The organism is Pseudobutyrivibrio sp. UC1225 (genome assembly GCF_900115215.1).
Taxonomy (GTDB): Bacteria; Bacillota; Clostridia; order Lachnospirales; family Lachnospiraceae; genus Pseudobutyrivibrio.
Genome location: NZ_FOVQ01000003.1, coordinates 1 through 57671, shown reverse-complemented (window position 1 = coordinate 57671; position 57671 = coordinate 1). Strand labels below are relative to the sequence as shown.

Below are 57671 nucleotides of genomic sequence, written 5' to 3'. Positions count from 1 at the left end.
TATCTACCTTTAGATTATTTAGTAATGCACTAAGAGATGTTGCAGAAGATCCCATACTAATATTCGCAATTTCACCTAGTGTATCTTGTTGCTCTTTTGTTAAAGTAACATCAGCCATAGACAACCGTCCTCCTAAATAATTATTTTCCCCCTTTGTATGAAATCATAGTTATATATTCTACTTTTGATTATACAATATTTATAATTATTAGACTACTTCTCAATATTAACTATTTTATGACAATATTGCGAAATTATTGTGGATAAACAGTGTTAAACAAGCAATAAAAAAGGAGCCATTCGGCTCCAATTTCTGTTTATTAAATTAATGTTCGAGATGGGATTCGAACCCACGACCTTCCGCTTAGGAGGCGGACGCTCTATCCAGCTGAGCTACTCAAACAGAAGCGATTTTTCACAACTATTTGATTTTAATCTACTAGTTATGAAAAATCAAGGCTATTAAAATTCTACTGTTCCCTGTAGCCAAATTATTCCCTTAAAGCGTCTACCAACCAATGGCTCTCCGAATAAATCGTTTTTATTGATACATACTTCTAGAATTACATCATTACTCTCAATGATCATCATGCAAAGCTCTTCCATGGTAAGATGATTTACAACATACTTCACATCCAAAATATCACCAAGAATTTCGTACTTATCATTCTCTATTCCGTATGGCATAAAGAAAGATGTAACGACACTAAAAATGTCTTCTCTGGTTACTCTTCTGGAAATCTTTTGATATAAATCAATTTCATCCATAGTTAGACTTTCAAGGGCTTCTTCATTTCCTTCCCTTGCCTGCTCCACAAGATTGATTCTCTTTTGATTATTCATTTTTTCCTTAATACGACTCTTTTCATTGTCGTATACAGGTAAAATAATCTTTCCCTCTGTAGAAAGAGCTGCTAATCTAATATCTCTGTTTTCAATCTTTGTAGCGCTTCCATTTTTTCTAAGGAACTCTCCCATGTTCTGAAGCTGAAAGATCAGATTAACTCCTAATCTAATCTCATCACACATTACATAGTAATTATCCTTATCGGTTTGCTTTATCACTTCCACATCGTTATTGATGGAAACTGACCCACCAAAATAAGTAGGATAGTAATAATCTAAAATGAACTCATCATTTTCATTGTAGATTCCTCTAAGTACTAATCCTACATTATCAGCAACCATGTATCTAAGCTCTACAAACTGATTTCCTTCTAAATCAATTGCAGACTCCTGATAATCTGGTCTAAGAGTAATTTCTCTAATTAATTCATCAAGCTCTGCTTTATTTAATTTGCTAAAACCAACTGCTGGCATGTATTTATGCATTAATTATCACCTAAAGCCTGTTGTAATGCCTTTTCCTCTTCCTCTGCAAGCTGAATTATAGAATTACCATCTATAATCTCCTTAACATAAGTATAACATCCCTCACGAGAATGCATAGCATTAATTATAAATCCTGAATTGTTCTCATCTAATAAGCAAAGTGAAAAGCTAAGTTTTCCTCCCATTTCTTTGAACGCATCGTACTTAACAAGACCAATCTTCTGGAAACATCCCTGCATGTTTTTAATGATTGTATCGATATTTCTTTCATTACTTGCATTAGCTTCGATAAGCTCATCTACCTGTTCTAATCTGTAGATAAGTGTATCCTCTAATGATCTTGCTGTGCTACCCTGCATAAAAATCTTATATCTCTTCTTTAGCTTTGCCATCTGCACAATGAAAACTATTAAGAGAATAATCAAAACTAGGACAAGTGCTGCAAGTCCTAATAAAATGTAATCTGAACTAAAACCTAAATACTGTTCTATCATTTGTACTCCTATAAATGTTCATTTCGAACATATGTTTTATTTTATACTTTCAAGTAAATCTACAATTCTGTTTAACTCATCCTGAGAATAATACTCGATTTCAAGTCTTCCAGATTTGTTATCCTTGGCATTGATAAATACCTTTGTACCAAGTACTCCCTTGAGTTTTTCCTGAGTCTGCTCATATACTGCAACTAACTGTGGATCAAGCTCTGCTACCTTTGATTTCTTATCTGCTTTTTTATCGTTTATAAGCTTCTTTACTTCTCGCTCAACATCACGAACAGACATCTTCTCATCAAAGGCTCTTTCAGCAAACTCATACTGCTTATCTGGATCTGTGATTGCAAGCATAGCTCTAGCATGACCAGTTGTAAGTTTATCATCTACAATCATATCCTGGACACGTTTATCAAGCTTAAGTAATCTAAGAGCATTTGTGATTGTTGTTCTACTCTTTGATACTCTCTCTGCTACCTCATCCTGCTTGAGCTTAAACTCATCGATAAGTCTTGCAAAAGCCATTGCTTCTTCAATTGGATTTAACTGCTCACGCTGGATGTTATCAATAAGAGAAATCTCAACGAACTCTTGCTCGCTGAGCTTCATAATGATTACTGGTACTTTCTTAAAACCTGCAATTCTAGCAGCTCTCCATCTACGCTCACCACCGATGATTTCATAATATTTTCCTCGGTCCTGAACGATAAGTGGATTGATAATTCCATGTATCTTAATATTCTCTGCTAAATCCTGTAATTTATCCTCATCAAAGTTTTTTCTAGGCTGAAGCTTGTTTGGCTCAACCTTATTAATATCAACTTCGACTGGGGCACCATGCTGTTCTGGATTAACAGCTACTACACCCTCATTCTTATTTACAATAAGAGAATCTAATCCCTTACCAAGACCTCCCTTTTTAACAGCCATTTTTATAAATCCTTTCTCCCAATAATTTCTTTTGCAAGATTACGATAGCTCTCTGCTCCTGTAGACTTTGAATCATAAAGATTAATTGGAAGTCCATGTGATGGAGCTTCGGCTAATCTTACATTTCTAGGGATAATAGTCTGATATACTGTTGCATTAAGATTATTTTTAACAGTATCAACTACATCGGAAGAAAGATTTGTTCTGGCATCATACATAGTAAATACAACACCATCTATTTTAAGCTTAGAATTAAGTCTTTCCTGAACAAGGTCGATAGTATGAATCAACTGACTAATTCCTTCCAACGCATAGTACTCACACTGAATTGGTACAAGTACAGAATCAGCAGTTGTCATAGCATTGATTGTAAGCATATTAAGTGAAGGAGGACAATCAATAATTACATAATCGAAATCATCCTTAACATAATCTACTGCATTTCTAAGGATATATTCTTTCTCATTGATTCCAAGAAGTTCAATTTCTGCACCAGCTAAATCAACATTTGATGGAATAATTGTAAGGTTAGGGATATTCTCTACCTCATACATACATTCCTTAATGCTGCACTGATCTAACACTAAATCATAAACAGTATTCTCACATTCATCCTTATCTAATCCGAGACCACTTGTAGCATTTCCCTGTGGATCAGTATCGATAACAAGGACTTTCTTTCCTGCTTCAGCTAAGCATGCTGAAAGATTAATACTAGTAGTAGTTTTACCAACGCCACCCTTTTGGTTGGCAATTGCAATCACTCTCTTCATTTATTGTCTCCCTCTTTTCTTTTTCTAGTACCACATATTTGTTAACTCTTAGAATTATATCATTCCCTGAATTTCAATTCTACTAAGAATATCTGTACGGTTTATATAAAAATCTCTTTTATTAACTATATATAGGTGTTTAATTAATAAAATGATAATGTTTCACGTGAAACATTATCATTTAAAATTGCAATATCTAGGAGTTGATTCAAATTTCCTAGTACTATATTTTGTGTTTTTAATCAAATATATAAATAATATGTTTCACGTGAAACATATCTATATTTAGGTTAGTGAAGATTATATAGTAGAAATAATTTTTTCTAATTCCATTTGTGCCCTGTATGGATCTAATAAAATCAAATCTTTTATATTAGAAAGTCTTCCAATTAAATCGGAATTAGAGATTCCTAAAGGGTTAACTACTTCTATTTTGTCATCATATACTTTAGGTTCTTCTTCAATAACAGTTTCAATAACTGGTTCTTGTTTAGTGGCCGTGTTAGATATTAAAGTATTAAGCTCTACTAATCTTCCATCATAGAATTTCATTTGAGTTTGTTTTTCATCTAACTCACTATTAAGTTCAATAAGAAAAGCACGTATTTCTTCTGCCTTTTTATTGTTTTTTGAATTTAAATCTCTTGGAGTAAATTCTTTGAAATATGATTCATTGGACTCTTCAAGAAGACTAAGGAATTTATTTTCTTCCTTAATCTTTGTTTCTAATAAGTCCATGTCTTCTTTTAATTGGATTTTTTCAGAAATGAGCTCTTCCTGATATTTTTTTAGGAAGTCATTAATCATAGATATTCCCCCATATATTGTGTTGTAACAAAAAACAATTACTAAATATGTTCCACGTGAAACATATATTACTTAAGCGGTTCCTTACTAGGAGTACCAGCTTTTCTTGGATAAGCCTTTGGTGTATTCTTCTCTTTCTTAATAATAAGAAAAGATCTACTGATATCTGTATCAGGTAATGAGAAATATACAGGCTTAGTTAAATTACCACCAAGCTTTTTAACTGCAGAACCCGATGCTTCAATTTCCTCTTTTACATCTCCTGACTTAAAGCTAATAAAGTATCCACCTAAATCTACTAAAGGTAAACAATATTCCGATAAAGTAGAGATGTTAGCTACTGCACGAGATACAACTAAATCAAACATCTCTCTATAAACTTTATTACGTCCTGCTTCTTCTGCTCTGGCATGTACCAAAGTAACATTAGTAAGTCCTAAAGCATCAACTACTTCCTGTAAAAACTTAATACGTTTATTCAAAGAATCGATAAGTGTAAACTGTAAATCAGGATAGGCAATTGCCATAGGAATACCAGGAAAACCAGCACCTGTCCCAAGATCACAAACTGTTTTAACTGAATCAGGTAATACAGTACATATAGATAAACTATCAGCAAAATGTTTAACTATAACTTCATCAAACTCTGTAATAGCAGTAAGGTTCATCACCTTATTTTTCTCTACTAATAATTCATAAAATAAATCAAGCTGCTCTATCTGTCTGTCAGTTAAAGTAAAATTCCAACCTGATAATGTATCAACTAAGTATGAATAATCTCTACTCATATAACTCCTTAAAAAAATTTTGATTGTATTGAGGGTATATATAAGTACCCTTAAAAATATTAATTAAAAAATTAGTTACCCTTATATGTTTCAAGATATACTAAAAGAACAGAAATATCTGCTGGGCTAACTCCAGAAATACGAGAAGCTTGTCCTATGTTAGCAGGACGTAATTTTGTAAGCTTCTGTCTTGCCTCTAAACGCAAACTAGATACATCCTCATAATTTAGATTTTGTGGTATAACTTTAGACTCTAACTTTTTGAACTGTTCAACCTGCTTTGCCTGTCTTGTGAGGTAACCTTCGTATTTAATATAAATATTTACCTCTTCTCTTACCTCATCAGAAAGCTCTGGTCTTTCAGGATCTATAGGAGCAAGCTTATCATAATCAAGCTCTGGTCTTCTAATTAAATCAACTAACTTTATACCATTTGAAAGAGGAATACTTCCGTAAGATTCAAGCAACGCCTGAACTTCTTTTCTGGCACCAACATTAATCTCCTTAATTCTGGCTACCTCTTCCTCTATCTGTCTTTCCTTTTCTACAACATGGTCATAACGCTCTTTTGATAAAAGACCTACCTGATAACCAATCTTTGAAAGTCTTAAATCAGCATTATCCTGTCTAAGCAAAAGTCTGTACTCAGCACGTGAGGTCATCATACGATAAGGTTCTTTTGTCTCCTTAGTAACAAGGTCATCAATAAGAACTCCAATATAAGAATTACTTCTATCAAGAATCATTGGTTCTTTTCCAAGAAGCTTAAGTGCAGCATTAATGCCAGCAACTAATCCCTGTGCTGCAGCTTCTTCATATCCACTACTTCCATTAAACTGACCAGCGGCAAAAAGACCATCAATATCTTTAAACTCTAAGCTGGCTTTAAGCTGAGTAGCATTAATGCAATCATACTCTATCGCATATGCGTTACGAACAATTTTACAATTTTCAAGTCCAGGTACAGTTCTGTACATAGCATACTGAACATCCTCTGGCATTGAAGAACTCATACCACCAATATACATCTCATTTGTATTAAGTCCTTCAGGCTCAACGAAAAGCTGATGACGATTCTTATCAGCGAAACGAACAACTTTATCTTCAATACTTGGACAATATCTTGGACCAGTACCTTCAATTACACCTGAATACATTGGTGAACGATCAAGGTTTGCTCTAATAATTTCATGAGTCTTTTCATTAGTATAAGTAAGATAACAAGGTACCTGTTCAATCTGAACAGATTCTCTAGGTGTACTGAATGAAAATGGAATAACAGGGTCATCACCATACTGTGGTTCCATCTTGGAATAGTCAATAGAATTACTATCAATTCTTGCCGGAGTACCAGTTTTAAAGCGGTTCATATCTACATTATTAGCTAATAATGAATCAGTAAGATGATTAGCAGCCTTTAAACCATTAGGACCATTGTATTCAATAACATCACCATATAAACATCTTGCTCTAAGATATGTTCCAGTACAAATAACAACTGCTTTACAATGATAAGTAGCACCAGAAAGAGTTTTAACACCAGCTACTTTTTTACCTTCAATAATTAATTCTGTAACTTCAGCCTGTCTTAAAGTAAGGTTTTCAGTATCTTGCATAGTCTTTCTCATTCTCTGAGAATATGCAGCTTTGTCAGCCTGTGCCCTAAGTGAATGAACAGCAGGACCCTTTGAACTATTAAGCATCTTAGACTGGATAAAAGTATGATCAATATTAATACCCATCTGTCCGCCAAGTGCATCAAGCTCTCTAACAAGGTGTCCCTTAGAACTTCCTCCTATATTAGGATTACAAGGCATCATTGCAACAGAATCCATACTAACTGTAAAACAAATTGTATTTAATCCCATGCGGGCTGAAGCAAGTGCAGCTTCGCAACCAGCATGACCAGCTCCTATAACAACTACATCATAGGACTCTTCAACGTGACTCATTTATTACTCCTTACCACTTTTATTTTCCCATACAGAATTCTGAGAAAATCTTATTAGCTAAATCATCATCAATAGTTTCACCAGTAATTTCACCAAGATAATTATATGCATCCATCAAATCTATAGAGAAGAAATCTTCTGGCATCATATTATCAATACTATTTAAAACATTAGACAAACTATTCTTTGCATTAGTCAAACAACCAGCCTGTCTTGAGTTTGTAATATACAAAGTATCATCAGATTTAACCTGACCACTAAAGAACATATCTGTAATTTTAGATTCTAATGTTTTGAGGCCATCTAAGCTTACAGATGAGAAAGAAATAACAGGTTTATTGTATTTATTGTATATTTCTTCCTCGCTAATCATTGTATCGAGGTCAGATTTATTAAGTAAAATGATTACCTTTTTATCTATAATTTTATCAATAATAAATTCATCATTCTCATCCAGTGGCCTTGACGAATCAATTACAAATAAAATTAAATCAGCATCATCAATGGAATCTAGTGCTTTATCTACACCTATTTTTTCAACTATATCATCTGTCTCCCTTATACCTGCTGTATCAATAATATTAAGAGAAACACCATTAATTGTAATCTGCTCTTCCAATGTATCTCGAGTAGTTCCTGGAATATCAGTAACGATTGCTCTTTCTCTTCTACTTAATGTATTGAGAAGTGAAGATTTTCCAGCATTAGGTTTTCCTAAAATAAGAGTATTAATACCTTCTTTTAAAATATGACCAGAATTAAATGAATCAATCAAATCATCAACTCGTCCAATCATATCATTAACTATACCTCTTAACTCTTCAGGATAATCAGTTAAATCATAGTGTTCTGGATCATCTAAAGCTGATTCTATATATGCTGTTTCATAAAGAATCTTATCTCTTAAATCAACAATGATTTTATTTAATGAACCCGATAATTGTTTAATGGAATTCTTCATAGCTAATTCTGAATTTGAAGAAATCAAATCCATAACTGATTCAGCTTCCGACAAGTCTATTCTTCCATTCAAAAATGCTCGCTTTGTAAATTCTCCAGGCTCAGCTATTCTTGCTCCTGCTTCTATTAAAAGTGAAAGAACCTTTTTAAGAATAAGTACGCCACCATGACAATCTATTTCAATAGTGTCCTCAGTAGTATAACTTCTAGGAGCTTTCATAAGCATTATTAATACTTCATCAATGATTTCATTCTTTGAAACAATGTGGCCATAGTGAATAGTATGAGTATCACATTCAACCAGTTTATTTTTTCCACGAAAAATAGAATCAACTATAGAAATTGATTCTTCTCCACTGACACGGATAATACCAATGCCAGAACTATTCATAGATGTTGCGATTGCGCAAATGGTATCTGAACGATACATAATAGCCTCCAATTATTCATCTTATAGAGCATATAAGACTTATAAATTCTATAAAACAAACAACAAGGGTTAGTCTAATTATAAGACTAACCCTAAAAAATCAAAAGATTATTTCTTAAGTGTAATTACTACGTAGCGATATGGCTCTTCACCCTCTGAATGAGTTGTAACGTTATTATCATTCTGAAGTGCTGAATGAATAATACGTCTCTCATAAGGATTCATAGCTTCAAGAGTAACAGCCTTCTTTGTTCTCTTAACCTTGCTAGCCATATTCTTTGCAAGATTTTCTAAAGTCTCTTTTCTACGACGTCTGTAATCCTCTGTATCAATCTTAACTCTTGTATACTTTTCAGAAGAACGATTAACAGCTAAGTTTGTAAGATACTGTAAAGAATCAAGTGTCTGTCCACGCTTACCAATTAATACACCCATCTCTGGACCTGCAAGGTCGATTAAAAGAGTATCATCTTCCTCGTTGAACTCCATTGAAATATTAACTTCAAGCTGCATAGCCTCAAATACACCATCAAGGAATTCCTTAGCAACCTGCTTTGGATCTTCATCAGCAGAAATTACTACCTTAATGATAGCTTCTTTAGAACCAATTCCAAGGAAACCTGAGCTTCCTTCTTCAATTACTTCATATTTGATTTCGCTAGAAGTTACACCTAATGAAACTGTTGCATTAGTAAGGGCATCATCAACAGTCTTACCAGTAAACTCTTTAAATTCCATTATTAAGTTCCCCCTTATTTATTATTCATCTCGTTAAATTCTTTAACAAGGTTTGCTTTTGAAGCAAGTGAACCGCTACTAGCCTTAGATCTAAACTCTTCAGCCTTCTTAAGAGTATCAGAATCATCTGAAAGCATATTAGCTTTTTCAGTCATAGTAGCTGCTTTTGTGCTCATACGAGCAGCCTCATAAATCTGAGCCTGACGAATGCCACGCTTTTCAGCCTTAGCTGCAGCCTTTTCTTTATTCTTCTCAATAATACTCTCAAGATCAATCTTCTCGAAGTGCTTATTTAAGAAGTACTGCTGAATAATACGAACAACAGCACCAGCTATCCAGTAAAGACCAAGACCTACAGGAACTGAGAAACAGATGAAAAGAGACATAAGTGGCATCATAAGATTCATTGTCTTCATCTGCTGAGCCATCTGCTCTGACTGTCCCTCTGTAGACTGAGGTGTAAGCTTAATATTTGCCATCTGTGAAAAATATGAGCAAACAGGAATAAGCAATGCACAAATAATAAGACCAAAATTCTTAGTATTAGATGACCAACCATCCTTAATAAGGTTAAGTGGAGTATCTGAAATATTAAGAACAAATAAGTAATTAATCTTCTCAAGCTTAGCAACAACTGTATCAACAGAAGAAGCTAAATCAGGAAAATTAGAAGTAACAGCTTCCCAACCTGCTGTTGGAAGCTTATAAAGTACATCAATAATAGAATCTGATACAACAGAGGTATCTGCTGCTGTAAAATCAGGCTTAAGATTCTTAACACCAGACTCTTCATAGATAGTTTGCATAGTCTTTGCAAAACCATCAGTAGCCATAATACCATTTACAAGCTCTGTAAATACATTCTTTACAGAAGAAATGTAAGCTGGAACATTATAGAAAACTCTATAAAGCGCAAAAAGAATAGGCATCTGGATTAACATGTAAACACAGCTACCTGTAGGAGAAATGCCGTATTTATCATAAAGTGCCTGAGTTTCACTCTGCTGAGCCTGCATAGAGGCTTGATCCTTTTTACCTTTATACTTATCCTGAATAGCCTTCATCTCAGGCTGCATCTTACGTGTAAGAACAGCAAACTTCTGCTGCTTATATGTAAGAGGGAACATACAAAGATAAATAAAGATTGTAAAAATAATGATAGTAAGAGCTATATTCTCAATACCAATAGAAGCAAGAAGAATATAAATCTTGTCCATGAACCAACCAAGAACCTTAGCGATAGGTCCTAAGATTGAACCGTTATAAGCGGTTAATAAAAGCTCGCTCAATGTAAAACCTCCAGTTTTTTATGGAACTGGATCATATCCACCATGAGAAAAAGGATTACAACGAACTATACGCCACAAAGCCAAACCACCACCCTTAATAGCGCCATACTTTTCAACCGCCTGAAGGCCATAATTTGAACAGCTAGGGCAATAAGGACATTTAGTAGTTTTTATTGGAGATATATATTTTTGGTAAAACTTAATTAAAAATATAAATAGTCTCTTCAACATACTTATTCAACACAATGGAAATGATAATTCCAATTATTTTCGAGTTACTTTGTGAAGATTTGCAAGATGAAGCAAAGATTTTTGTATCTCATCGAAATTAGCAGAAGCTGCGGCCTCTCTCACAACGACTACAATGTCCAAACCACTATTGAACATCTCTTCATTTAGTCTATAACTTTCTCTTATCAGTCTCGTCAAATGATGCCTAACTACCGAATTTCCAACCTTTTTACTAACAGAAATTCCAATGCGATTTAGATCTGTATTATTATGGTAAATATACATAACGAGCTGGCGGTTAGCTTTAGACACACCTCTTCTGTATACTTGAGTGAAGTCTTTATTCTTTTTTAATGATTCACTAAATTCCATAACAAATATTTTCCTTTAAATAGAAAGAAAGACCACATGGTCTGTGGCCTAAGCTGATAACTTCTTTCTTCCTTTTGCACGTCTAGCAGCAAGTACCTTACGTCCGCCTGCTGTGCTCATTCTAGATCTAAATCCATGAACTTTGGATCTCTGTCTCTTTTTTGGTTGATATGTCATCTTCATAATATATCCACCTCCTCTTTATGAGAAAACATCAGTTGAAATTATAAAGGCAAAAGCCTATAAAGTCAATAAAAAAACGGATATTTAAATATAGAATTCATTGTGGATAACTAAAAAACACAATATCTTAATATTTTTACAAATTTTGAATACTAAATGTTGTGTTCCAAGCTATAAAAAAAATAAAATGTTATCTACAATGTGTGGAAAACTATGTGGATAAAATGGGATTAATTTTAATTTATCCACATTTAATATAACAATTATTGTAAAATAAATACATAATTCTGTGGATAAGAAAAATAGACAGTTGTGGATAAATATCAACAGGCTAAATACAGGCTCAAATTTCAAAAATAAGCCTTTTTTTTTCTTAAACAATCCCCTACACCATTCTTATAGTAAATATTGCTAAAATGCCTTATTTAGTTTAGAATAGTAAATAGTTTAAAATTGTGGATAAAAGGGACTATATATGGAAGAAATTGTTAAGAAATGGGAAGAGATACTTTCCTATTTAAAAAATGAATACGCTATCACAGATGTATCTTATGATTCTTGGATCAAACCTCTGGAATTATTTCAAATAGAAGATAATAAATTATATCTTACTTACAGTGGTGATCAAAATACAATGACTCTTAGTTACGTAACAAGAAAATATGCTACACCACTTAAAGTTACAATCGCAGAAATCACAGGTATTCAATTCGATGAAATCTTAGTTATCTCTCAGGATAATGCAAATCAAATCAAAAAAGAAAAAAATGTAAATATTAATATAGAAGAAGCTCCAACATATAATGAAAAGAAAATTGGCAATACTACTATTAATCCAAAGTTTACTTTTGATAATTTCGTCGTAGGTAGAAATAATAGATTTGCCCAGACTGCAGCACTTGCGGTAGCAGAATCACCTGGCGAATTTTACAATCCCCTCTATATATATGGAGGACCTGGACTTGGTAAAACTCATTTGATGCAGGCAATTGGAAATTATATCGAAAATCAAAATCCTAACACTCATATCTTATATGTAACTTCAGAAGAATTCACAAACGAAGTTATTGAAAACATGAGAGCTAATTCTAATGCTACTGCTATGCAGCGTTTTAGAGATAAATACAGAACTGTTGATGTTCTTATGGTAGATGATATTCAGTTTATTATAGGAAAGGAAGCAACTCAGGAAGAATTCTTCCATACCTTTAATGCTCTCCATGCTATGGGAAAGCAGATTGTTATTTCGTCAGATAAGCCACCAAAGGATATGGAGACTTTGGATGATCGTTTCAAATCAAGATTCGATATGGGTCTTATGGCTGATATTGGATATCCAGATTATGAAACACGTATGGCTATTCTTAATAAGAAGGTTGAAGATAAAAACTTCAATCTAGATGAATCAATAAGAAAGTACATTGCTGAAAATATTCAGTCAAACATTAGAGAAATCGAGGGTGCATTAAATAAGCTAATTGCCTTCTCTAGACTTGAAAAAATAGATATCACAATGGAGATTGCTGAAAGAGAATTACAGAACTTTATATCTCCAAATGTTTCAAGAGAAATAACACCACAGCTTATTATAGAAGTTGTATCAGAGCACTTTAATCTTACAGTTGATCAGATGGCTTCTAAAAATAGATCTAGTAATGTTGCAAGACCTAGACAGATTGCTATGTATTTATGCAATACAATGACTGATTGCTCTCTTCAGGCAATTGGTTCCTTACTAGGTGGACGAGATCATTCAACAATTATTCACGGTGCAAATAAAATCGGTGAAGAAATTGAAAAAGATGAGAATACAAAGAATCTCGTAGAAACTATTAAGAAAAAGATTAATCCAAATTAATGTGGAAAACTTGTTAATAACATAATGGATAATCTGTGAACAATATGTTAATCACTTTCCAAAACGGTAGATATTTAAAAATTTAGACAATTTTTATTCACAAACTATCCATACATTATCAATAATTAATTCACAGATTTTTAAAAGTTATTAGACCATGTTTTACGTGTAGATACTGGTGTTTCACAGTTATATACAAATCCACAACCTATAATAAGAGTACTAAGAATATATATTTTATTTATTTATTTTTTTTGAAAGGGAGAACACCAATGAAAATCACTTGTCAAAAATCCGACCTTGTTAAAGGTGTAAATATTGTTTCAAAAGCGGTTCCAACAAGAACTACAATGGCAATACTTGAATGCATTCTTATTGATGCTTCAGCTGGAGAGATTAAACTTACTGCTAATGATATGGAAATAGGAATAGAAACTATTGTAAATGGAACTATTTCTGAAAGAGGCATCATAGCTCTTGATGCAAAGAAGTTTTCTGAGATTGTAAGAAAGCTTCCTGATAATGAAGTTACTATTGAAACAGATTCTTCATATAAGACATCAATCACATGTGAAAAAGCTAAGTTTGACATTATAGGAAAATCTGGTGAAGATTTCTCTTATCTTCCAAATATTCAGAGAAACCAGCCAATCATTATTTCTCAGCTTACTCTTAGAGATATCATTAGACAGACTATCTTCTCAGTAGCTGATAATGAAAATAATAAGATGATGACAGGTGAGCTTATTGAAATTAAGGATAATAAGCTTAAGGTTGTTGCCCTTGATGGACATAGAGTTTCAATTAGAAATGTTGAACTTAAAAATCCAGCTGATGATGTTAAAGTTGTTGTTCCAAAGAAGACACTTAACGAAATCATTAAGATTGTAGATGGTGGTATTGATGATGAAGTAAATATCTTCGTTACTGATAATCACATTATTTTTGAGTTTGATCAGACTACTGTTGTTTCAAGAATCATTGAAGGTGAATATTTCAAAATTGAGCAGATGCTTTCTGCTGATTATGAAACAAAGATTAAGATTAATAAAAGAGAATTCTTTGATTGTATTGATAGAGCTACTATCCTTGTTAACGAGGGAGATAAGAAACCTATCATTGTTAATGCTGCAGGATCTACAATGTCACTTTCAATTTCATCATTTATTGGTTCAATGAATGAAGATATTGATATTGTTAAAGAGGGTAAGGATATTATGATTGGATTTAATCCAAAGTTTGTAATGGATGCCCTCAAGGTTATAGATGATGAAGAAATCAATCTTTACATGCTTAATGCTAAGAGCCCATGCTTCATTAAAGATGATGAAGGTTCCTTCATTTACATTGTTCTTCCTGTAAACTTTAATAATCCAGGAGCAAATTAATGGAAAAGATTCAAATTAGAGATGAATTTATAAAATTAGGCCAGCTTCTTAAGCTTGCTAACCTTGTTGAATCAGGTGCAATGGCTAAAGAAGTTATTGAAGATGGTCTTGTAAAGTATAATGGCGAAGTTGAAACTCGTCGAGGTAAGAAGGTTTACCCAGGTGATGTTGTAGAATTTAATGGAGAAAGCGTAACAGTTACTAATGATAATTAAATCCATTGAGTTAGAGAATTTTAGAAATTATGAATCATTAAATATTAATTTTGATGAGCATACTACTATTCTCTTTGGTGACAACGCCCAAGGTAAAACTAATATATTAGAGGCTGCATATTTATCAGGTACTACAAAATCTCATAAAGGCAGTCGTGATAAAGAAATTATCAAATTTGATAAAAATGAAAGTCATATTAAAACTGTCATTTCAAAAAATGACAGAGATTATCAAATAGATATTCATTTGAAAAAAAATAAATCCAAAGGAATAGCTATTAATAGGGTTCCAATAAAAAAAGCTGCGGATTTATTTGGTCTTATAAATATAATTTTTTTCTCTCCAGAGGATTTAAATATAATCAAGAATGGTCCTGCTGAGAGAAGAAAATTTATGGATGCAGAGCTTTGTCAGATTGATAAAATATATCTTTCAGACTTAACTAATTACAATAAAGCTCTTAATCAAAGAAATACCCTTTTAAAAGAAATTATATATAAGCCAGAATTAAAAGAAACTCTACCAATTTGGGATGAGCAATTAATTAATTATGGTAAAAAGATAATAACAAGACGTCAAAAATTTATTGATGATATCAACATTATAGTTAAAGATATTCACAGTAAAATTACTGGCGGTAAAGAAAATATAAATGTCAGCTATGAGCCAAATATCGAGGATATCTTTTTTCTTGATGAATTAGTGAATAACAAAGAAAAGGATTTAAGATTCTGTCAGACTAGTGTTGGTCCTCACAGGGATGACATTAAAATTACAGTTGATGGAATTGATATTAGAAAATTTGGAAGTCAGGGACAGCAGCGTACATGCGCTCTCTCACTTAAGCTTTCAGAAATAAAGCTTGTAGAAGATACAATAAACGATAAACCAATATTACTTTTAGATGATGTTTTATCAGAGCTTGATAAAAATCGTCAAAGTTATTTATTAGATAATCTACTTGATACGCAGACAATCATTACCTGCACAGGTATTGATGAATTTGTAAAAAATAGATTTATGCTTAATACAGTGTATAAAGTAACAAATGGTTCTATAGATTTAATTACGGAGGAACAAAGGTGAGTCAAGAAGTTAATCAGGAATATGGTGCAGATCAAATACAAATCTTAGAGGGACTTGAAGCAGTTAGAAAGCGCCCTGGTATGTATATAGGTTCTACATCTGAAAGAGGTCTTCATCACTTGGTATATGAGATAGTTGATAATGCTGTTGATGAGGCGCTTGCAGGATTTTGTACCCATATTCAGGTAACAATTAATCCAGATAATTCAATTACTGTTGTGGACGATGGTCGTGGCATTCCTACAGGAATCAACAGTAAAGCTGGTATTCCAGCGGTTGAGGTTGTATTTACAGTTCTTCATGCCGGTGGAAAGTTCGGCGGTGGCGGATACAAGGTATCTGGTGGTCTTCACGGTGTTGGTGCTTCTGTTGTTAATGCCCTTTCAAATTGGGTTGAAGTAGAAATTAAGCGTGAAGGAAAAATCTTTAAGCAGAGATATGAGCGTGGAAAGACTATGTATCCACTTAAAGAAATTGGTACCTGCCCAGTAGAAGAGACAGGAACTAAGGTCACATTTCTACCAGACGAGACAATATTTGAGACAACTATCTTTGATTTTAAGACATTAAAGGTTAGACTTCGTGAGACTGCATTCCTTACAAAGGGACTTCGTATAACTCTTACAGATACAAGAGGTGATGAGCCTAGAGAGGAAAGCTTCCATTACGAGGGTGGAATCAAGGAATTTGTTCAGTATATTAACCGTGGTAATGAAGCTCTTTATGATGAGGTTATTTACTGTGAAGGTACAAGAGACAATATCTACGTTGAAGTTGCTATGCAGCACAACGACGGATTCCAGGATCAGGCCTACAGTTATGTAAATAATATCGTTACTCCAGAAGGTGGTACTCATCTTACTGGTTTTAGAGGAGCTCTTACAAAGGTATTTAATAAATACGCTAGAGATAATAAGATTTTAAAGGACAGCGATCCACAGCTTGATGGTGATGATATTCGTGAAGGTCTTACTGCTATCATTTCTATCAAGATTGAGGAGCCACAGTTTGAAGGTCAGACAAAGCAAAAGCTTGGAAATTCTGAGGCAAGAGGAGCTGTTGATGCAATAGTTTCAGAGCAGCTTACATGGTTCTTAGAGCAGAATCCTACAATTGCTAAAAATATATGCGAAAAATCGCTGCTTGCGCAGCGAGCAAGAGAGGCAGCTCGTAAAGCTCGTGATCTTACTCGTAGAAAGACAGCTCTTGAAGGAATGTCACTTCCAGGAAAGCTTGCTGACTGTTCAGATAAGGATCCTAAGAACTGTGAAATTTTTATCGTAGAGGGAGATTCCGCTGGTGGTTCTGCTAAGAAAGCAAGAAGCCGTGCAACTCAGGCTATTCTTCCACTTCGTGGAAAAATTCTTAACGTAGAAAAAGCCCGCGAGGACAGAATCTACGGAAACGCCGAGATTAAGGCAATGATTACAGCATTCGGTACAGGTATTCATGAAGACTTTGATATTTCAAAGCTTCGTTATCACAAGATTATTATCATGACTGATGCCGACGTTGACGGTGCTCACATCGCCACACTTATGCTTACATTCCTTTACAGATTTATGCCAGAGCTTATTAAGCAGGGTTATGTATATCTTGCTACTCCTCCACTTTACAAGTTGGAGAAAAATAAAAAGGTTTGGTATGCATATTCTGATGAGGAATTAAATAAAATTCTTACTGAGGTTGGTCGTGACAATAATAACAAGATTCAGCGATACAAGGGACTTGGTGAGATGGATGCTGAGCAGCTTTGGGAGACAACAATGGATCCTGAAAAGAGAATTCTTAAGCGTGTAGTAATCGATGATGAGGATGCATCTGAAATCAACGTTACATTCTCTACTCTTATGGGAGATAAGGTTGAGCCAAGACGTGAATTCATTGAGCAGAACGCTAAGTATGTTCAGAACTTAGATATCTAATTTTTTATATAAAAATCGGGGCTTCGCCCCAAAAAGCAAAAGATAAAGGAAAACTATGGACGACAAAATTTTTGATAACATTCATGATGTTGATCTAAAAGAAACAATGGAGACCAGTTACATCGATTATGCCATGAGCGTTATTGCCTCACGTGCACTTCCTGATGTAAGAGATGGTTTAAAACCAGTTCAGCGTAGAGTTCTCTTCTCTATGATTGAATTGAACAATGGTCCTGACAAGCCACACAGAAAATGTGCACGTATTGTCGGTGATACAATGGGTAAATATCACCCTCATGGTGATAGTTCTATTTACGGAGCTCTAGTTAATATGGCTCAGGAATGGAATACTCGTTACCCACTTGTAGATGGACATGGAAACTTTGGTTCAGAGGATGGCGATGGTGCCGCTGCTATGCGATACACAGAGGCTCGTCTTTCTAAGATTTCTATGACTATGTTCGGTATCAATTACAAGGATGAGAAATTCACCACTGGTAAAGATATCGATATGGATGGCGTAGATTTCATGCCAAACTTTGATGAGACTGAGAAGGAACCAACTGTTCTTCCTGCCCGCTATCCTAACCTTCTCGTTAATGGTACTACTGGTATCGCTGTAGGTATGGCTACCAATATTCCACCTCACAATCTTCGTGAAATCATTGGTGCTGTAAATAAAATTATTGATAACCAGGTAGAAGAAGATAGAGAAACAGAAATCGATGAGCTTCTTGATATTGTAAAGGGACCTGATTTTCCTACTGGTGGAGTAATCCTTGGAAAGACAGGTATCGAAGAAGCTTACAGAACTGGACGTGCTAAAATTAGAGTTCGTGCAGTTTCAGAAATCGAGCCTATGGATAATGGTAAGAACAGAATTGTTGTTACTGAGCTTCCATACATGGTTAATAAAGCAAGACTTATCGAGAATATCGCTAAGCTTGTTAAGGATAAAAAGATTGATGGAATCACAGATCTTCGTGATGAGTCATCTCGTGAAGGTATCCGTGTTTGTATCGAGCTTCGCCGTGATGTAAATCCTAACATCATTTTGAATCAGCTTTACAAGCACACTCAGCTTCAGGATACTTTCGGTGTTATTATGCTTGCACTTGTAAATAATCAGCCAAAGATTCTCAATCTTAAGCAGATGCTTGTGCACTACCTCGATCATCAGAAGGATGTTGTAACACGTCGTACTAAGTTCGAGCTTAATAAGGCTGAGGAGCGCGCTCATATTTTAGAGGGCTTGCTCATTGCTCTTGATAACATTGATGAAGTAATTCAGATTATCAGAAGTTCCGCTGATGTAAATTCAGCAAAGGCCACATTGATGGAGCGTTTTGGTCTTTCAGATGCTCAGGCACAGGCTATTGTTGATATGCGTCTCCGTGCACTCACAGGTTTGGAGCGTGACAAGATTCAGAAGGAATATGATGATTTACAGATTTTAATTGGAAAATTGAAGGCAATATTAGGTAATGAGAAGATTCTTCTCGGTGTAATCAAAACTGAAATCACTGAAATCGCTGATAAGTACGGTGACGACAGACGTACATCTATCGGATTCGATGAGTTCGATATCAGCATGGAGGATATGATTCCTGTTACTAATACAGTTGTTACCTTCACAAAGCTTGGATATATCAAGCGTATGAACGAAGACAACTTCAAGGCTCAGCATAGAGGTGGTAAGGGAATCAAGGGTATGGAGACCATCGATGAGGATTATGTTACTGAAATGCTCATGATGTCTTCTCACGATTATCTTCTCTTCTTTACAAACAAAGGACGAGTTTACCGTATAAAGGCGTACGAAATTCCAGAATCTAGCCGTACAAGCCGAGGAATTGCAATTGTTAATATTCTTCAGCTTCAGCCTGATGAAAAAATTACAGCTATGATTCCTATCGAGGATTATCATGAGGATAAATACCTCTTCATGGCTACGGCTGATGGTTTTGTTAAGAAGACAAAGATTACTGAATACGACAATATCAGAAAGAATGGTCTTACAGCTATCACTCTTCGTGATGACGATACACTTATCGAGGTTAAGCTTACTGATGGTGACGAAGATGTAATCATGGTTACAAAGTATGGTCAGGCAATTCGCTTCAGCGAGACTGAGGTTCGTCCGACTGGTCGTGCAACAATGGGTGTTATTGGTATGAATCTTTCTGCTGATGATGAAATCATTGGAATGCAGCTTATCTCTCAGGGTGAGAGCCTTATGACTGTTTCAGAAAATGGTCTTGGTAAGTGTACACTTATGACAGAATTTAACACTATCCACCGTGGTGGTAAGGGTGTTAAATGTTACAAGATTACTGAGAAGACAGGTAATCTTATTGGTGCTAAGGCAGTAGAAAAGGATGACGAGGTAATGCTTATAAATACAGCAGGTACAATCATCAGAATTGAGGTTGCTGGTACTACTCTTCTTAGCAGAATTACTTCTGGAGTAAAATTAATTGATCTAAAAGAAAATACTAAGTTAATTAGTATTGCAAAAGTTAGAAAAAGTGATACAATACTCGCAGAAGAGGTTGAAGAATTAAATGAAGGTTCAACAACCGAAGAATAGTATTTAACATAATAGCAATGGGGCTGTTATTTATTTAGATAGCAGTCCCTTTTTTGTTAAATAAACACTTTAATGATTTAAAGTGAGAATAATGTAAAGTATTATCAGGGTATAATAATGAAGAATTTACAGACAACAGTTGTACGAGACACAGTAAAAGAAATGTGCATACAGGCTAATCATTATCTTTCAGAAGATATGAATACAGCCTTAAAAAAAGCAGTTAATACCGAAAAATCAGAGCTTGGTAAGAAAATTTTAAACCAGCTTCAAGAAAATCTAAATATAGCTGACAAAGAACAAATACCGATTTGTCAGGATACAGGAATGGCAGTATTTTTTGTTGAAGTAGGTCAGGAACTTCACATAGAAGGAGGCCTTTTGACAGATGCCATTAACGAGGGAGTGCGACTGGGATATACAGAGGGATACCTACGAAAATCTGTGGTAGGTGATCCAATTGAGCGAGTGAATACTGGAGACAACACACCGGCAATAATTCATTACGATTTAGTTGCTGGAGATGGACTTAAAATTACACTTGCTCCGAAAGGCTTTGGCTCAGAAAATATGAGCCGAGTATTTATGCTAAAGCCTGCAGATGGAATTGAAGGCGTAAAAGAAGCAATTCTTACAGCAGTAAAGGATGCTGGTCCAAATGCCTGTCCACCAATGGTGGTAGGTGTAGGAATCGGAGGAACCTTCGAAAAATCAGCACTTATGGCTAAGCAGGCACTTACAAGAGAATTTTCAAAGCGTCCTGATATACCTTGGGTAAAGGAATTAGAGGATGAAATGCTTGAAAAGATAAATAAGCTTGGCATTGGTCCAGGCGGACTTGGTGGTACTACTACTGCTCTTGCAGTAAATATTAATACATATGCAACCCATATTGCAGGATTGCCAGTTGCAATTAATATTTGCTGTCACGTAAATAGACATATAACGAGGGAATTATAATGGAGCATAGGATTAATACACCAATAACATCAGAAATTGCTACTTCACTTCATGCTGGAGACTATTGTTATATTTCGGGAACAATATATGTTGCAAGAGATGCAGCCCACGGACGCATGAATGAAGCTCTAAATAAGGGAGAAAAACTTCCAATACCAATAGAAAATTGCACAATTTATTATATGGGACCATCTCCTGCTAGACCAGGAAGACCAATTGGTTCCGCAGGTCCTACCACTGCTAGTCGTATGGATAAATACGCTCCGAGATTATTAGACCTTGGAATGAAGGCAATGATAGGAAAAGGCAAAAGAACACCAGAGGTAATAGACGCCATAGTTAGAAATAAAGGTGTTTACTTTGCAGCTGTTGGAGGCGCAGGTGCACTACTATCAAAATGTATAAAAAGTTCTGAGATAGTTTGCTACGATGACTTAGGTGCAGAAGCCATTAGAAAGCTATATGTAGAAGACTTTCCAGTAATTGTTGTTGTAGACAGTGAAGGAAATAATCTATACGAAACTGCTATCAAAGAATTTAGTCAAATATAGATTAAAGAAAGAAAAGGAGTTTAATGATTTGGCAAAGTATATCGCAAAAAGAATTTTGCTGGCTATAGTGTCCATTTGGATAATAACAATGATTACTTTCTTCGCTATGAACGCTATTCCAGGCGGTCCTTTCAACAAAGAAAAGGCCACATCTCCAGCTGTTATTGCAACATTGGAGGCCAGATACAATCTGGATAAACCCGTTGGAGAGCAATATGTTCTCTACATGAAAAATTTGCTTCATGGGGATTGGGGAATCTCTTTACATTCAGGTCGTCCTATTTGGGCTGATATGATTTCAAAGTTTTCTGTATCTGCAAAACTTGGAGGAAGAGCAGCAATTGTAGCTATTATTATCGGAATCATTCTCGGTGCAATCGCAGCATTGAATCGAAATAAATTACCTGATAGATTGATTATTTTCTTCACAACTTTAGGAACGGCAATGCCATCCTTCGTTCTTGCTACTCTTCTACTTTTAGTATTTTGTGTAAGACTCGGATGGTTCCCTGTAGTTAGTTTAAGTTCAGAACCAAACTATACACTTCCAGTAATTGCACTTGCTGTATATCCTATGGCTTATATTACTCGTCTTACAAAGACAAGTATGTTAGATGCTCTAAATCAAGATTACATCAGAACAGCCAGAGCAAAAGGTGTTTCAAAGGTAAAAGTAATTTTCTTACATGCCCTTAGAAATGCACTTATTCCAGTAATCACTTATGTTGGACCAATGGTTGCATATATTTTAACTGGATCGATGGTTGTAGAGAACATTTTCACAATCGGTGGACTTGGCTCAACATTTGTCACATCAATAACAAACAGAGACTATACAACAATCATGGCAGTAACAATATTCCTTGCAATTCTTATGGTAGTTGCAAACTTGCTAACTGACATTGTTTATAAATTTGTTGACCCTAGAATTAAGCTTGATTAGGAGGAATTAGAAAATTGGAAAATACAGAAATGAAGAAAAGCCTCCTGTCAGCACAGGTAGATCTTTCAAAATTCAGCTCAGCAAATTTTGAAAAGGCGACAGATGAGGAAAAACGTCAGCAGGACGTTATGGGTGAGTCTACAACATTTTTCAAGGATGGTATGAGACGCCTTCGCAAGAATCCACTTGCTATGGGAAGTATCGTAGTACTTGCACTTATTATTTTAATAATTATCATTGCACCACACATTGTACCTTACTCATACGACCAGATTATTTCAGTAAATGGAGTTCGAGATAAGGGTAGTGCCAACCTTGGATTCTTTATGTATTCAGATAGAGAACTTCAATATATGAGAGAAACAGGAGAGGATCTTTTCCCACATATTTTTGGAACAGATAGTTTAGGTAGAGACTACTTCATTCGTGTTATCTATGGAACAAGAGTTAGTCTTTCTGTAGGTATCATTGCAGCAATCATGGTAGTACTTATCGGTATTATTTATGGTTCAATAGCTGGTTACTTTGGTGGAAAAGTTGACCTTATTATGATGAGAATTGTTGATATCATATATTCTCTTCCTGATATGCTTATTATCATTTTGATTTCAGTTGTTCTTAAAGAAAATCTTGCAGGAAAACTGGCTGGAACAGTCTTTTCAAAATTGGGAGCAAATATGATTTCAATGTTTATTGTATTTGGTCTTCTTTATTGGGTAAGTATGGCACGTCTTATCAGAGGCCAGATTCTTACAATCAAGAATAACGAATACGTACTTGCTGCAAGATGTATTGGTACATCAAACGGTAAAATTCTTAGAAAGCATATTTTACCTAACTGTTTATCAGTAATCATTATTACCACTGCCCTTCAGATTCCTAGTGCAATCTTTACAGAAAGCTACTTGGCATTCTTAGGACTTGGTGTTTCAGAACCACTTTCATCACTTGGTTCCTTAGCCAATGATGCAAGAGCCGGTATGCAGTCTTATCCAGCAAGACTTGTTATTCCAGCAGTTATTATTTGCTTAATAGTACTTGCACTCAACCTTCTTGGTGATGGACTTAGAGATGCATTTGATACAAAGCTTGATTAATTTAGGAGGATATTATGGCAGATTCAAAATATGTACTTGAAGTAAAAGACCTCCATACAAGCTTTTTTACAGATGCAGGTGAGGTCAAGGCTGTAAACGGTATTTCATTTAATCTTGAACCAGGAAAAACACTTGGTATTGTAGGAGAATCTGGTTCAGGAAAATCAGTTACAGCATATTCAATAATGCAAATACTTGCCCAGACAGGACGTATCACAGGCGGTGAAGTTTTGTTTAAGGGCGAAGATATAACAAAATATTCTGAAAAGGAAATGCAGAAATTTAGAGGAAGTAAGTGTTCTATCATCTTCCAGGATCCAATGACTAGCTTAAACCCAGTATTTACTGTTGGTTATCAGCTTGAGGAAGCAATCATGCTTCACACAAACAAAAATAGAGCTCAGGCAAAGGAAAGAGCAATTGAGCTTCTTAAACTTGTTGGTGTAAATGATCCAGAAAAGAGACTTAAGCAGTATCCACACGAGCATTCAGGTGGTATGAGACAGCGTGACATGATTGCTATGGCACTTGCCTGTGAGCCAGACATTCTTATTGCTGATGAACCTACTACTGCCCTTGATGTTACAATCCAGGCACAGATTCTCGAGCTTATGCAGGATCTTCAGAAAAAGCTTGGAATGGCAATCATTATGGTTACACATGACCTTGGTGTTATTGCATCAATGTGTGATGAAATTCTTGTAATGTATGGTGGACGTGTATGTGAGCGTGGTACAGCAGATGATATTTTCTACTCTCCTGCCCACGAATATACAAAGGGACTTCTTCGTTCAATCCCACGTACAGACAATATGAACGAAAAATTAGTACCAATCGGTGGTACACCAATCAATCTTCTTAATATGCCTGAGGGCTGTGCATTCTGTCCTCGTTGTGATGAGGCAATGAAAATTTGTCTTAAGGAAGTACCAGATGAGCTTAGAATCAGTGATTCACACTTGGCTAGCTGCTGGATGAATGTAAAAAAATTATACGAAAGTAAGGAGGCATAATAATGAGTGAAGAAAAATACCTCCTTGAGGTTGAACATTTAAAGCAGTACTTTCCAATAAAGGAAGGTTTTAGAACAGTACCCCTTAAGGCGGTTGATGATATTTCATTTGCAATTAAACCAGGGGAAACACTTGGACTAGTTGGGGAGTCAGGCTGTGGTAAGACAACAGTTGGTCGTACTCTTCTTCGTCTCTACCAGCCAACAGCCGGACGTATTGTATTTGATGGAGATGTTCTTTTTGATAGTGAGAAAAAAATTGATGTAAATATGCATCCATACCGTAAGCAGATGCAGATGGTATTCCAGGATCCATATTCATCACTTGATCCAAGAATGACAGTTGAGGATATTATCGGAGAACCTCTTGATGTTCATAAGCTCTACTCTTCTAAGGGTGAGCGCCGCGATAAAATTCTTTCACTTATGGAAACTGTAGGACTTAATGCTGAGCACGCCATGCGTTATGCTCACGAGTTCTCAGGCGGACAGAGACAGCGAATTGGTATTGCAAGAGCACTTGCAGTTAATCCAAAGTTTATTGTTTGTGATGAGCCAGTTTCAGCCCTTGATGTTTCTATTCAGGCACAGGTTGTAAATATGTTTGAGGAATTGCAGGAAAAGCTCGGAGTTGCATACCTCTTCATCGCTCACGACCTACTGGTTGTTCATCACATTTCTGACAGAATTGCTGTTATGTACTTAGGACATATGATGGAAATTGCGGATGCGGATGACTTAAATAACAATCCTATTCATCCTTATACTCTCTCTCTTCTATCAGCTGTACCTATTCCAGACCCAAATATTGCTAGAAAGAGTCAGCGAATTATTCTTGAGGGAGATGTTCCAAGTCCACTTAAGATGCCAAGTGGATGTCCTTTCAGAACTAGATGTAGATATGCAACAGAGCAGTGCGCAAAGGAAATGCCACCACTTACAGACAGAGGCAACAGACATTTTGTTGCTTGTTGGAACAAATAAAATACACAATTGTCAATTAATATGGTTTTAAGCTTTCGGGCTTGAGATAAAAAGTAAAACATAAAAAAGGAGAAAAGAAGCATGAAAAAGAAACTTATCGCAGTTTTACTCGTAGCTTCTATGGCAGCTAGCCTTGTAGCATGTGGAAATAAGAACGCAGCTCCAAGTACAGAAAGCGGTTCAGAAGCTGCACCAGCAGAAGCTACAGCAGTAGACACAGACACAACAACACTTAGACTTAATCTTGCATCAGAGCCAGATTATCTCGATCCAGCACTTAACTCATCAGTTGATGGAGCTTGTCTTGCAGTTAATTCATTTGTAGGTCTTTATACATACGATGAAAACAACAACTGTGTACCAGCCCTTGCAGATGGCGAGCCAGAGGTATCTGAGGACGGACTTACATACACAATCAAGCTTATTGAGTCAAATTGGTCTAACGGAGAGGCACTTACAGCTAACGATTTTGTATATAGCTGGAACCGTGCAGTAGCTGAGGAAACAGCAGCTGACTATGCTTATATGTTTGCTCCAATCGCTACAAATGGAGATGGTACACTTCAGATTGAGGCAACTGATGATTACACACTTACAGTAAAGCTTAATGCACCTTGTGCATACTTCTATGATCTTCTTGCATTCCCAACATTCATGCCTGTTTACCAGCCAGATGTTGAGGCGGCTAACACAGACGGTACACAGCCAGGTGCTTGGGCACAGGAGCCAGGCTTCGTATCAAACGGTGCATTTACTCTTAAAGAGTGGAAGCACAACGAGTCTATGGTCTATGAGAAGAACCCTAACTTCTACAGAGCAGATGATGTAAAGCTTGAGAAGCTTGAGTTCATGCTTTCAGCAGATGATACAGCTATCTATGCTGCTTACAATGCAGGCGATATCGACTTTGCTGATACTGTACCTAACGATGAGATTCAGTCACTTCTTAATAGCCCAGAGTTCCATGTAATTGATACTCTTGGAACATATTACGTAGGATTTAACGTAAATTCAGATTTATTCAAGGGTCTTACTGCTGATCAGGCTAACAAGATGAGAAAGGCTCTTTCTCTTCTTATTGATAGACAGTACATCGTTGATACTGTAGGTCAGACAGGACAGGTTCCAGCAGATACATTCATTCCAGATGGAATGGCTGATGGTAACGGTGGCGTATTTGAAGCAGATGACTTTGGTTACTATGATGCTAAAGAAACAGGTGCAGGTAAGGTTGAAGAAGCAGTTAGTCTTCTTGAAGAGTGCGGTTATTCATTCGAATCTGATGGTAACGGCGGATATAAGATTAGCCCAGCACTTGAAGTAACATATATGACAAATGCAGGAACTGGTCACGAAGCTGTAGCTGCTTGTATTCAGCAGGATTGGGGCCTTGTAGGCATCGATGTTAAAATTGAGACAGAGGACTGGAATGTATTCCTTGAGGATAGAAAAGCTGGTAAGTTTGATATTGCTCGTGAAGGATGGATTGCAGACTTTAACGATCCTATCAACATGCTTGAGATGTGGCTTTCAAATGGTGGTAACAACGATATGCAGTTAGGTAAGGATTCAAGCAACTCTTCTGCACCTTCATGGAAGGAATATGACGAGCATATCCAGAAGATTTACAACACAACAGATTTCGCAGCTCGTGTAGACCTTATGCGTGAAGCTGAGGATATGCTTATGGAGACAAATGCAGTAGTACCTATCTACTACTACAATGATATCTATCTTCAGAAGTCAAACGTAACAGGAATCTATACTTCACTTAATCAGAATAAGTACTTCATGTATGCAGAAAAGTCAGCTAATTAAGGCGGATTTCACTAGTTTTAAAACTACTTAAAGGTTGAGAAAAAAAACTTGGGGAAATCGTAAAGATTTCCCCATTTTTTTATTGACATTGGTGTATTACTCTAGTAGAATAACACTTGCGTCGAAACAAAATAAGTAATTACCTACAACTTGGAGAAGTACTCAAGAGGCCGAAGAGGCGCCCCTGCTAAGGGTGTAGGTCGGGCAACCGGCGCGAGGGTTCAAATCCCTCCTTCTCCGTTTTACTTGTTATACATGGTGCCATAGCCAAGTGGTAAGGCAAAGGTCTGCAACACCTCTATCACCAGTTCAAATCTGGTTGGCACCTCTTTCAAATCCCTCGACCCTAGTAATGGGGGCGAGGGATTTTTGTTTATAATTAAATATACTAACTATTGAAATAAAGTAAGGAGGAAATGCAATGACAATTTATGACGAGTTAGTAGCTCGTGGCCTGATAGCCCAGGTAACGAACGAAGAAGAAATTAAAAAATTAATTAATGAGGGCAAGGCAACTTTCTATATAGGTTTTGATTGTACTGCAGACAGCCTTACAGCCGGTCACTTTATGGCTCTCACACTTATGAAGAGACTTCAAATGGCTGGTAACAAGCCAATCGCCCTTATCGGCGGTGGCACTACTATGATTGGTGATCCTTCAGGTCGTACAGACATGAGAAAGATGCTTACTCGTGAGGATATCGATCACAACGCTGAGTGCTTTAAAAAGCAGATGGAGCGTTTTATTGATTTCTCTGATGGAAAAGCTCTTATGGTTAACAACGCTGACTGGCTTCTTAATCTTAACTACGTTGAGTTACTTCGTGAAGTAGGTGCATGTTTCTCAGTTAATAACATGCTTCGTGCAGAGTGCTACAAGCAGCGTATGGAAAAGGGTCTTTCTTTCCTTGAGTTCAACTACATGATTATGCAGTCTTATGACTTCTATTACATGTTCCAGAAATACAACTGTAACCTCGAGTTTGGTGGTGACGATCAGTGGTCTAACATGCTTGGTGGTACAGAGCTTATCAGACGTAAGCTTGGTAAAGACGCTCATGCTATGACTATTACTCTTCTCACTGATTCACAGGGTAAGAAGATGGGTAAGACAGCTGGTAACGCAGTATGGCTTGATCCTAACAAGACTACACCTTTCGAGTTCTATCAGTACTGGAGAAACGTAGGCGATGCAGATGTTCTTAAGTGCATTCGTATGCTTACATTCCTTCCAATTGAAGAAATCCAGAAGATGGACAGCTGGGAAGGTGCTCAGCTCAACGAAGCAAAGGATATCTTAGCTTATGAGCTTACACAGATGGTTCATGGAACAGAGGAAGCAGATAAGGCTCGCGAGGCTTCAAAGGCTCTCTTTGCAGGTGGTGCAAATTCTGAGAACGTACCATGCCACACTCTTTCAGCAGAAGATTTCAGAGATGGTAAGGTAGACATCCTTCAGATTCTTGTATCTGCTGGACTTACAGCAAGCCGTGCAGAAGCTCGTCGAGCTGTAACACAGGGTGGTGTTTCTGTAAATGGTGAGAAGGTTGTAGATCCATTCGCATCTTACGAAAAAGATGCATTTGCAGAAGAATTCATGCTTAAGAAGGGCAAGAAATCATTCTGCAAGATTGAAGCATAAAAAACACATTTTACATTTACAATAAGTGCTGGGGCGATGGTCCTGGCACTATTTTGTTTTAAAGGAGTTATAAATAATTATGGAAGCTATAATCGAGAGTTCAAAGGTTTTCTATTTCGACTGGGAATTAGATTTACTTCATTGGTTTCAAAGTATTCACAATTCAGTTTTAGATTTTATTGTTCCAAAGATTACCTTTTTAGGAAATGCAGGATGGTTTTGGATAGTTGTTGTTTTACTGCTACTTGTGATGCCTTTCAATAGAAAAATAGGTGTCCAGGCTACTATCTCACTTATTCTTACAGTTATCGTTTGTAATTTGATTTTAAAGCCTTCTATCATGAGATGCAGACCATGCTGGCTTGAGCCAGAGGTACAGTTACTCGTAAATGTTCCTCATGACTTTTCATTTCCTTCAGGTCATTCAAATGCCAGCTTTGCAGTTGCTACAGCTATCTTCACTAGAAACAAGAAGCTCGGTATTCCTGCATTAGTGCTTGCAGCAATGATTGCTATTAGTCGACTATATGTATTTGTTCATTGGCCAACAGATGTATTAGCAGGAACCTGCGTTGGTATTTGTGGTGGTATTGTAAGCTATTTTATAGTTGAGTACTTCTATAAGAAATACAGCAAAAAAACAAGTATTTAGTAATATTCAGGTCTTAGTCTGGTTGACTCATTCATGAATGTTTAGTATATTGTATACATCTTCGTGAGGGAGTAGCTAGCGCATTAATATATGAATGTGTTGTTTGTCAACAGACTCGGTGATAAACCTGGCAAACATTAAATAGTGAGACTCACGTGTACGTTTTTCGTACACGTGGGTCTTTTTTGATATCCTCACATATAGTAAAAGGAGTTTAAAAAATGGGATTACTGGACATTTTCCTAATTGGCGTTGGCCTTTCCATGGACGCATTTGCAGTAGCAATTTGCAAGGGTCTTGCCATGAGAAAGGTTAACAAAAAGCAGATGTTAATCATTGCTTTATTTTTTGGTGGTTTTCAAGCAATGATGCCTCTGATTGGTTATCTTGTAGGCAACACTTTTGCAAAAAAGATTTCAGCCTATGATCACTGGATTGCATTTATACTACTCTTCTACATCGGTGGAAAAATGATAGCTGATGCAGTAAAAGAATGGAAAGAAAAAGATGTTGTGGAGGAGATGGATCCACCGCTTGATTACAAAGAACTTACTCTTATGGCGATAGCTACAAGTATTGATGCTCTCGCCTGTGGTGTAACCTTTGCTTTTGAGGAAAGCTTTAACATCTTAAGGGCTATTTCTATTATTGGATTTACAACATTTGTCCTTTCAGCAATTGGTGTTTATGTAGGCAATATCTTTGGTGACAGATATAAAGCAAAGGCTCAGCTGGTTGGTGGTATAATCCTTATTTTCATTGGAACAAAAATATTACTGGAACATACAATGGGTATAACCCTTGGCTTTTAGGAGGATATTATGATTACATTTTTTTCTACAGTGCCTGGAGCACTAATTTTACTGGTAGTTGGTTTTGTTTTTCTAATTAAGGGTGCAGATTTCTTTGTTGAGGGTGCTTCTGCAGTGGCTAAAAAGCTACATGTACCAGCCCTTGTAATTGGTATGACAATCGTTGCTATGGGTACATCTCTTCCAGAGCTTTCTGTTTCAGTTACAGCTTCAATGGCAGGAAGTAATCAGCTTGCAATTGGAAATGTAGTAGGTTCAAATATTTTCAACCTTATGGTAGTACTTGGAAGCTGTGCTCTCTTCTCTGTATTGGAGGTTGGAGACGACACTATAAAGAAGGACTTTCCATTTTCAGTAGCCTGTGCCGTAGCACTTATGGTTATGGGACTTATTGGATATGAAGTTGGTCATGTAGATGGTGTCATTCTTTTGGTTGCATTTATCATTTTCCTTTTATCCATGCTTTCTGCTGCTAAGAAATCTAGAAAAGCTGCAGCTCATGAGGCAGAGGTTGAAGTTGAGGAGGAAATCGTAGATCTTCCAACATGGCTATGCATTGTTTACATAATAGGTGGTGCAGTTGCCATTAAGTTTGGTGGTGACTGGGTTGTAGATTCCTGCACTACTCTTGCACTCAAATTTGGTATGTCAGAGACACTTGTAGGTCTTACAATCGTAGCACTTGGAACATCTTTACCAGAACTTGTTACATCAGTTGTCGCAGCTAAGAAAAATGAGCTTGATATGGCAATTGGTAACGTAGTTGGTTCCAATATTTTCAATATTTTATTGATTCTTGGAACTGCCGCTGCTATCTCACCAGTTACATTCATGACAGTTAATGCAATTGATATTTTGATTCTTGTTGGTTTTTCAGTAATTGTTTGGATGATGTGCTTTTTTAAGAAGAGTCTTGGCAGATTTCAGGGTGTAGTAATGCTTGCTCTATATATTGGATATTTAGCATATATAATTATCCGTGATGGTGGCATTGCCTAAACACCGTAAATAGTGGTAAAAAATAACCTATTGTGTTAAAATCAAAAGGTTTAAAGGGGTTTTTAACGTTTTGAGAAGGAGGTCAGTATGGGATTTTTTGATGAATTATCAGATAGTATAGTTAATACCACAAAGGACCTTGGAAAAATGGCTCAGAATGCTGGAGACATGACCAAGCTTCAATACGATAAGAAAGTTAAAGAAGCGGAATTAACAAAGCTTTATGAAAAGCTTGGAAAAAAATACTATGACGAGCATAAGGATGAGGATGATGAGAAAATTAAAGAAATCACAGCCGTAATCCTAAGAATAAAAGAAATCTCCGATGATATTATGCAGTTAAAGGGCGGAAAAGCCTGTCCAAAATGTGGAGCTTTAGTTAAAGATGGCACCAAGTTCTGCAGCTCATGTGGAGAAAAAATAGATGATATATTTGAAGAGTAGGAGTTATTAGAAATGGGCAACAAAGGGAATTATTACATTACAACAGCCATAGCTTACACATCTGGTAAGCCACATATTGGAAACACATACGAAATCGTTCTTGCAGATAGTATCGCACGCTTCCGTCGACAGGAAGGTTATGATGTTTTCTTCCAGACAGGAACAGATGAGCACGGCCAGAAAATTGAGCTTAAGGCTGCAGAGGCAGGCGTTACACCAAAGGAATTCGTTGATAATATCTCAGGTCAGGTTAGAAACATCTGGGATTTAATGAACACATCTTATGACAAGTTCATCCGTACTACAGATGAGGATCATGAGAAGCAGGTTAAGAAGATTTTCAAGAAGCTCTATGATAAGGGCGATATTTATAAGAGTTCATATGAAGGACTTTACTGTACACCATGTGAATCTTTCTGGACCGAGTCACAGCTTGTAGATGGCAAATGCCCAGACTGTGGTCGTGAGGTTCAGCCAGCTAAGGAAGAGGCTTACTTCTTCAAAATGAGCAAGTATGCTGATAAGCTTATTGAATATATCAATACACATCCTGAGTTTATCCAGCCTGTATCACGTAAGAACGAGATGATGAACAACTTCCTTCTTCCAGGTCTTCAGGATCTTTGTGTTTCCAGAACATCATTTACATGGGGTATTCCTGTAGATTTTGATCCAAAGCACGTTGTATATGTATGGCTTGATGCTCTTACAAACTATATCACTGGTATTGGTTATGAATGTGATGGTGAGTCTACAGACCAGTTCAAGGCTCTTTGGCCAGCAGACCTTCACCTTATCGGAAAGGATATTATCCGCTTCCATACAATTTATTGGCCAATTTTCTTAATGGCACTTGATCTTCCACTTCCAAAGCAGGTATTTGGTCATCCATGGCTTCTTACTAAGGCTGCAGATGGTGGCGATGACAAGATGTCAAAGTCAAAGGGAAATGTAATCTATGCGGATGAGCTTGTTGATTTCTTCGGTGTAGACGCTGTTAGATATTTCGTTCTTCACGAGATGCCATTCGAAAATGATGGTGCTATCTCTTGGCCACTTATGGTTGAGCGTGTTAACTCTGACCTTGCAAATACACTTGGCAACCTTGTAAACCGTACAATCTCTATGAGTAATAAGTACTTCGGTGGTGTTGTTGAGGACAAGGGTGTAGCTGAAGATGTTGATGCTGATCTTAAGGCAGTAGTTACAGGAACAGTTTCAGCAGTTGAAAAGAAGATGGCAGATCTTCGCGTTGCTGATGCTATCACAGAAATCTTCAATCTCTTCAAGAGATGTAACAAATATATCGATGAGACAATGCCATGGGCACTTGCAAAGGACGAGGCAAAGCAGGACAGACTTGCTACTGTTCTATACAATCTTGTTGAGGGTATTTCAATTGGTGCTACTCTTCTCAAGGCATTTATGCCTGAGACATCTGAGAAGATTCTTGCTCAGATTGGTACAAAGGAAATCCCTTATGATGAGCTTTCTACATTTGGTCACTATCCAAACGGTGGAAAGGTTACAGAGACACCAGAGATTCTCTTCGCTCGTCTTGACCTTGATGAGGTTATGGCAAAGGTTGCTGAGCTTCATCCAGCACAGCCAGAAGAAGCAGCTGATGATGAGGAAGGTATCGATATCGAGGCTAAGCCAGAAATCACATTTGATGATTTCATGAAGATGCAGTTCCAGGTAGGAAAGATTGTTGCATGCGAGGCTGTTAAGGGTTCTAAGAAGCTTCTTTGCTCACAGGTAAAGATTGGTTCTCAGACAAAGCAGATCGTTTCAGGAATTAGAAAGCAGTACACACCAGAGGAAATGGTTGGAAAGAAGGTTATGGTTCTTGTAAACCTTAAGCCAGCCAAGCTTGCAGGTGTATTATCAGAAGGTATGCTTCTTTGCGCAGAGGATGCTGAGGGTAATCTCTCACTCATGACGCCAGAGAATGCGATGCCAGCAGGTGCCGAAATCTGTTAGTAAATTATAAATAGCCTGTAGCAGACAATCTCTAAATGTTGCTGAAAGGAACATCTAGTGACTGAAAGCAATATTTAGGATTGTATGTGTAACAGGCGGGAGATAGTCATATGATTTTTGAGACACATGCTCATTATGATGATGAGAAGTTCGACGGAGATAGAGTCGAACTTCTTTCTCATTTATTGAGAGAAAATAATATTGGAAATATAGTAAATATCGGAGCTAGCTTTAGGGGCTGCAAAGACAGCCTAAAGTTGGCTGAAGAATATGAAAATGTCTACGCTGCTCTAGGTATTCATCCTGAGGAAATGGATGATATGACCCAGGAGAATCTTGATTGGATTAAAGCTAACGCTTCTAACCCAAAGGTTGTAGCTATAGGCGAAATAGGTCTTGATTATTACTGGATAAAGGATGAGGAAGGAAGAGCCAAACAAAGGGAATGGTTTCAGCGTCAGCTTGATATTGCTAAAGAGGTTAATCTTCCAGTAGTTATCCACTCCAGAGACGCCGCAGAAGACACTTTAAACACAATTATGAGGTATAATACCCAGGACAATAAAGGCATTATCCATTGCTACTCATACTCCAAGGAAATAGCCCTAGAATATGTAAAAATGGGATGGTATATTGGAGTTGGAGGTGTTGTCACCTTTAAAAATTCAAAAAAACTAGTGGAGACAGTTCAGGCTATTCCACTTGAAAACATTGTGCTTGAGACTGATTGTCCATACATGGCACCAGTTCCACATCGCGGTGAGCGTAATTCTTCTATTTTCCTGAGTTATGTAGCAGAAAAAATCGCTGAAATAAAGGGTGTTTCCGTTGAAGAGGTTGAACGAGTTACCTACGAGAACGCTCTTAGAATATATACAAAAGCAAAAAGGAATTAATGATGGCATATTTAAGCAATCCAACTTATACAAAAGCTATTTTGGAAGCGCATGGCTTTTCTTTTCAGAAGAAATTTGGCCAGAACTTTCTAATTGACGGCAACATATTGGACAATATTATAGATGCAGCTGGAATCACAAAGGATGATTTTGTCCTTGAGATTGGTCCAGGTATCGGAACTATGACACAGCGCCTCTGCGAGGAAGCCAGAGAAGTTGTAGCGGTGGAGATTGATAAGACACTTATTCCAATTTTGGATGATACTCTCTCCTCTTACAAAAACTGGACTGTTATCAATCAGGATGTTTTAAAGGTTGATATAAAGGCACTTGCTGAGGAGAAAAACGGTGGAAAGCCAATTAAGGTAGTTGCCAATCTTCCATACTATATAACAACACCTATTATTATGGGATTGTTTGAAAGCCATGTACCACTTGAATCGATTACAATTATGATTCAAAAGGAAGTGGCTGACAGAATGCAGGAAGGACCTGGCTCAAAGGAGTACGGTGCTCTCTCACTTGCGGTACAGTATTATTCAAATCCAAAAATTGTTTGCGATGCACCACCTAGCTGCTTTATGCCACAGCCTAAGGTAACAAGTACAGTCATCAATCTTAAGTGTCACAACAATCCACCAGTGGAATGTGATGAAAAGCTATTGTTCCAGATTATAAGAGCCTCTTTCAATCAGAGAAGAAAAACTCTTCAAAATGGACTTAGCAATGGATTGCACTACTCTAAGGAACAGATTGCAGAAGCGATTTCAAAAGCTGGTTTTATTCCTACTGTCAGAGGAGAAAGCCTATCTTTGGAAGATTTTGCAAAGCTTACTAACATCTTAAAAGAGATGTAACTATACATAACACGGAGGTTAGGCTTATGAATGTCCTGGCCTACAGCAGAGAAGTCCAGCTTCTCATAGGGGAGATTCAAAAAAATAGAGGTAAGGACCCATCGGCATTAATTTCTGCATGTGATCGTCTTCTTACTTATGGAAACAGCATGAAGGATGATGCCTTGGTGGGTTATGCCCATTTTTCTAAAGGTGAAACATATTATCTTCTAAACGACGCATCAAATTTTTATTCCCAGATGAGTGCATCTATAGCTCCTATGGAAAATGTTAAAGAGTGGAACTATGTTGCAATGGCTAACAATATGCTTGGTATTGTTTCCTTAAACAGAGGAAACGCTCCATTTGCCCTTGATTACTTCATCAAGGCAATTAGCATCTGTCAGGATAATTCACTTGCAGACATTGAGTGGATAATACATCTTAATCTGGGATCTTTATATCTCAATATTGAAGAATTTAATAAAGCTATTTCACATATAGAGATTGCTTATTCTTATATCCAGGAACATCAGCACATTGAGGGATATATAGAAAATCTTACAGCTGTATTATTGGGTCTTGGCAGGGCATATTTAAAGCTTGGTTCTCAGGAGGAATATCTTGAAATAGAAAAAAAGCTGAAAAGTGATTGTATGCCATACCTTCAGGACATAGGAAAGATTGTAATCTACTGCTATTTTGCAAGGGTAAGCAATGCCATAGGTGAGGAAAAAGCAAGAGATTACTGGATAGACATGGTAAACACAAATACAAGCGCAAATATGCCAATTATGGATGTATTTGACGATTTCTATGACTATCTGGGAATGCTTCTTTCAATAAATAAATATGATGATTTCTTTAAAGCGTATATGGTTCTTGATGATTTAACAAAGTATACCCTTATAAAGAATCTGGAACGTAAGCTTCTCACCCTAAAAATCAGGTATTATCGCAAGGTTGGGCAGATAGAGGAATACAAAATAGCCTCTGTATTGTTCTTTGAGTTATCCGAATATATGGAGAGAGAGAACAGATTGATGGTAAGTGACATGATAGTTATGCGTAATTCGTACATGGAGCTTACACAAATCAATAAAAAAGTAGAGGAAGAGAATACATTTTTGCAAAAACGTTCAGAGACAGACCCGTTAACTGGGATGTATAATAGATTGAAGTTAAATGAGTATAGTGAGGAAGTCTTTGAACGAGCAAAAGAGAATAATACAGCTGTAGCCGTAGAGATATTGGATATCGATTTCTTTAAGCAGTTCAACGACAACTATGGCCATCAGGCAGGAGATGATTGTATTAGATTTATCGCTAATACACTTATTGAAATGTCCTCCGAGGATAATATATTTACAGCAAGATATGGCGGAGATGAATTTGTTGTAATATACGAAGGACTTGCCTCAAAAGAAGTAATGGAAAAAGCCAGTGCATTACGTAGAAAGATTTACAATGCAAATGTTGAGCATAAATTTTCATTGACTGACGACAGGGTAACTATTTCTCAGGGAATCTGTTGTGGTTCACCAAAGGGAAAAGACAGCTTTTTCTCATACCTTCAGGGGGCTGATAAAATGCTATACGAAGTTAAGCAGCAGAGCAGAAACAATATAAAAATTTGCGATGCTGAATCAATATAAAAAGGGATAATAAATGAAAACGGTATTAAGAATCTTTTTTGATGACATATTAAGCTTAGTTAAAAATTTCTTTGCACTAGTAATTGTAATTGGAATTTGTTTTCTTCCAGCACTCTATGCATGGTTTAATATCTATTCCAACTGGAATCCTTATGGAAACACAGGCGCACTAAAGCTTGCCGCAGTATCCTTGGATAAAGGCTTTACTGACGAGGATGGGGAGTATCATAACCAAGGCGATACAATTATAGATGATCTTCATGAGAGCACCTCTGTAAATTGGCAGTTTGTAGAAACTTCTGATGAGGCAATTGAAGGTGTGTATAGTGGCGATTATTATGCAGCGGTAGTTATAGATGAGGATTTTAGCTATAACATGTACAACGTCCTATCAGAGGATGTTGAGCGTCCAACGCTTCATTTCTATGAGAATCAAAAGAAAAATCCAGTAGCCACAAAGATTTCTGATACAGTGGTTCAATCCCTTCAGAACAACATTAACGTAGCTTTTACAGAGGTAGTTGTTAGCGAAGTAATTTCTGATGCTGACAAGTTAAAAAATGATCTTAAAGAAGATAAAGATATAAATATTGCCATTAATAGCTTACGAGAGCTAAGTCAGGATCTAGAAGAAGAACAGCAAACTATAAAAAAGATACTTGAAAATGATGCCAAGCTTCAGCAATCTCTAGCACTAGCAAATGCAGACGCAGAAAACTTAAAAAATCAGGCCAGAAGAAGTGCAAGTGCAGTATATGATTCTGCTAAAACCGCTAATGATGCCAATGTAACTATGAATAGCTATTCTGCTGATGTAAACGATATGCTTAATCTTATGAATAGCACTCTGGCAGATATGGATAGCAAATTAAAAGCAGCTGAAGCTACACAAAATGTATCTGATATAACTACTAATCTTTCAGATTTAGCTAAAGATGTAGGAGCAATTTCGGGTGCGTTAGACCAGATTAATCCAGAAACTATTGCGAAAAATGAGGCAAATCAGGCAATAGAGGATTATAAAGCTGAGCTAGATGTGGTAGAGAATATCCTTAGAGCTATGGGATATGGAGATTATATCGATGCTGGAAAGAAAGCATACGATATTAAGACAAAAACAGAAGAGTATATTCAGTGGAAAAAAGAAGAAATCATCAACAATGCGCCAGTAATAGCAACTGATTTGGCCAGAAATCAAGAGGAAGAGTTAAGAGCTCAGGTAGCAGAGATAAGAAATCACACTGATAGTCTTCAGTCAAAATATAATGAACAATTGGTTCCAAAGATTAATGCAAATCTTAAAAATCTTACAAATGATTTATATAGTACAAACCAGATGCTTAATTCTTTAGGCGATACCTTTGGTAATCTTATGATAATGTTTACTGCTATTGATAATACTGTTGATGCAGCAAACACCAGCCTTGTCAAGACAAGTGAGGCTATAGCTTACATCAATAGTAGATTGATAGAAGTAATTAATCAGATAGAAAAGGTTGGAGATGGCGAGAAGGTACAGGTAGTAGTTAATGCCTTATCTGGAGATCCAGAAGCATACGGAAAATTCTTTTCTACCCCAGTTGAGGTAGTTACAGAGGCTGTTTATCCAATAGAAAATTATGGTTCAGCTGTTGCACCATTCTATTCAACCCTTGCATTTTGGGTTGGAGCTTTAATTCTCACAGCGATTATTAAGGTAAAGCCAGATAAGAGCAAATACAAGGATGCGTCCAAGGAACAACTTTTCTTTGGAAGATATGTCCTTTATTGGGTATTAGGACAACTTCAAGCGATAATTATTGTACTTGGAGACTTATTCTTGCTTCACATTCAGTGTGTACATCCATGGTATTTTATGCTTGCGGCATCTGTTATAGCCACAACATTTACCTTGTTAATTTATTCCCTTGTTGTAACATGGGGAGATGTGGGAAAAGCACTTTCTGTAGTAATCGTAGTAATTCAAATTGCAGGAAGTTCAGGAACTTATCCAATAGAGTTATTGCCAGAGTTCTTCAAAAAAATGTATATTTTCTTCCCATTCCCTTATGCAATCAACGCTATAAGAGAATGTTTATGTGGAATGTATAAGTTTGATTATATTAAGAACTTTATATGCTTAGGTCTGTTTATGATGGTTGCTCTAATCATAGGATTATTGATACAGATTCCGTTTGAGCAGATTAATCACTATATGGAAGAACGCATGGAAGATACTGAGATGATGTAGTTTATCAGTATTTATTAGAATTGCCCTGGGAGGAATTATGAATCAAAAGGAAGAAATGTACGACCGCTTCTTTGAGTTGCAGCAAAAAGTACACTTAGATAATCAAAAGAAAATACGAGTAGGCCTTAAGGTTAACATCCTATTACCATTGGTTTTCTTAGTTATTAGCTTTATAAGCAATCGCTCTAAGCTGGTATTTTTGGTTTTATGGATAGTATCCTTATTTGGTATATCATTCTATCTTTTGTATATAGAATATATGGACTTTAAGCTTCAAGAAAGATTAAAAGAATTTGGAATTATGGATGAAGATGAGACTAACGCACTTATCGGAAACGAAGTGGTTCAAGGCTTAGATGATATCAACAATGCCAGAAAAGAAATGGTTCAGGATATCAAGGAAAAGAAGCGAGAAATCAGACAAGAGATAAAGAAAGAAAAAGAAGAAATTAGAAAAGAAAAGAATGAGATAAAAAAAGAAATTAGAAGAGATATACAGTCAGTGGGAGAAAAGCTTAAGAAATGAAAAATGTTTTGAAAATAATAGAATCAGACATAAAGAGATTATCTACTAATGTAGTTGCAATGGTAGTAATAATCGGCTTAACAGTTATCCCTTGTCTGTATGCATGGTTTAATATTTTGTCCAACTGGGATCCATATGGACCAGATGCAACAAAGAACCTGCAGGTAGCTGTAGTTTCATCTGATCAGGGAATCCTTATAGGCAGCGCAGAGGTAAATGTTGGAAATATTATTATTAGCAGGCTACAGGCAAACGATACTATAGGCTGGGTATTTACTGATAGTGCTGAGGAAGCCGTAGGTGGAGTTTATTCAGGCGAATATTATGCAGCTATTGTTATAGATGAGCAATTTAGTGCAGATATGATAAGTTTCTTAGGTGGAAACATGGAAAATCCTAAGATTATCTATTATGAGAATGAAAAAAAGAACGCTATTGCTCCAAAGATTACTGCAAAGGTAAAGACAACCATCGAGAGAGAGGTTGATCACGCATTTGTAGGTACAATTGCAGAGGTTTTGCTTAAAGCAGGTGAATATTTTGCGACTTTAGATGAGCAGGGTAATATCACAGGAAAAGGTATTACAAAGCTAGAGAGATTAGATTCTGATTTGAATGGAATCATCGTAATTTTGGATTCTTATATAGCGCTTATGGACTCTACAAAGGAGGTTACTGAGGCTGGAAAGGCAGCAGCACAATCTGCAAAAGCAATTGCTGAAACAGCTGAGGAAATGGCGAAATCTGCAGAATCCCAGAATCCATCATTAGAACAAAGTGTTCAAAACGCTAAGAATAAGACTGATGAGGTTGTTAATAACGTTAATAATCAGCTTAACAATGTTGATGCAACTATAAATGATTTAAATAATAGACTTAATGGATACAAAGTCGGTGACCCAAAGCTTGGTCCAAATGCCTTGGCTCTCTATAATACAGCAAATACCTATTGGAATACGGCATATGGAATAATTACCAAGTATAGTCAGTTCCTTCCAGAAAAAGTAAATAATACAGCTCAGGTCACAAATGAGAATTTTATAAAGATAGGGACAGACTTACAGGAATTTGTTACAGCGGAAAACAATAGTGCTGCAAATATTGAGGAGATAAGACAAAAAACAGTTGCTGATATTTCTAGCTTCCTAGGACAGACTGCTACCATTAGAAATGATTACAGCACTATGATTTCACCAACTGCTCAAAAGACTATTGATTCAGCGTCGGCTTCTGTTGCAGAGGTTAAGAAGCTTCTCAATTACAATGCATCAAGCATAGATTCAGTTGTAGCGAACCTTCAGGATTATAAAGCTATTCTTTCACAATCAAGCAGTAAGCTGGTAAAATCCAGAGATGAAGCTGTTGAGATGGAAAAGAAGCTTTCAAATCTTATTAATGAGATTAAAGGTATTAGTAATAGCGATGCTTATACAAGAATAATGGAGCTGCTGACCTCAGATCCAGAGCTTCTTTCAGACTTTATAAGAAGTCCTGTGGAAATAAATGATGAGTATGTTTATCCTGTGGAAAACAATGGTTCCATGACAGCACCATTTTATATTGTCCTTTCTATTTGGGTTGGAGCACTGATTATGTCTACAATCCTTAAGACGGCTATCAAAGATACTACAGGAATGTGGAATCTTAAGAACTGGGAATGCTTCTTCGGCAGATTCTTTGTTACCTGTGTGATAGGACAAATACAAACATTGATTACGGTACTTGGAGCCTTCCTTTTTGTAGGAATCCAGTGTGAAAACAGGTTGCTATTCTGGTGTGCATGCGCATGGTCATCCTTTGTATATTCACTGCTCCTTTATTCCTTTGCATATTCTTTTGGCAACATTGGAGAGGCATTATCTGTTATACTAATGGTTATACAGGTAGCAGGAGCAGGAGGAACCTTCCCAATAGAGGTTCTTCCAAAGGTATTCCAACAGCTGTACAAATATATGCCATTTAATTATTCAATGAATGCAGTAAGAGAATGCATTGGTGGATTTTATGGTGACACATACAAGAATTGTATGCTGACATTATTGATTTACGTAGGTGTAGCTGTATTTATAGGCGTGGTACTTTATCACCCATTCAAATTACTAAATGAAAAGATTGAGATTAGTAAAGAAAAATCAGGAATATTGTTGTAACAAAAGGGCGAGACGGACAGTCTCGCCTTTTTAAATAATGGACACATGAGTATTAAAGTTAAAGGAGGACACCATGAGAGACATTAGTTGGGTAAAAAACAGTATCTTTTATCACATTTATCCTATAGGGGCATTTGATTGTCCTAGAGAGAATAAGGGTGAAGAGACTGCTGGACATAGAATTCTACAGCTTATTGACTGGATTCCACATATGACAAATTTGGGAATAAATGCGATTTATCTTGGTCCTATCTGGGAATCTGGAACTCATGGCTACGATACCTTTGATTATTACAAGTTGGACTCAAGACTTGGAACGAATGATGATTTTAAGAAGGTTGTAGAGGCATGCCACAAGGCCGGTATAAAGGTAGTGTTGGATGGAGTGTTCAACCATGTTGGTAGAGGACACAAGGCTTTCCTGGATGTAAAAGAAAAAAGAGAAGCTTCAGAGTACAAAGAGTGGATTTCTGGGTTAAACTTCGGTGGAAATAACTGGTATAACGATGGCTTTTCTTATGATTGCTGGGCTGGAGCTCAGGAGTTGGTAAAGTTAAATTATTGGTGTGAAGCTGTGAATAACCATGTGTTAAATGCAGTTGCAATGTGGATAGATGAGTTTGACATAGATGGATTACGTTTGGATGCAGCAGATTGTATTCAAAGAGACTTTTTCAAGAGATTAAAGTCTTTTACAGAAGAGAAGAAACCTACCTTCTGGCTTATGGGTGAAATCATTCATGGAGATTACAATATCTATGTAAATGATGAAATGCTTGATGCGGTAACAAACTATGAATGCTGGAAGGGTATTTACTCAAGCCATAATGACCATAATTACTTTGAAATTAATTATGCTATGAAGCGCCAGTGGGGACAGGGTGGTCTATATCAGGGAAAATATCTCTATAACTTTATTGATAATCACGATGTTAACAGGATATACACCCTCCTAAAAGAGAAGGAAAATATCTTCCCTGTATACACCTTGCTTTTCACTATGCCAGGTCTTCCATCGATTTATTATGGTAGTGAATTTGGAATAGAAGGTGATAAAAATGCAGGACAGGGTGATTATGCTTTAAGGCCAGCTATTGATATAAATAACATGAAGAATCCTGATTTGATTGAGCATATTAGAACACTGGCTGAGATGAGAAAGAGCTCAGAAGCCTTAAAAACAGGCTTGTATGAAGAAGTTCAGGTAAAAAATGAAACTCTGGTTTTTGCCAGAGTTTTAGGTGATGAATATGTAATTGTAGCTTTGAATAGTACTGCAAATCAGCAGAATCTAAGCTTCGATTATAGAGGTGAACATCACGATGTGGTTCTTCCTCCTCATGGTAGTAAAATTCTTAAATAGTTAGTTGTCAGCAAGATAGGCATACATACAATGATCAAGGCGTTCTCCGCCGATAATTATTTTATCCCGGAGGATGCCTTCATATTTGAAGCCAAGTTTTTCAACCATATGTATAGAAGGGTCGTTATCAGGCAGGATTAGTGCCTCAAATCGATGAATTCCAAGCTCATGGGCAAGGACAGGTATAGTGGCATTTAAAGCCTCTGAACAGTAGCCTTTATTAACGTGGTCTCTGTCCATCTTGTATCCAACCGTACAGCTTTCATAGATAGGTTTGACTATATTACGAAAGCTTACAGTGCCTATAATCTGATTTGGATTATATTTTTCAAAAATCCAATATCTAAGCATAGAAAGCTTTAAGATATTTTGATATTCAAAATCTAGTATTTTCTTTTGATGAGGGATGGTATAAAAATCATTTCCCATAACCGGTTCGTATTTCTCGAAAATATCGCGATTTCTACAATAAAACTCTAGAACTTTATCTGCCTGTTGTTTTGTTAGTACCCTTAATAACAGTCGTTCAGTTTCAATCTCAAATTTCATAATACCTCCAGGTTTAAAAGAAATTTAATCGATTCCTCTAAGATGTGTATTAGGTACGTATGGTTTTAATATTTCTACAAAGCTATTTAGTGTTTCTGTTGTATGAGGTGAAAAGGTAGGATTAATTACCTGCTCAGATTCCCTGTAGCTTTGAAGATAATAGGCTTTAGCACCTTCAAGCCATTGACCAATGGCATTTATATCAGCAGAAGTATGACACTCTTTCATAATGGTAGTTCTGAACTCGTAATCAACATGACCTTCCTTAAGGAAAGCTACTGATTCCTCAATAGCAGAAAGATCAAAAGATTTCATGCAGGCTATAGTATTGTATTTTTCTTTTGAGTGCTTTATATCCATGGCTACATAGTCAATGAGTCCGCTTTTAACAAGCTCTTTAATCATTTGTGGATTTGTCCCATTGGAGTCAAGCTTTACAAGTAATCCAAGCTCTTTTATTTTAGCAATAAACTCAGGTAAATCTTTATGTAAGGTAGGTTCTCCACCAGTTATACATACACCATCTAAAACCTTTTTCTTCTGGAGTAAATGAGTGAATATATCATCTTCGCTGTACGCCATTACATCAGGTGGGGGAACAACCAAATCCCTGTTGTGACAATAGGGACATCTGAAATTACATCCGCCGGTGAAAATGGTGCTGGCAACCTTGCCGGGATAATCTAAAAGAGTAGTTTTCTGTAGGCCTAGTATAAGCATAAATCATTCCCTTTTATTGATAAAAGTGTTAACATAAAATAGCTTTTTGATTTACTATTTTCATAGTAAAAAGTATAGCAAAACAGGAGGGAAAATTCCATGATGTCAAAAGAAGAGCGTCAGGAGAGACGAATACAAAAACAGGCAGAAAAGCTTGAAAAGAAAAACCTAAAGACATATGAGAAATATATGGAACAGGCCCTCAAAGAAGCGAAGAAAGCCTACAACATAAACGAGGTTCCTATCGGATGTGTAATAGTTCAGGATGATAAAATTATCGCCAGGGGCTATAATCGCAGAAACACAGACAAGAGCGTTCTTGCTCATGCCGAGATTGCGGCTATTTCAGAAGCCTGCAAAAAGACAGGTGACTGGAGACTGGAGGATTGCACTTTATACGTTACACTTGAGCCATGCCAGATGTGTGCAGGGGCAATAGTACAGGCTAGAATTCCACGTGTAGTGGTTGGAGCAATGAATCCAAAGGCAGGGTGTGCAGGCTCAGTTTTAAACATTCTTCAGATGCATCAATTCAATCACGTATGCGATTTAGAGACCAATGTATTAGGCGATGAATGCAAAGAAATGATGACTAGATTCTTTGAAGAACTTCGCGAACAAAAAAATCAGTTAATGTAATAAAGGTATTTGGTTGACAAAAGCGCCTTTATTTCATAGAATAAAGGCTCCGAGCATAGCAAAATATAGATATCATTTGGCGGCTACCTTGGTGGTATGCTGATCTTTGGGTCCTGCGTAATGGGCACCTATGAATCGTGTCAGGGCAGGAATGCAGCAGCACTAAGTAGGCCCGCTCATCTGACGCGGGGTTGCCTGGAGGGAGTGCCCTCAGGGTGGCTACCAATTGATATCTATGAGTAGCGGCTCGGTATTTTTATATAATTTTTTAAAATTTCGAGGGAAAAATATGGGAGCTCAGGACAGAACCGAAAAAGTATTAAGAGATATGCACGTGTTGTTTTCAAAGGCACAGCCATATGAAGGAAGCACAAAAAACGTTATCGTGGACAAGAATGCCATGATGGAGTTGCTTAAGGATTTAAACAGCTGCATGTACGATATGATGGAGGAATACGAGCTTACCGTTAAGAGCCGTGATAAAGCTAATCGTGAGATGCAGAAGCAGGGCGATGATATTGTCTTTGAAGCTACCAGAAAAGCTGAAGATATTTATGCCGCTTCAATCATGTATACAGACAATGCTTTTGATAATCTTCAGGAGGCTTTAAAGGAGTCTCAGGAAGCTTTCACAAAAATATACGAGGATACCATCAAAAAAATTAAAGAGGAGACTCAAGCAGTTAAGACAAATCAGCTTGAACTTAAGGGTCATCTTAATGATTTAATAGATACACAGAAATACTTACGTCTTATTGACGAAGAAAACATGAGATTACTCAGGGAAAAAGCGGAGGGCTCAGAGGATGACTTTGATGCTCCAAAATATGCTGCACCTGAGATTCGAATTAACAAGGAATACTTTGCACAGGCAGGGATTGCTATAGATGAAGACCAAGACCTTGGTGCAAGTAATATATCTGGGGAGGAGAATGAGATTTCCTCTGAAGACTTGGATGCCGAATACTTTAAGTGGCAGGAGGAAGAGTCAAAAGACGAGGATAAGAAACCTGGAAAAAAAGGCCTTGGAGGTCTTTTTGGAAAAAAGCACTAGAAACAAAAAGGAGAATAAGGAATGAAGCTTTACAACAACGGAGTTTACCTAGTTAATGGCACACAGATCGTAGAAGACGGTCATGAGGCAGCTGCCGCTATTAAAGCAGCAACAGGCCTCGATGTAACTAAAGACCAAGCACATCAGGCTACAATGGCATATGGAATCTTAGCTGATCATAATACCTCTGGTAATATGGACAATCTTCAGATTAAGTTCGATAAGCTAATTAGCCATGATATTACCTACGTAGGAATTATTCAGACAGCAAGAGCTTCAGGCCTTGAGAAATTTCCTATCCCATACTGCCTTACAAACTGCCACAATTCACTTTGCGCAGTAGGCGGTACTATAAATGAAGATGACCACATGTTTGGTCTCACATGCGCTAAGAAGTACGGCGGAATCTATGTTCCACCACATCAGGCAGTTATTCACCAGTTTGCCCGAGAGATGATGGCTGGTGGCGGAAAGATGCTTCTTGGCTCTGATTCACACACAAGATACGGAGCTCTTGGAACAATGGCTATGGGTGAAGGTGGCCCAGAGCTTGTTAAGCAGCTTCTTAATCAGACTTATGATATCGCAATGCCAGGAGTTATCGCTGTTTACATGACAGGAACTCCAAGAAAGGGCGTGGGTCCTCAGGACGTTGCTCTTGCTATTATCGGAGAGGTATTCGATAAGGGCTATGTAAAGAACAAGGTTATGGAGTTTGTAGGACCTGGTGTTGCAAATCTTTCTATGGATTTCAGAATTGGCGTGGATGTTATGACTACAGAGACAACCTGCCTTAGCTCTATTTGGACTACAGATAAAAAGACAGAGGAATTCTATGAGATTCATGGTCGTAAGGAAGAGTACAAGGAGCTTAATCCAGGACAGGTTGCTTACTATGATGGCATGATTGAGATTAATCTTGATGAGATTAAGCCTATGATTGCTATGCCTTTCCATCCAAGCAACACATACACAATCGAGGAATTAAACGCTAACCTTATGGATATTCTTGATGACTGTGAGAAGAGAGCAAAGGTTTCTCTTGATGGTCAGGTAGAGTTTTCTCTCAAGGATAAGGTTAGAAATGGCAAATTATATGTAGACCAGGGTATCATCGCTGGCTGTGCTGGTGGTGGCTTTGAAAACATCTGCGATGCAGCAGATATTCTTCGTGGAACAAGCATTGGTCCAGATGAGTTTACTCTTTCTGTATATCCTGCTTCTACTCCAATTTATATGGAGCTTGTTAAGAATGGTGCAGTTGCAGACCTTATGAGCACAGGAGCAATTGTTAAGACTGCATTCTGTGGTCCTTGCTTTGGTGCTGGAGATACACCTTCTAACAACGGCTTCTCAATTCGCCACTCTACTAGAAACTTCCCTAACCGTGAAGGTTCTAAGCTTCAGAATGGTCAGATTGCATCAGTTGCTCTTATGGATGCTCGTTCAATTGCAGCTACAGCAGCAAACAAGGGTTATCTTACAGCAGCTACTGATATTGATGTTGATTTCAGCAAGCCAAAATATCACTTTGACGGAAGAATTTATGCAAACCGCGTATTTGACTCACACGGTGTTGCAGAGCCTGAGACAGAGATTCACTTCGGTCCAAACATTAAGGATTGGCCAAAAATGAGTGCTCTCCCAGAGAATTTATTCCTTCAAGTTGTATCAGAAATCCACGACCCTGTTACAACCACAGATGAGCTCATCCCTTCAGGAGAGACATCTTCTTACCGCTCTAATCCACTTGGATTGGCAGAATTTACATTGTCAAGAAAGGATCCTGAGTACGTAGGAAGAGCAAAAAATATCCAGAAAGCACAGAAGGCTTTAGAGGCTGGTGAGTGTGCTGGAGATGCAGTACCAGAATTAAAGAAGATTGTTCACAAGGTAAAGGAGACATATCCAGATATCAACCATGACAACTTCGGAGTTGGTTCAACAATCTTTGCTGTAAAGCCAGGTGATGGCTCAGCAAGAGAGCAGGCAGCATCATGCCAGAAGGTGCTTGGCGGATGGGCAAATATTGCCAACGAATATGCTACTAAGAGATATCGTTCAAACCTTATTAACTGGGGTATGCTTCCATTTGTTATTCCAGAGGGAGAGCTTCCATTCAAGAATCTTGATTTCCTCTTTATCCCTGGAATAAAGGATGCGGTTGTTAATAAGGCAGAGTCAATCAAGGCTTATGTTGTTAAGGAAGATGGTCTTAAGGAATTCGAAATGACATTAGGCCAGCTCACAGATGATGAGAGAGAAATCATCCTTAAGGGATGTTTAATAAACTACAACAGACAGTAGTTATCTAGGAGGGGAATATGCCAGAGGATCGCTATGAATTAGAGGAAAAACTTAGAAGGAAAAAGATGAGGGGGTATGTGTATGCAGCCTTCATAATCATAATCTTCTATTTTCTCCTGAAAAACAGCCGTAGTGTTTCTCTGGCCATAGACCACCTTCTCGCGGTAATTCAGCCGATTTTCATGGGATTTGCCATGGCTTTTCTCATGAATCCAATAATGACATTTTTAGAGATATGGCTTGATAAGCCCTTTAAGAAGATTTGGAAAAATCAACAGACTGCTGAAAGGGCAAGCAGATTGGTATCTTCAATCATCTCCCTTGTAATACTTATGGGAGTAGTTATTTACATAATCGCTACTGTAATGCCTAATCTTATTAACACCATAGTTTACCTGGCTAATCATATCGATTATCAGGCGGCAGCGGTGCTTGATTACTGTAATTATGTAACAAAGGGTCGATTCGAAGACGCGCTTATGCAGGCCAAGCAATATAAGATTGGTGATCTTATGGAAGAAGGTCTGAACTTATTGGAAGAGTACATAGATTATGACGAGTCTAAAATGATGACAACTATCACATCTAGTGTACTCTCAATCGGTAAAATCTTTATTAACCTGATTATTGGTGCTTTTGTTTCGATTTACGTTCTTCTTTCAAAGGAAGTTTTCAAGGGACAGGCAAAAAAATTGATTTGCGGTATTTTCAGACCAGATTATGCGAATATCATTTTAGAAATTAGTAGAAAATCTGGTGACATTTTCTATGGTTTTATCATTGGTAAAATGATTGATTCCATCATAATTGGAATCACTTGCTATATTGGCTGCCTGTTTATGAAAATGCCATATCCAATATTGGTATCTGTAATAATCGGAGTTACAAATATCGTACCTGTATTTGGTCCTTATATCGGGGCAATACCTACTGTACTGATAATTTTTCTTACAGAGCCAAAGAAGGGAATATATTTCCTGATATTCATACTTATTCTGCAGCAGATAGATGGTAATCTTATCGGCCCAAAGATACTTGGAGATTCCACTGGGATATCTTCTTTCTGGGTAGTGTTTGCGGTAGTCCTTGGTGGAGGCTATTTTGGATTTTGGGGAATGGTTATAGCTGTTCCTATCGTCGCAATAATTTATTATATAACAGGTAAGCTGGCTCGTTTTCTTGTTATAAAACGAGGTTTCCCAGAGGAGACAGAGGAATACATTTCTTTAGATCATATTGATACAGAAAATAATGTGCTGGTACCTTATTCTCAGTTTCATGACCAGGAAAAAAAGGCACGCAGACGCAGATTTAAGATTAGAAAAAAATCAACAAAATAATAATCTAAAAACTGGGATTTTAAGTCCCAGTTTTTTTGATTTTAGAAGAAACGTATGATAAAATTCTTATAACTATAAGTATGTAGTTTTGGAGAATAACGTAGTGGAAAAAATGGAATACAGAAACATAATTGAAGAGATGAAGAATCTCGTTTCAAAAAATAAATTCGCAGATGCAATGGCAGTCGCTGATACAATAAATTGGCGAAAAGTCCATAATATTAACGACCTTATTGCCGGTAGCGAATCATATGAGGCTGCTGGAAAAATTGATGAGGCCAGGGACTTACTTTTGCTTGCCCATGAGCGTTCTCCTATCGGAAGGATGATTCTGTACAAGCTTTGTATGATTTCCATCAAATTAAAGGAATTAGACGAAGCTCAGGAATATTACAATGAATTCGTGCAGATTGCTCCTCATGATAGTCTTAAATATATCCTGAAATATAATATTAATACAGCAAAAGGTGCTGATACAGCCACTCTTATCACTATACTTGAGCAGCTCAAGGAAAGTGATTTTATCGAGGAGTGGGCGTATGAGCTTGCTTATTTATACCATAAAACAAATCAGGCAGATAAATGTATCAGCCTTTGTGATGAGATTATTCTTTGGTTTGGTGACGGCCCAGTAGTAGAGCGTGCGCTTGAGCTTAAAATGCTTTATCAGCCACTTGATAAGGCTCAGGAGGATAAATATCGCAGCCTTCAGCAGAAGAAGGATGGTATTGTGGAAATCACATCTAAGCCAGTTGCAGAGTCTAGTGAGATTCTTCCAGCTATAGCAGATATCAAGCTCCCAGAAGGACCAGAAAGATTTGACACCATCAATCTTCAGGCTGAGATTAAGAAAAACATAGACGAAATTATGAAGGCTACTGACACAGGTGAGGTTACAGAAAACATCGATGCGATTAAGACTCTTGTTGAAGAGATTCCTTACCTTCATGTGACTGAAGAGGCAGCGCCTGTTGAGGAAGAAACAGTGACTTTCTCAGTAAACGACACTTTCCAGCAGTACCTTGAGGAAGGATACGACGGACAGATTTCTCTTAGACTGGATGATGAAAGCACAGAAACAGAGGAACAGATAGAAGGACAGATGACTATTGAGGATGTCCTTGCTGAGTGGGAAAAGACAAAGCGTGCAGCAGAGGCTGCCATGGAAGAAGCCAAGGAAAAGGAGCTTGAAAGCGCCAGAGCAAAGGCTCTTAGAGAGGCAAATAATGTCCTTAATCGCCTTGAGGGAGCTATGTCTAAGCTTAATTCAGGCATGACTTCGTCTGATTTGCTTAAGGAAGAATACCTTGCAAATACAAACGTAACAGCAGTTGAAGAACCTGTAGAAGAAGAGGTGGTTGAATCAGAAACTGCTGAAGAGACATCTGGGGAAACAGTAAGTTTTTCAGTTCCAAAGCTTGATATAGACGGATTGGTACAGGGTACAGTAGATATTCCTGTCATTAAGGCAGAAGGCGCTGCATTGGCAGCTACTACTGCGGCTTCAACAGTTGGCGGAATTGTTCAGGCTGCTGATACGGTTCTCGGGGAAACAACAAATTGGGAGCCACCTACATTAGACGAGGGAGAAGAGGAAGAAGTGGATTTAAAAGAAGCATCAGAGATGATTGCTGATGTAAATAAAATGTTGCAGCAGGAAATCGACAGATTGACAAATGGGGAGGATGTTGCTGTTCAGGAAGAGCCTGAGTTCCAGGCGCCAGAAGAAGAGGCTACAGAAATTCAGGACGCTCAGATTAATATTGATGATATTGAGCTTCCAATTATTCAGATACCAGAGGATTTATTAGCTGAGTTGCCAAGCGCTTCTATCAGCGAGTCGGAAGTTTATCCTGAATCAGAAGTCTATATGGATTCTGAGGTAGAAGAGGATCTTCCAATCATTTCTGAAAACGTTCTTGAACCACAGGAAATAGCAGAATTAGTTGATGAAAAAGTGCTTTCAAATGTCATAAAGGAAGAAGTACCAGATTACAATCTTGACTCAGAGGATTTAGAGACTTTCTCTTACTTCCTTCCTATCAGCGGTATGAAAGAAAGTATTGTACAGGTACTTACAGGGGCAGTTGGCCGAATTAAGCAGCCAGAGTTAAGCGGCGGCAATATCATAATTGTTGGAGAGCCTGGCTCAGGTAAGACGCAGATGGCTACCAGCATTATTAAAGTATTAGAGAAGAAAACAGGTTATCCAAAGGGCGGTATTGGAAAGATTTCCGGCGAAAAGCTTAATGAAAAAGACATTCAGAAGCTTTATTCAAAGATTCAGGGAGGATGCCTAATAATAGAGACAGCTGGAGATATTTCAAAAGAGACAGCTGTAACCTTATCACTTCTTATGGAGCAGGATAATACTGGTACAATCCTTATTATCGAGGATAACAAGAGAGGCATCGAGAAGGCTCTTGCAAAGGATAGTTCCTTTGCAAAGCGTTTTACTGAGAAGATTGTTATTCCCGCCTTCACAATTGACGAGTTAGTCTCTTTTGCAAGAACTTACGCAAACGAGGCAGGATGCTCAATAGATGACATGGGCGTTTTGGCTTTATATAACCGCATTAATCTCATTGGTAGATATAATCATGCCACAACCATCAAAGAGGTTGCAGAGATTATGGATGGTGCTATAGAAAAATCTACCAGAGGTGGATTCTTTAACAAGCCAAAATATGACCGTGACGGCAATATTATTTTGAAAGAGAAGGATTTTGATTAAGCAATAAAAATACATAATTAGGGGAGCAAAGGCATGAGTAATTTTACAGACTTAGACGGCTATTTATTTGGACAGGGGACTCATTACGACATCTATAAAAAGCTCGGAGCCCACAAAGCAAAGAAGGGTAAAGAAAATGGCTTTTATTTTGATGTATGGGCACCTCATGCCAGCAGAGTTGCAGTTATTGGAGAGTTTAATAACTGGGATGAGACCAAAAATTTTATGCAGAGAGTAGAACCTGAGAGTCAGGGCGTCTTTGAAACATTTGTCCCAGAAGCAAAAGAAGGACAGCTATACAAATATCTTATCTACACTGAAAATGGAGAAAAATTGTATAAGGCTGATCCATATGCTACCTACGCAGAGCTTAGACCAGGCACAGCATCTATTCTCTACGACAATACTAAGTTTAAGTGGACAGATTCCGCATGGATGAAGCAGCGTAAGAGTGGAAATTTTTGGGAAAAACCCTTGGCTATTTATGAGGTTCATCCAGGCTCTTGGAAGCGACATCCAAGAGAGGAGAACGATGGCTTTTATAGCTACAAAGAATTTGCTCATAGCCTTACAGAATATGTATTAGACATGGGATACACTCATGTTGAGTTGATGGGTATTTCAGAATATCCATTTGATGGTTCGTGGGGATATCAGGTTACAGGCTATTATGCGCCTACATCACGCTACGGTACACCTGATGATTTCATGTACCTTATAAATTACCTTCATAAGAACGGCATAGGAGTTATCCTTGACTGGGTACCAGCTCATTTCCCTAAGGATGCTCATGGTCTAGCTGATTTTGACGGTAGACCATTATACGAATACGCCGATCCTAAAAAAGGCGAGCACCCAGATTGGGGTACAAAGATTTTCAATTATGGAAAATCAGAAGTAAAGAATTTCCTTATCGGAAGCGCTCTGCAGTGGGTTGAGCAATACCACATTGATGGATTAAGAGTAGATGCGGTTGCATCTATGCTTTATTTGGATTATGGAAAGAAGCCAGGTCAGTGGATTCCAAACGAGCATGGTGGAAACGAGAATCTGGAAGCTATAGAATTCTTTAAGCATATTAACACCCTCATTAGGGGCCGTAATCCTGGTGTGGTTATGATTGCAGAAGAATCTACAGCATGGCCAAAGATTACAGGTGATGTAGAAGATGGAGGTCTAAACTTCTCTTACAAATGGAACATGGGATGGATGCATGATTTCATCGATTATATGAAGCTGGATCCATATTTCAGAAAAGATAATCACAACAAGATGACTTTCGCTATGAGTTATAATGAGGCAGAGCGATATATTCTTGTATTAAGCCATGATGAAGTGGTTCATCTTAAGGGTTCAATGTTGGCGAAAATGCCAGGACTTGAGATTGATAAGTATAAAAATCTTATGGCAGGATATGCCTTTATGATGGGACACCCTGGTAAGAAACTTCTCTTTATGGGACAGGATTTCGCTCAGGGCACAGAGTGGAGCGAAGCAAGAGAGTTAGATTGGTATGTTCTAGATAATCCTAATCATCGCCATGTATCCAGAATGTTTAAGAAGCTGCTCCACATTTATAGAGAGTATCCAGCTATGTACGAGCAGGATGTGTCATGGGCAGGATTTGAATGGATAAATGCCAATGATGGCTATAGAAGTATTTTTAGCTTTGTCCGCAAATCCAAGAATGGAAAGAATGATTTATTATTTGTAATCAATATGACACCAATGAAATATGAGGATTATTGCGTTGGCGTTCCTACAAATAGAAAATTAAAGCTTCTTTTGGACAGTGAAAACAAAGAATATGGCGGCAATGGTGGAAGGATTCCAGAGGTAATTCTTCCTAGACGAGAGGAATGTGATGGAAGAGAGTATTCAGCCGCTTTTCCGCTTGCGCCATACCAAGTAGCAATATTTACATACTAAATTAAGAAATATGGGCTGTGACTGCAGCCCATTTCTTTAGTTTTAGGGAATTGAGATGGGAATAAATGGAAGATTTTAAAATTATTAAAATACCAGAACCAACTGAAGACGAGGAACAGCAGGAAGTACCTGTTTTCAAGAGACAGGAGCCTGAGGATGATTACAAACCTCCTAAGAAAAGGTATATGTTTCTGATTGTTCTGCTAATACTCAGTATCGTAGCGATAATTGTGATTAAAATTATTAGTACCTACGATGATTTTGAGGAGGTTAAAACCTGGGAGAGAGTAGATACTGGTGAAAGTATTTACAGTAGCTTTCAGGGTAACCTTTTAAAATACAGTGGTGATGGTATATTCTATACAGCCTATAATGGTTCGCTTATTTGGAACTATACATATGACATGATAAATCCTTCTATTGATACCTGTGGTTCATATGTTATTGCTTTTGACAAGAAAGGAAATGAGGTAGATATATTCTCAACAAAGGGATTTATTAATCAAATTTCCACCAATATACCTGTGATAGACGCAAGAGTTGCCGGACAGGGAACAGTAGCCCTGCTGCTTCAGGAAAATAACACAAGCTACATTCAGATGTACGATAAATCAGGAACCCTTTTGGTGTCTGGCGAGATTCATCCAGAAAATAGAGGATTTCCTGTATCAATGGCACTTTCTTCCGATGCGACAAAACTATTGCTATCCATTATCAATGTAAATGGAGGTGATATCACCTCAGAGCTTGTATTTTATGACTTCACAGACAAAGGAAGAGAGGAAGAAGATAATATTGTTGCCACCTATACCTATATAGGGGCGATTATACCTAAAATCGAGTTTGTGAATAAAGATAAAGCCATTGCTTTTGCAGATAAGAAAATAATTGTATTCAACAATAATCTCAGGGCCACTGTAGCCAAAGAAATTACAGTACCTGAGGAGATGAAGAGTATCTTTTATAATAACACCCATTTTGGCTTTGTCTGCGAGGAAGTAATGGAAGATGGTACTGTTGTAAATCAGTTGAACGTATATAATCTCTATGGCCTTAAAACTACCACCAAGGAGATTAATGAAAGTTATACAGAAGTATCATTGATGGATAACAATGAAATTCTCATTAGCGATGGTAACAATATAGCTATATATAACTTACAGGGCTTTGAGAAATTCAAATATTCTTTTGATGAAAAGGTATATAGCGTAATACCTGGAGCTACTTCTAGAAGATATTATTTAATAGAAGAAAGTAAAACAGCTGAGATAGGATTGAAGTAATATGGCATATGTTGATCGAATAGTTAATAATCCCGTTTTTTTGGTATTTATATTATTAATGCTTTTTTGCATTATACGAGGAGCAAAAAGGGGAATGTTAAAAATAGTATATGGGCTAGTCTCATGGATTTTCTTAATTTGCTTCGTGAATTTTGCATGTGGGGTGGTATCTGACTATTTGAACGTTAATACTCCTATACCAACAATGGTACAGGAAAGTATTGTCACTCATCTTAAAGACAAATACATATCATCAGAGCAGGAAGAAGAGGGCACTGGAGAAGATGCTGTAATGAAGCTGGTGCCTGCATCAGTGCAAGAAAAATTGGATGAAACCATCCAGACGTCAATAGATACCACAATACAATTTATATCAGCTGAGTTAAGCGAAACAGCTATACATGGAATAGCTATGGTTATTAGTGTAATAGCAGGTAGTCTTGCGTTGTTTTTATTAAGCAGGGCTATAGAACTTTTGGGTTTCGTTCCGGGAATACGAGGAGTGAATCGTTCTCTAGGTGTGTTAGCGGGTTTTGGAGAAGGCATTTTAATAACCTGGGTTTGTATGTATTTGGCTAATTGTTTCCCTACCACACAACTGGGCAGCTTTATAATAGAAAAAACAGAGGCAGAGCCTATACTTACAGTGCTATATAATGCCAATATAATTGAGAGAATTATCGGAATATAAAGACAATAGTTTTTTTTGAAAAAAGTGTTGACGAAAAGGTTTGCTGATGATATTATACTATTCGTTCCGCAAAAAGCGGTAACGACTTAGAAAACACTGAGTTTTCTAAAAATGATTTTGAAAAATAAATCAAAAAAGTTGTTGACAAAAAGCCGATATCGTGATAGTATAAACGAGTTGCTGCTGAGAACAACAACAAAGCGAAGATTGATAACTGAACAGTGAAACAAACCTTGAATTAATACAAGTTTTTAAAACATGTATCCTTGAAATTCATTTAAGTTTCTTAATGAAACGAAACCTTTATTAGTAAACAAGTCAGTTTTATACTGATTCGGAATTAAACTTTTAAACATGAGAGTTTGATCCTGGCTCAGGATGAACGCTGGCGGCGTGCTTAACACATGCAAGTCGAACGAAGCAGTTTATTACGATCCCTTCGGGGTGACGATTTACTGACTGAGTGGCGGACGGGTGAGTAACGCGTGGGTAACCTGCCTTGTACAGGGGGACAACAGTTGGAAACGACT

The 57671-nt window shown here is 37.1% G+C and carries 50 protein-coding genes, 3 tRNA genes, 1 rRNA gene and 1 other RNA gene (1 of these 55 running past the window's edge); 38 read left to right on the top strand and 17 right to left on the bottom strand.

Annotation, left to right across the window (positions count from 1 at the left end):
- From fliY to rpmH, 15 genes are all read right to left on the bottom strand, one after another.
- On the bottom strand, positions 1-118 hold the beginning of the coding sequence (gene fliY / locus BMZ41_RS05275) for a flagellar motor switch phosphatase FliY (RefSeq protein ID WP_090167225.1). It extends 494 nt beyond the left edge of the window; only the first 118 of its 612 coding nucleotides appear in the window; the start codon lies at positions 116-118; its stop codon lies off the left edge, out of view.
- Between the two features lie 211 nt (positions 119-329).
- Positions 330-403, bottom strand: a tRNA-Arg gene (locus BMZ41_RS05270).
- 59 nt (positions 404-462) lie between these two features.
- Positions 463-1332 (bottom strand): DUF3881 family protein, encoded by an 870-nt coding sequence (locus BMZ41_RS05265; RefSeq protein WP_090527457.1) that lies wholly within the window; start codon positions 1330-1332, stop codon positions 463-465.
- Positions 1332-1826 carry a DUF4446 family protein gene (locus BMZ41_RS05260; protein WP_090527455.1) on the bottom strand — a complete coding sequence of 165 codons (495 nt, stop codon included), beginning with the start codon at positions 1824-1826 and terminating at the stop codon, positions 1332-1334. Before BMZ41_RS05260 ends, BMZ41_RS05265 begins: the two co-directional genes overlap by 1 nt.
- A 36-nt stretch (positions 1827-1862) precedes the next feature.
- A complete protein-coding gene (locus BMZ41_RS05255) occupies positions 1863-2756 on the bottom strand; it encodes a ParB/RepB/Spo0J family partition protein (RefSeq protein ID WP_090167219.1) in 894 nt (297 codons plus the stop codon).
- A 2-nt stretch (positions 2757-2758) separates the two neighbouring features.
- Positions 2759-3529, bottom strand: coding sequence for a ParA family protein (locus BMZ41_RS05250; protein WP_090167217.1), 771 nt, complete (start codon positions 3527-3529; stop codon positions 2759-2761).
- Between the two features lie 300 nt (positions 3530-3829).
- Positions 3830-4336, bottom strand: a complete 507-nt coding sequence (locus tag BMZ41_RS05245; RefSeq protein WP_090527452.1) for a hypothetical protein — start codon at positions 4334-4336, stop codon at positions 3830-3832.
- 68 nt (positions 4337-4404) lie between these two features.
- Positions 4405-5124, bottom strand: a complete 720-nt coding sequence (rsmG, locus tag BMZ41_RS05240; protein WP_090527450.1) for a 16S rRNA (guanine(527)-N(7))-methyltransferase RsmG — start codon at positions 5122-5124, stop codon at positions 4405-4407.
- A 71-nt stretch (positions 5125-5195) separates the two neighbouring features.
- Positions 5196-7076, bottom strand: a complete 1881-nt coding sequence (mnmG, locus tag BMZ41_RS05235; protein ID WP_090527447.1) for a tRNA uridine-5-carboxymethylaminomethyl(34) synthesis enzyme MnmG — start codon at positions 7074-7076, stop codon at positions 5196-5198.
- 19 nt (positions 7077-7095) lie between these two features.
- Positions 7096-8466 carry a tRNA uridine-5-carboxymethylaminomethyl(34) synthesis GTPase MnmE gene (gene mnmE, locus BMZ41_RS05230; RefSeq protein ID WP_090527443.1) on the bottom strand — a complete coding sequence of 457 codons (1371 nt, stop codon included), beginning with the start codon at positions 8464-8466 and terminating at the stop codon, positions 7096-7098.
- Positions 8467-8574: 108 nt separating this feature from the next.
- Entirely contained in the window at positions 8575-9204 is a 630-nt protein-coding gene (gene jag, locus BMZ41_RS05225; RefSeq protein WP_090527441.1) for an RNA-binding cell elongation regulator Jag/EloR, read from the bottom strand.
- A gap of 14 nt (positions 9205-9218) precedes the next feature.
- Entirely contained in the window at positions 9219-10493 is a 1275-nt protein-coding gene (locus BMZ41_RS05220; RefSeq protein WP_242942014.1) for a YidC/Oxa1 family membrane protein insertase, read from the bottom strand.
- 18 nt (positions 10494-10511) lie between these two features.
- Positions 10512-10724 carry a membrane protein insertion efficiency factor YidD gene (gene yidD / locus BMZ41_RS16090; protein WP_176754468.1) on the bottom strand — a complete coding sequence of 71 codons (213 nt, stop codon included), beginning with the start codon at positions 10722-10724 and terminating at the stop codon, positions 10512-10514.
- A 33-nt stretch (positions 10725-10757) separates the two neighbouring features.
- The gene (gene rnpA, locus BMZ41_RS05210) at positions 10758-11096 is read right to left on the bottom strand and encodes a ribonuclease P protein component (RefSeq protein WP_090527438.1); all 339 of its coding nucleotides are present in this window, start codon (positions 11094-11096) and stop codon (positions 10758-10760) included.
- 48 nt (positions 11097-11144) lie between these two features.
- Complete coding sequence (gene rpmH, locus BMZ41_RS05205) at positions 11145-11279, bottom strand: 50S ribosomal protein L34 (protein ID WP_015550658.1); 135 nt, start codon at positions 11277-11279, stop codon at positions 11145-11147.
- A 475-nt stretch (positions 11280-11754) separates the two neighbouring features.
- Between rpmH and dnaA the strand changes: the two genes are divergently transcribed.
- The 28 genes from dnaA (at position 11755) to BMZ41_RS05065 (ending at position 43895) form a co-directional block, all read left to right on the top strand.
- On the top strand, positions 11755-13137 hold the full coding sequence (gene dnaA, locus BMZ41_RS05200; protein ID WP_090167203.1) for a chromosomal replication initiator protein DnaA: 1383 nt from the start codon (positions 11755-11757) through the stop codon (positions 13135-13137).
- Positions 13138-13409: 272 nt separating this feature from the next.
- Positions 13410-14525: a DNA polymerase III subunit beta gene (dnaN, locus tag BMZ41_RS05195; protein ID WP_090167201.1), complete on the top strand. Its 1116-nt coding sequence runs from the start codon at positions 13410-13412 to the stop codon at positions 14523-14525.
- Complete coding sequence (gene yaaA / locus BMZ41_RS05190; RefSeq protein WP_090167199.1) at positions 14525-14740, top strand: S4 domain-containing protein YaaA; 216 nt, start codon at positions 14525-14527, stop codon at positions 14738-14740. The genes dnaN and yaaA overlap by 1 nt, the downstream gene beginning before the upstream one ends.
- Positions 14730-15827: a DNA replication/repair protein RecF gene (gene recF / locus BMZ41_RS05185; protein ID WP_090167197.1), complete on the top strand. Its 1098-nt coding sequence runs from the start codon at positions 14730-14732 to the stop codon at positions 15825-15827. Before yaaA ends, recF begins: the two co-directional genes overlap by 11 nt.
- Positions 15824-17752, top strand: a complete 1929-nt coding sequence (gyrB, locus tag BMZ41_RS05180; RefSeq protein ID WP_090167195.1) for a DNA topoisomerase (ATP-hydrolyzing) subunit B — start codon at positions 15824-15826, stop codon at positions 17750-17752. Before recF ends, gyrB begins: the two co-directional genes overlap by 4 nt.
- Positions 17753-17807: 55 nt before the next feature.
- Positions 17808-20342, top strand: a complete 2535-nt coding sequence (gene gyrA, locus BMZ41_RS05175) for a DNA gyrase subunit A (RefSeq protein ID WP_090527436.1) — start codon at positions 17808-17810, stop codon at positions 20340-20342.
- 117 nt (positions 20343-20459) lie between these two features.
- Positions 20460-21302, top strand: a complete 843-nt coding sequence (locus BMZ41_RS05170; RefSeq protein WP_090527433.1) for a fumarate hydratase — start codon at positions 20460-20462, stop codon at positions 21300-21302.
- Complete coding sequence (locus tag BMZ41_RS05165; RefSeq protein ID WP_090527430.1) at positions 21302-21853, top strand: Fe-S-containing hydro-lyase; 552 nt, start codon at positions 21302-21304, stop codon at positions 21851-21853. Before BMZ41_RS05170 ends, BMZ41_RS05165 begins: the two co-directional genes overlap by 1 nt.
- A 28-nt stretch (positions 21854-21881) precedes the next feature.
- Positions 21882-22796, top strand: coding sequence for an ABC transporter permease (locus BMZ41_RS05160; RefSeq protein ID WP_090167187.1), 915 nt, complete (start codon positions 21882-21884; stop codon positions 22794-22796).
- Between the two features lie 29 nt (positions 22797-22825).
- Positions 22826-23893 carry an ABC transporter permease gene (locus tag BMZ41_RS05155; protein ID WP_090527942.1) on the top strand — a complete coding sequence of 356 codons (1068 nt, stop codon included), beginning with the start codon at positions 22826-22828 and terminating at the stop codon, positions 23891-23893.
- Positions 23894-23907: 14 nt separating this feature from the next.
- Positions 23908-24906, top strand: coding sequence for an ABC transporter ATP-binding protein (locus tag BMZ41_RS05150; protein WP_090527427.1), 999 nt, complete (start codon positions 23908-23910; stop codon positions 24904-24906).
- A gap of 2 nt (positions 24907-24908) precedes the next feature.
- On the top strand, positions 24909-25889 hold the full coding sequence (locus tag BMZ41_RS05145; protein ID WP_090527424.1) for an ABC transporter ATP-binding protein: 981 nt from the start codon (positions 24909-24911) through the stop codon (positions 25887-25889).
- Positions 25890-25970: 81 nt separating this feature from the next.
- On the top strand, positions 25971-27707 hold the full coding sequence (locus tag BMZ41_RS05140; RefSeq protein WP_090527423.1) for a peptide ABC transporter substrate-binding protein: 1737 nt from the start codon (positions 25971-25973) through the stop codon (positions 27705-27707).
- Between the two features lie 152 nt (positions 27708-27859).
- Positions 27860-27947, top strand: a tRNA-Ser gene (locus tag BMZ41_RS05135).
- Positions 27948-27964: 17 nt separating this feature from the next.
- Positions 27965-28035 (top strand) — tRNA-Cys (locus tag BMZ41_RS05130).
- A gap of 93 nt (positions 28036-28128) precedes the next feature.
- Positions 28129-29349 (top strand): tyrosine--tRNA ligase, encoded by a 1221-nt coding sequence (gene tyrS, locus BMZ41_RS05125; protein WP_090527420.1) that lies wholly within the window; start codon positions 28129-28131, stop codon positions 29347-29349.
- Positions 29350-29428: 79 nt separating this feature from the next.
- The gene (locus BMZ41_RS05120) at positions 29429-30001 is read left to right on the top strand and encodes a phosphatase PAP2 family protein (protein ID WP_090527416.1); all 573 of its coding nucleotides are present in this window, start codon (positions 29429-29431) and stop codon (positions 29999-30001) included.
- Positions 30002-30222: 221 nt separating this feature from the next.
- Positions 30223-30813 (top strand): manganese efflux pump MntP, encoded by a 591-nt coding sequence (locus BMZ41_RS05115; protein ID WP_090527413.1) that lies wholly within the window; start codon positions 30223-30225, stop codon positions 30811-30813.
- Between the two features lie 9 nt (positions 30814-30822).
- Positions 30823-31812: a calcium/sodium antiporter gene (locus BMZ41_RS05110; protein WP_090527410.1), complete on the top strand. Its 990-nt coding sequence runs from the start codon at positions 30823-30825 to the stop codon at positions 31810-31812.
- A gap of 87 nt (positions 31813-31899) precedes the next feature.
- The gene (locus BMZ41_RS05105) at positions 31900-32256 is read left to right on the top strand and encodes a zinc ribbon domain-containing protein (RefSeq protein ID WP_090527408.1); all 357 of its coding nucleotides are present in this window, start codon (positions 31900-31902) and stop codon (positions 32254-32256) included.
- Between the two features lie 12 nt (positions 32257-32268).
- Positions 32269-34239 (top strand): methionine--tRNA ligase, encoded by a 1971-nt coding sequence (gene metG / locus BMZ41_RS05100; RefSeq protein WP_090167169.1) that lies wholly within the window; start codon positions 32269-32271, stop codon positions 34237-34239.
- 110 nt (positions 34240-34349) lie between these two features.
- Positions 34350-35135 (top strand): TatD family hydrolase, encoded by a 786-nt coding sequence (locus BMZ41_RS05095; RefSeq protein ID WP_090527405.1) that lies wholly within the window; start codon positions 34350-34352, stop codon positions 35133-35135.
- Positions 35136-35137: 2 nt separating this feature from the next.
- Positions 35138-35992, top strand: coding sequence for a 16S rRNA (adenine(1518)-N(6)/adenine(1519)-N(6))-dimethyltransferase RsmA (gene rsmA, locus BMZ41_RS05090; protein WP_090167480.1), 855 nt, complete (start codon positions 35138-35140; stop codon positions 35990-35992).
- 26 nt (positions 35993-36018) lie between these two features.
- Entirely contained in the window at positions 36019-37626 is a 1608-nt protein-coding gene (locus BMZ41_RS05085; protein ID WP_090167166.1) for a tetratricopeptide repeat-containing diguanylate cyclase, read from the top strand.
- Positions 37627-37639: 13 nt separating this feature from the next.
- Positions 37640-39856 (top strand): YhgE/Pip domain-containing protein, encoded by a 2217-nt coding sequence (locus tag BMZ41_RS05080; RefSeq protein ID WP_090527402.1) that lies wholly within the window; start codon positions 37640-37642, stop codon positions 39854-39856.
- Positions 39857-39893: 37 nt separating this feature from the next.
- Positions 39894-40382 carry a hypothetical protein gene (locus BMZ41_RS05075; protein WP_090167163.1) on the top strand — a complete coding sequence of 163 codons (489 nt, stop codon included), beginning with the start codon at positions 39894-39896 and terminating at the stop codon, positions 40380-40382.
- Entirely contained in the window at positions 40379-42532 is a 2154-nt protein-coding gene (locus BMZ41_RS05070) for a YhgE/Pip domain-containing protein (protein ID WP_090527398.1), read from the top strand. The genes BMZ41_RS05075 and BMZ41_RS05070 overlap by 4 nt, the downstream gene beginning before the upstream one ends.
- A gap of 73 nt (positions 42533-42605) precedes the next feature.
- The gene (locus BMZ41_RS05065) at positions 42606-43895 is read left to right on the top strand and encodes an alpha-amylase family glycosyl hydrolase (RefSeq protein ID WP_242870625.1); all 1290 of its coding nucleotides are present in this window, start codon (positions 42606-42608) and stop codon (positions 43893-43895) included.
- Here BMZ41_RS05065 and BMZ41_RS05060 read toward each other — a convergent pair whose 3' ends face one another.
- Both BMZ41_RS05060 and BMZ41_RS05055 read right to left on the bottom strand, forming a co-directional pair.
- On the bottom strand, positions 43896-44444 hold the full coding sequence (locus tag BMZ41_RS05060) for a GNAT family N-acetyltransferase (RefSeq protein ID WP_090167159.1): 549 nt from the start codon (positions 44442-44444) through the stop codon (positions 43896-43898).
- Positions 44445-44468: 24 nt separating this feature from the next.
- A complete protein-coding gene (locus BMZ41_RS05055; RefSeq protein ID WP_090527395.1) occupies positions 44469-45164 on the bottom strand; it encodes an anaerobic ribonucleoside-triphosphate reductase activating protein in 696 nt (231 codons plus the stop codon).
- A gap of 99 nt (positions 45165-45263) precedes the next feature.
- On the opposite strand from BMZ41_RS05055, the gene tadA reads away from it, so the two are divergent.
- The 10 genes from tadA to BMZ41_RS05005 form a co-directional block, all read left to right on the top strand.
- Positions 45264-45803 carry a tRNA adenosine(34) deaminase TadA gene (gene tadA, locus BMZ41_RS05050; protein WP_090167154.1) on the top strand — a complete coding sequence of 180 codons (540 nt, stop codon included), beginning with the start codon at positions 45264-45266 and terminating at the stop codon, positions 45801-45803.
- Positions 45804-45852: 49 nt separating this feature from the next.
- An RNA gene (gene ffs, locus BMZ41_RS05045) (signal recognition particle sRNA large type) lies at positions 45853-46054 on the top strand.
- Positions 46055-46092: 38 nt separating this feature from the next.
- On the top strand, positions 46093-46857 hold the full coding sequence (locus BMZ41_RS05040; RefSeq protein ID WP_090167152.1) for a hypothetical protein: 765 nt from the start codon (positions 46093-46095) through the stop codon (positions 46855-46857).
- Positions 46858-46878: 21 nt separating this feature from the next.
- The gene (locus BMZ41_RS05035; protein ID WP_090167150.1) at positions 46879-49164 is read left to right on the top strand and encodes a hydratase; all 2286 of its coding nucleotides are present in this window, start codon (positions 46879-46881) and stop codon (positions 49162-49164) included.
- A gap of 17 nt (positions 49165-49181) precedes the next feature.
- Positions 49182-50504 carry an AI-2E family transporter gene (locus BMZ41_RS05030; protein ID WP_090527393.1) on the top strand — a complete coding sequence of 441 codons (1323 nt, stop codon included), beginning with the start codon at positions 49182-49184 and terminating at the stop codon, positions 50502-50504.
- 103 nt (positions 50505-50607) lie between these two features.
- Positions 50608-53238, top strand: a complete 2631-nt coding sequence (locus tag BMZ41_RS05025) for a hypothetical protein (RefSeq protein WP_090527389.1) — start codon at positions 50608-50610, stop codon at positions 53236-53238.
- A 33-nt stretch (positions 53239-53271) separates the two neighbouring features.
- Positions 53272-55167: a 1,4-alpha-glucan branching protein GlgB gene (gene glgB, locus BMZ41_RS05020; RefSeq protein WP_090527387.1), complete on the top strand. Its 1896-nt coding sequence runs from the start codon at positions 53272-53274 to the stop codon at positions 55165-55167.
- A gap of 65 nt (positions 55168-55232) precedes the next feature.
- Positions 55233-56450 (top strand): DUF5711 family protein, encoded by a 1218-nt coding sequence (locus BMZ41_RS05015; RefSeq protein WP_090527384.1) that lies wholly within the window; start codon positions 55233-55235, stop codon positions 56448-56450.
- A gap of 1 nt (position 56451) precedes the next feature.
- Entirely contained in the window at positions 56452-57141 is a 690-nt protein-coding gene (locus BMZ41_RS05010; RefSeq protein WP_090167138.1) for a CvpA family protein, read from the top strand.
- Positions 57142-57491: 350 nt separating this feature from the next.
- Positions 57492-57671: ribosomal RNA gene (locus tag BMZ41_RS05005) — 16S ribosomal RNA — on the top strand; the annotation flags it as partial.

What these genes read in the sequence shown, in the direction of transcription:
- BMZ41_RS05265 (WP_090527457.1), bottom strand. Translation starts at nt 1,332, where the DNA reads ATGCATAAATACATGCCAGCAGTTGGTTTTAGCAAATTAAATAAAGCA.
- BMZ41_RS05260 (WP_090527455.1), bottom strand. Translation starts at nt 1,826, where the DNA reads ATGATAGAACAGTATTTAGGTTTTAGTTCAGATTACATTTTATTAGGA.
- BMZ41_RS05255 (WP_090167219.1), bottom strand. Translation starts at nt 2,756, where the DNA reads ATGGCTGTTAAAAAGGGAGGTCTTGGTAAGGGATTAGATTCTCTTATT.
- BMZ41_RS05250 (WP_090167217.1), bottom strand. Translation starts at nt 3,529, where the DNA reads ATGAAGAGAGTGATTGCAATTGCCAACCAAAAGGGTGGCGTTGGTAAA.
- BMZ41_RS05245 (WP_090527452.1), bottom strand. Translation starts at nt 4,336, where the DNA reads ATGATTAATGACTTCCTAAAAAAATATCAGGAAGAGCTCATTTCTGAA.
- rsmG (WP_090527450.1), bottom strand. Translation starts at nt 5,124, where the DNA reads ATGAGTAGAGATTATTCATACTTAGTTGATACATTATCAGGTTGGAAT.
- mnmG (WP_090527447.1), bottom strand. Translation starts at nt 7,076, where the DNA reads ATGAGTCACGTTGAAGAGTCCTATGATGTAGTTGTTATAGGAGCTGGT.
- mnmE (WP_090527443.1), bottom strand. Translation starts at nt 8,466, where the DNA reads ATGTATCGTTCAGATACCATTTGCGCAATCGCAACATCTATGAATAGT.
- jag (WP_090527441.1), bottom strand. Translation starts at nt 9,204, where the DNA reads ATGGAATTTAAAGAGTTTACTGGTAAGACTGTTGATGATGCCCTTACT.
- yidD (WP_176754468.1), bottom strand. Translation starts at nt 10,724, where the DNA reads ATGTTGAAGAGACTATTTATATTTTTAATTAAGTTTTACCAAAAATAT.
- rnpA (WP_090527438.1), bottom strand. Translation starts at nt 11,096, where the DNA reads ATGGAATTTAGTGAATCATTAAAAAAGAATAAAGACTTCACTCAAGTA.
- rpmH (WP_015550658.1), bottom strand. Translation starts at nt 11,279, where the DNA reads ATGAAGATGACATATCAACCAAAAAAGAGACAGAGATCCAAAGTTCAT.
- dnaA (WP_090167203.1), top strand. Translation starts at nt 11,755, where the DNA reads ATGGAAGAAATTGTTAAGAAATGGGAAGAGATACTTTCCTATTTAAAA.
- dnaN (WP_090167201.1), top strand. Translation starts at nt 13,410, where the DNA reads ATGAAAATCACTTGTCAAAAATCCGACCTTGTTAAAGGTGTAAATATT.
- yaaA (WP_090167199.1), top strand. Translation starts at nt 14,525, where the DNA reads ATGGAAAAGATTCAAATTAGAGATGAATTTATAAAATTAGGCCAGCTT.
- recF (WP_090167197.1), top strand. Translation starts at nt 14,730, where the DNA reads ATGATAATTAAATCCATTGAGTTAGAGAATTTTAGAAATTATGAATCA.
- gyrA (WP_090527436.1), top strand. Translation starts at nt 17,808, where the DNA reads ATGGACGACAAAATTTTTGATAACATTCATGATGTTGATCTAAAAGAA.
- BMZ41_RS05170 (WP_090527433.1), top strand. Translation starts at nt 20,460, where the DNA reads ATGAAGAATTTACAGACAACAGTTGTACGAGACACAGTAAAAGAAATG.
- BMZ41_RS05165 (WP_090527430.1), top strand. Translation starts at nt 21,302, where the DNA reads ATGGAGCATAGGATTAATACACCAATAACATCAGAAATTGCTACTTCA.
- BMZ41_RS05155 (WP_090527942.1), top strand. Translation starts at nt 22,826, where the DNA reads ATGAAGAAAAGCCTCCTGTCAGCACAGGTAGATCTTTCAAAATTCAGC.
- BMZ41_RS05150 (WP_090527427.1), top strand. Translation starts at nt 23,908, where the DNA reads ATGGCAGATTCAAAATATGTACTTGAAGTAAAAGACCTCCATACAAGC.
- BMZ41_RS05145 (WP_090527424.1), top strand. Translation starts at nt 24,909, where the DNA reads ATGAGTGAAGAAAAATACCTCCTTGAGGTTGAACATTTAAAGCAGTAC.
- BMZ41_RS05140 (WP_090527423.1), top strand. Translation starts at nt 25,971, where the DNA reads ATGAAAAAGAAACTTATCGCAGTTTTACTCGTAGCTTCTATGGCAGCT.
- tyrS (WP_090527420.1), top strand. Translation starts at nt 28,129, where the DNA reads ATGACAATTTATGACGAGTTAGTAGCTCGTGGCCTGATAGCCCAGGTA.
- BMZ41_RS05120 (WP_090527416.1), top strand. Translation starts at nt 29,429, where the DNA reads ATGGAAGCTATAATCGAGAGTTCAAAGGTTTTCTATTTCGACTGGGAA.
- BMZ41_RS05115 (WP_090527413.1), top strand. Translation starts at nt 30,223, where the DNA reads ATGGGATTACTGGACATTTTCCTAATTGGCGTTGGCCTTTCCATGGAC.
- BMZ41_RS05110 (WP_090527410.1), top strand. Translation starts at nt 30,823, where the DNA reads ATGATTACATTTTTTTCTACAGTGCCTGGAGCACTAATTTTACTGGTA.
- BMZ41_RS05105 (WP_090527408.1), top strand. Translation starts at nt 31,900, where the DNA reads ATGGGATTTTTTGATGAATTATCAGATAGTATAGTTAATACCACAAAG.
- metG (WP_090167169.1), top strand. Translation starts at nt 32,269, where the DNA reads ATGGGCAACAAAGGGAATTATTACATTACAACAGCCATAGCTTACACA.
- BMZ41_RS05095 (WP_090527405.1), top strand. Translation starts at nt 34,350, where the DNA reads ATGATTTTTGAGACACATGCTCATTATGATGATGAGAAGTTCGACGGA.
- rsmA (WP_090167480.1), top strand. Translation starts at nt 35,138, where the DNA reads ATGGCATATTTAAGCAATCCAACTTATACAAAAGCTATTTTGGAAGCG.
- BMZ41_RS05085 (WP_090167166.1), top strand. Translation starts at nt 36,019, where the DNA reads ATGAATGTCCTGGCCTACAGCAGAGAAGTCCAGCTTCTCATAGGGGAG.
- BMZ41_RS05080 (WP_090527402.1), top strand. Translation starts at nt 37,640, where the DNA reads ATGAAAACGGTATTAAGAATCTTTTTTGATGACATATTAAGCTTAGTT.
- BMZ41_RS05075 (WP_090167163.1), top strand. Translation starts at nt 39,894, where the DNA reads ATGAATCAAAAGGAAGAAATGTACGACCGCTTCTTTGAGTTGCAGCAA.
- BMZ41_RS05070 (WP_090527398.1), top strand. Translation starts at nt 40,379, where the DNA reads ATGAAAAATGTTTTGAAAATAATAGAATCAGACATAAAGAGATTATCT.
- BMZ41_RS05065 (WP_242870625.1), top strand. Translation starts at nt 42,606, where the DNA reads ATGAGAGACATTAGTTGGGTAAAAAACAGTATCTTTTATCACATTTAT.
- BMZ41_RS05060 (WP_090167159.1), bottom strand. Translation starts at nt 44,444, where the DNA reads ATGAAATTTGAGATTGAAACTGAACGACTGTTATTAAGGGTACTAACA.
- BMZ41_RS05055 (WP_090527395.1), bottom strand. Translation starts at nt 45,164, where the DNA reads ATGCTTATACTAGGCCTACAGAAAACTACTCTTTTAGATTATCCCGGC.
- tadA (WP_090167154.1), top strand. Translation starts at nt 45,264, where the DNA reads ATGATGTCAAAAGAAGAGCGTCAGGAGAGACGAATACAAAAACAGGCA.
- BMZ41_RS05040 (WP_090167152.1), top strand. Translation starts at nt 46,093, where the DNA reads ATGGGAGCTCAGGACAGAACCGAAAAAGTATTAAGAGATATGCACGTG.
- BMZ41_RS05035 (WP_090167150.1), top strand. Translation starts at nt 46,879, where the DNA reads ATGAAGCTTTACAACAACGGAGTTTACCTAGTTAATGGCACACAGATC.
- BMZ41_RS05030 (WP_090527393.1), top strand. Translation starts at nt 49,182, where the DNA reads ATGCCAGAGGATCGCTATGAATTAGAGGAAAAACTTAGAAGGAAAAAG.
- glgB (WP_090527387.1), top strand. Translation starts at nt 53,272, where the DNA reads ATGAGTAATTTTACAGACTTAGACGGCTATTTATTTGGACAGGGGACT.
- BMZ41_RS05015 (WP_090527384.1), top strand. Translation starts at nt 55,233, where the DNA reads ATGGAAGATTTTAAAATTATTAAAATACCAGAACCAACTGAAGACGAG.
- BMZ41_RS05010 (WP_090167138.1), top strand. Translation starts at nt 56,452, where the DNA reads ATGGCATATGTTGATCGAATAGTTAATAATCCCGTTTTTTTGGTATTT.